The sequence below is a fragment of the Streptomyces sp. NPDC047315 genome (genome assembly GCF_040643215.1).
GTDB lineage: Bacteria > Actinomycetota > Actinomycetes > Streptomycetales > Streptomycetaceae > Streptomyces.
In genome coordinates, this window is the sequence record NZ_JBEYTZ010000004.1 from 287573 (window position 1) to 330379 (window position 42807).

Sequence of the window (42807 nt, forward strand, 5' to 3'; positions counted from 1 at the left end):
CCCGTGGAGTTCGAGGACCGCTTCTGCGGCAGGTGCGGTGCGGGCCTGCCGCGGGCCGCGGCTCACCCGCCGGGGTCGGACCGTCCGACCCTGGCGATCGGCACCCCGACGCACCGGCTCCCGCCGCAGGTGGCGCCGGCGTCGCCGACTGCCGGCGGGGCGCCGTCGGTCGCCGCGGTGAGCCCGGATCCCGGTTCGGGCTCGGGCTCGGGCTCGGGCTCGGGCGGCGTCGCAGAGGCGGAGCCCGTACGGCCGCGGTCCCGCCTCGCGGCCCTCGCCGACCTCGCCGGTCCGCCGCGCGACCCCTCGGCGCCCAGTGCGTGGGACGTGCTGCCGGACGCCCCGGGCCGGGTGCCGGCCGAGCAGTACGTGCCGGCGGGCAGAACGAGCAGCGCGAGCACCGGTGACGTGTCCGCGTTCGACCCGGAGTACGGTCAGGCGCCCCTCTCGGACACCGACGTCGAGGTGGACCACGGCTCGCGGCGGACCGCCGTGGCACGGACCGCCGGGGAACCGACCGCCGGAGAGCGGCAAGACGGAGAACGGAACGACGGAGACTACGAGTTGCAGCAGCCGTTGCCGGAGCCGAACGTGCCGAACGAATCGGAGCAGTCGAACGAATCGGAGCAGTCGAACGAGCCCCAGCAGCCGCCGCAGCCACCGGCGCCCCCGCCGTCGCCGGACGGGCCCGACCCGCGGGCCGAGGGCACGACCTGGTGCGTGGCGTGCCGCGCCGGCCGGGTCGACACCGACGGCTACTGCGAGAACTGCGGCCACGCCCAGCCTCGCGAGCGCGACCACCTGGAGCAGGAGACGGGTCCGCTGGCCGCCGTGAGCGACCGCGGGCTGCGCCACCACCGCAACGAGGACGCGTTCGCGATCTCGACCACGACGCTGTCCGACGGTTCGCCGGCGGTCGTGGCGATCGTCTGCGACGGCGTGTCGTCGGCGACCCGCCCCGACGAGGCGTCACAGGCGGCGTCCCGTACGGCCTGTGACGCACTGACGACGGCGCTGCCGCAGGGGGTCCACCCCCAGCAGGCCATGCGGGACGCGATCGTCGACGCCGCCGCCGCGGTGAACGCCCTCGCCGCGTCCCCGGACGGCGGCGACGCGCTCGACCAGGATCCGCACCGCCAGCAGAACGCTCCGGCGTGCACCATCGTCGGCGCGGTGTCGGCGGGCGGGCTGCTGATCGTCGGCTGGGTCGGCGACAGCCGCGCGTACTGGGTGCCCGACGACCGCGGCGCCCCCGCGGCCCGGCTCACCGAGGACGACTCGTGGGCCGCCCAGATGGTGGCGGCCGGCCTGATGAGCGAGGCGGAGGCGTACGCGGACGAGCGCGCCCACGCGATCACGGGCTGGCTCGGCGCCGACGCGTACGAACTCGACCCGCACACCGCCGTCTTCCGGCCGGACCGCTCCGGTGTGGTCGTGGTCTGCACGGACGGCCTGTGGAACTACGCGGAGGGCGCCGCCGAGATGGCCGCCGCGGTCCCCCGCGACGCGGCCGAACGTCCGTTGCACGGCGCCCGGGTGCTCGTCGGCCACGCCCTCGACGGCGGCGGCCACGACAACGTCACCGTGGCGGTGCTCACGATCTCCGTCGACGGCTAGGACTGTCAGCACAGAGTGATCACCGTGTCCCGCATGGAGCCTCCAAGGAGTCCCTGACATGGCCAACTTCTCCCAGTCCCAGGTTCCCCGGTTCTCCGTCGACGTCTATCAGAACGAGTTCCTGCCGGAGGACGGGCGGGAGGTGAGCGCCATCGTCACGGTCACCTCCACCGGTGGCGGCGCCGGCGGGGGCGCCCCGCTGGCGGGCGCGTCGGCCTCGCCGACCGGCATACCCGCCCCCGCCCCCGGCGCCGCCGTCGTCGTCATGGTCGACTGCTCCGGCTCGATGGACTATCCGCCGACGAAGATGCGCAACGCGCGCGAGGCGACGGCCGCGGCGATCGACACCCTGCCGGACGGGGTTGAGTTCGCGGTCGTCGCCGGGACGCACGAGGCCAAGGAGGTCTACCCGGCCGACGGCGGGCTCGCGGTCGCGGACGCGCGGACCCGGGCCGCCGCCGTACGGTCCCTGCGCCGGCTCGCCGCGGGCGGCGGCACCGCCATCGGCACCTGGCTGCGGCTCGCGGACTACCTGTTCGCGGACGCCGCCAGCCCCATCCGGCACGGCATCCTGCTGACCGACGGCCGCAACGAACACGAGTCACCGGAGGACCTGCGGGCCGCGTTGGAGGCGGTCGCGGGGCAGTTCACCTGCGACGCGCGGGGCGTGGGCACGGACTGGGAGGTCCAGGAGGTCACGGCGATCGCCTCCGCGCTCCTCGGCACCGCGGACATCGTCGCGGACCCGGCCCAACTGACGGCCGACTTCACCGCGATGATGACCGACGCGCTCGGCAAGGAGGTCGCGGACGTCGCGCTGCGGCTGTGGACCCCGGTCGGGGCGGAGGTCGTCTTCGTCAAGCAGGTCGCGCCGGCCGTCGAGGACCTGACCGACCGCCGCACCGAAGCAGGCCCCCGGGCCGGGGACTACCCGACGGGTTCGTGGGGCGACGAGTCCCGCGACTATCACGTCTGCGTACGGGTGCCCGACGCCGGCATAGGCCACGAGATGCTGGCGGCCCGCGCCTCGCTGATCGTCCCGGCCGCGGACGGCGGGCCGCCCCGGGTGCTGAGCCAGGGGCTGGTGCGCGCCGTGTGGACGGACGACCTGGCCGCCTCCACCGCGATCAACGCGCAGGTCGCGCACTACACCGGACAGGCCGAGTTGGCGGCGGCGATCCGCTCCGGACTGGACGCCCGCAAGTCCGGGGATTTCGACGGAGCGACGGCGAAACTGGGGCGCGCCGTGCAGTTGGCGGCGGCCTCCGGCAACGCGGACACTGCGAAACTCCTTTCGAAGGTGGTGGACGTGGTCGATGCGGCGACGGGTACTGTGCGACTCAAAGCAAAGGTCGCGGACGCCGACGAGATGACTCTCGAAACGCGCTCCACGAAGACGGTCCGCGTCAAGAATCAGGGGCGGTCGTCGACGACGGCCGGGTAACGAACAGCGGCCCTCGGGCCGGACGAGGAGAGGGGGCGGCGCCTCCATGCCGACCTGCCCGAACGGTCATCAGTCGGGCGCCGACGACTGGTGCGACGTCTGTGGCCAGCGGATAGCCGGTCCCGGCGGCGCGGCGGGGGCCGTGCCGCCGCCCCCGCCGCGGCCCGGGTACGGGTTCCCGCCGGCCGGGGACCCCAACGCGACGGCCCAGGCGGAGCTGTGTCCGCAGTGCCGCACTCCGCGGGAGGCGATGGCGCCGTTCTGCGAGGAGTGCCGGTTCAACTTCGTGACGAACAAGGCGACGTCGTACACCCCGGTCGCCACGACGCCGCCGCCCGGCCTGAACCTCCCCGCGGGCTTCACCAACCGCCCGGCCCCGCCGGGTCCGGGTGGGCCCGGTGGTCCGGGTGGCCCCGGTCCGCAGGCTCCGGGTTTCCCGAACACGGCGCCTCCGGTGCCTGGCCAGCCTGGTCCTGGCCCCGGCCCTGGTCCTGGCCCGGTGGGTCCGGGTCCGGGTCCGACGGGATTCGGCCCGCAGACTCCGATGCCTCCGGGGCCGGGGCCTCATGCACCAAGCCCCCACGCACCGGGGCCTCATGCACCGAGTCCCCACGCACCAGGTCCTCAGGGGCCGGGTGCGCCTGACGCGTACGACTACCAGAACCCGCCGCCCCCGCCCCCCGGCTTCCCGCAGGGACCGGCCGGCGCGCCGCAGTCGCCCCCGCCGCCGTTCCCGCAGCAGCCTCAGCCGCCCCAACCTCCCCAGCAGCCGGCGCACCCGGGTGCCGGTCCGGCCGCGGACGACTGGCGACTGAGCCCGCCGCCCCCGCAGCAGCATCAGCAGCAGCCGATGCAGGCGCCGCCGTTCGGCGGCCCGCAGCACGCACCACAGGCCCCGCCGGCGCCGCAGCCGCCGGTTCAGCCGGCTCAGCCGTCGCCGCCTCCGCCTCCGCCGGCGTTCACCGGCACCTGGACGGCCGTCATCGGGCCCGACCGCGAGTACTTCCTCGCGATGATGCAGCGCAGCGGCCCGGACGCGGGCGGCCTCGTGCTCCCCGCGTACTCCCCCGAGCAGCAGCTGCCGCTCACCGGCACCCAGGTGACCATCGGCCGCCGCCGCCAGTCCACGGGCGAGGCCCCCGACATCGACCTGTCGGTGCCGCCGGAGGACCCGGGCGTCTCGCACCAGCACGCGGTGCTGGTGCAGCAGCCGGACGGCTCCTGGGCGGTCGTGGACCAGAACTCCACGAACGGCACGACGCTCAACGGCGCGGAGGACCCGATCCAGCCATACGTCCCCGTCCCCCTGACGGACGGCGACCGCGTCCACGTGGGCGCCTGGACCACGATCACGGTCCGCCAGTCGTAAGGCCCGCTGGGGCGCGGTGGCGCCCCAGCACCGCCTGGCACCCCCGCGGTTTCCCTGCGGGCGCGTTGGTCTCCGCTGGCCGGTGGTGGGCTTGTCGCGCAGTTCCCCGCGCCCCTAAATACCTCGCCCGGCCCGCAGACAACTGACGGGGCAGCGAGACAGGAGCGCTGGGGGTCCCCGTGCCCGCAGGGCACAGGTGGGGGTCCCCCCGTGCCCTTGGGCGTAGGGGGAGGAACTGCGCGACAAGCGACAAACGAGCCGCAGCAAAACCGCGCGCCCGCAGGACGCACCCCGCAGACACCGACGCACCCGCAGGGAAACCGCGGGCCCGTCACGGACCGTGGGCGTCGCCCAGCTCCCACGCGTACGGCCCCGAGGGGTCGTCCAGCCACGCCCACTGCCTCCGCACCCCCACCGTCACCCCGAAGCGGTCCCGCATCGGGCGGTGCTCCCGCTCCCACAAGGACAGCGCCTCGCGCGGGTCCAGGCTGCCCGCCGTCAGCGTCAGCAGGAAGCGGAAGAGGTCGTCGTCCAGGACCTCCCTCGGCAGCCCCGCCACACCCACCCGCGGCGGCCCCGTCACGCCCCGCAACGGCACGAAGTACGCCGGCGTGCGCAAGAAGCGGCCCTCCGCGAACCGCCCCCGGCCGTCGTCCCGCACCCGCAGTGCGATCAGGCCCGTCGACAGCGGAGCCACGATCCGTGCGTCCGGGCGGCACTGCGCCAGCCAGTCGTACGGCACCGACGGCAGGGTGCAGGTCGCCACGATCCGGTCGAACGGCGCCCGCCGCGGCACGCCGCGGGCGCCGTCGCCGGTGACGACGGCCGGGTGGAAGCCGGCGAGCGCCAGGTGCACCCGCGCGGACTCGGTGATCTCCGGATCGACGTCGACCGTCGTGACGTGCGCGTCCCCCACCCGATGGCACAGCAGCGCCGCGTTGTAGCCGGAGCCGGCGCCGATCTCCAGTACGGAGTCCCCGTACCGCACCTCCAGCGCGTCCAGCATCCGCGCCATGATCGAGGGCTGGCTGCTGGAGGAGACCAGCACCCCGTCGCGCACCCGCGTGGCCAGCGGACCGTCGTGGTACGCCCCGCGCAACCACCGCTCCCGGCGCGCCGGGTCGGGGTCCTCGCACCACAGCCGCTCGTACTCCCCGGGGCCGGTGGGCACGTAGTAGTACGGCACGAAGAGGTGTCGCGGCACCTCTTCGAAGGCGAGCCGCCACGCGGGGTCGGTCAGCTCGCCGTCCGCGACCATCGAGCGCACCAGGGAGCGGCGGGCCTCGTCGGCGGGCTCGGTGTACGGCTCCAGGTACGTCCCCATGCCTCCACTGTCCTGCGCGGCCGGGCCTGGAGCGAGCACCCACCGCCCCTCGGCCCCGCCGACCCGATCACTCTGCCGACCCGATCGGCCCGATCGGCCCGTCGGCCGGAGGTCCTAGGACCCCGGTCCTCGTCCCGGTCATCTGAGACGATGGACGGGTGAACGAGATTCCGCGGGGCACCCTTCAGGAACAGACCTTCTACGAGCAGGTCGGCGGCGAGCCGACCTTCCGTCGCCTTGTTCACCGCTTCTACCAGGGCGTCGCCGAGGACCCACTGCTGCGGGCGATGTACCCGGAGGAGGACCTGGGCCCGGCCGAGGAGCGGTTCGCGCTGTTCCTGATGCAGTACTGGGGCGGTCCGCGCACCTACAGCGAGAACCGCGGGCACCCCCGGCTGCGGATGCGGCACGCGCCGTTCCAGGTCGACCGCGCCGCGCACGACGCCTGGCTGAAGCACATGCGGGACGCCGTGGACGAGCTGGAGCTCGCGCCGGAACACGAACAGCAGCTGTGGAACTACATGACGTACGCCGCCGCCTCGATGATCAACACCGCTGACTAGGGCGCTACACCAGCGTCAGAACCGTCGGTCGGGTGCGAACAGCTCGATCCGGTGCCGGGTGGTCCCGTCCAGCGCCAGGTCCGCCAGGATCTCGCCGACGACGGTCACGAACTTGAACCCGTGCCCCGAGAACCCGCAGGCCACCGTCGTGGTGTCCGGCTGCGCAGGGTGCCGACCGATCACGAAGTGTTGATCGGGCGTGTTGGTGTACAGGCAGGTCACGGCCTTCAGGAAGGTGCCCGGCAGGGTCGGCAGCTGACGGCGCAGGTGCCGTGCCATGTCGTGCACCTCGCGGTCGTGCACGGTCCGGTCGATGGTGTCGGGCGTGCAGACCTCGCCGGCGCGGAAGAAGGCGACCTTGACGCCGCCGTCGGGCCCGTCGAGCGCGGGGAAGCCGTAGCTCTGCGCGCCGGCCCCGTCCTCCCAGATGAAGACGGGCTGGCGGCCGGGGAGGAAGGGCCCGGTGCCGCCGTCGGGCTGGAACCAGTACGTGAGCTGCCGCTCGACGGTCAGCGGCACGCCCAGGTCGGCGAGGAGGTCGGGCGCCCACGCCCCGGGGCAGACCACGAGCTGTCCCGCCGTGTACGTGCCGCGCGCCGTGCGGACCGAGACGCCGTCGCCGTACGGCTCCCAGCGCGTCACGGGCTCCTCGAAGCGCAGTTCGGCACCGTGGCGGGAGGCGAGTTCGAGGTGGGCCGCGACGGTCTCCTCCGGGCGGAGCACCCCGGCCGCGGTCTCGTACAGGGCGACGTCGTGTTCGGCCGGGGTGAAGACGGGGAAGCGGCGGCGCAGCTCCTTCGCGTCCAGCAGCTCGTGCGGCAGGTCCCACTGGCGGGCGGAGCGCAGCGCTCCGGCGACGGTGCGGCAGTCGGGCGAGCCGATCATGAGCCCGCCGCAGAGGGTGGCGATGGGGCGCCCGGTGTCCCGTTCGACCTGGTCGTACAGCTCGTAGGCGCGCAGCAGGAGCGGTACGTAGGAGGGGTCCTCGAAGTACGAGCGGCGGGTCATGCGCGAGCCGCCGTGGCTGGAGCCCCGGTCGTGGAGGGGCCGGTGGGTCTCCAGGCCGAGCACGCGCGCGCCGCGCGCCGCGAGGTGGGCGGCTGCGGCGCTGCCCATGCCGCCGAGCCCGATGACGATCACGTCGTACGCCATGCCGCATCGCTCCCGTGGTGTGGTGCGGTCCGCCGTATGTGGCCGCCACCTTCTCACCGGGGTGCGCGACGGGCAACGGTGCTTCGGCTCGACGACCGGTGCCCCGGCGACGCGGCAGACGGGCCCTAGTCGGCGTACCCCATGCGGCGGGAGAGTTCGTCCGCCGCCGTCACCGTGCGCTTCGCCGCCTCGGGCAGGGCGTCCTCGCCCAGCCGGTACACCGGTCCCGACACGCTCAGCGCCCCGATCACGGTCCCGTCGTACGAGCGCACGGGCGCGGCGACCGCGTTCAGCCCCAGCTCCAGCTCCTCGACGGCCACGGCGTACCCCTGCTCCACGGCCTCGTCGAGCAGGGGGCGCAGGGCCGCGGGCGAGGTGATGGTGTGCTCGGTGAAGGCGTCGAGGAGTCCGACCGCGAGGACCCGGTCCTGTACGGGCGCGGGCGCGTGTGCGAGCAGCACCTTGCCGCTGGAGGTGGCGTGCAGGGGGGTGCGGCGGCCGATCCAGTTGCAGGAGGTGACGGCGGCGGTGCCGTGCGCCTGGGCGACGTTGACGGCCGCGTCGTCGTCGAGGACCGCGATGTTGACGGTCTCCCCGATCTCGGCGGCGAGTTCGTGGCAGAGGGGCACGCCCTCCTGGACGACGTCGAGGCGGCGGGCCGCGGCGCCGGCGAGGCGCAGCATGCCGGCGCCGAGCCGGTACTTGCCGCGGTCCCGGATCTGGGTGACCAGGCCGCGGTTCTCCAGGGCGCCGAGCAGCCGGAACGCGGTGGACTTGTGCACTCCCAGCTCGTCGGCGAGTTCGGTGACGCCCGCTTCGCCCCGTCGGGCCAGGCTCTCCAGCACGCTCACGGCGCGGTCCACCGACTGCACGGCGCTGGGCTGCCCCTCGCCTTCCCTCGCCATCGTTCGCCCTGCTCCCTCACCGGTCCGTGTTCGCCGGCACCGCGTACGGGCGCCGGGCGGTGCGTCGTGCCTTGCGCACCTGCCCGTTCGCCGGCGGGTCAAGCGGTCGGAAGGCCCCTCTTTCGGGTGGCGTCGGTCACGTCGTCCGGGTCCGCCGGGGCGATCACGCCGGGCGGGTGGGGGTGACGCTGAGCGCCCGGGGCCCGTTCGCCCGGAGGGCGACGGAGCCGAAGGGCGTACGCAGCCGGAGCCAGGCGCCCGACAGCGCCTCGTGCGCGGGCGTGGTGGGTGCGGCGGGCGCGGTCGTGAGCAGCGCGACGGGGGCGCCGGGGCGCAGGAAGCCCAGGGAGTGCGCCGCGTGCACGGCGCGCAACGGGAGGGGCGTGGGCGCCGCCTCGCGCGACCAGATCTCCCGCCCGATGCGGTCCCGCTCGGCGCGGGTGCGCCGCTCGGGGGGCAGCGCCTCGTCCCGTAGCCGGAACTCGGCGACCGCGGCGGCGACCAGTTCGCGCATCTGGGGCACGTCGGGGAGGCCGGGCAGTTCGCGCCAGCCGCCGCGCGGCGGCAGGACGCCGGCCCAGGGCGGTCCGGTGACGGGGGCGGGCAGGGTGAATCCGACGCCCTGGACGCGTTCCAGCAGTTCGCCCGCGGAAACGGTGGAGTCCAGCGCGATCGGGGTGCCGAGCCGGGCGGTGCGGATCGCCAGCACCTCGAAGGAGGGCGGGCGGCCGAAGACCGCGAGGCTCGGTCGGGGCTCGCCGTCCGGTCCGCCGGCCTGGAGGCGAACGGCGGCGGCACGGTCGTAGTGGAGCAGCCGGGCGAGGAAGGCGGTGAGGTCGTCCGCCTCCCTCGCGTCGGCGAAGTGCAGGCTCTGCACGGGCGCGGTCATGCCACCAGCACGCCTTCGTCGCTGTCCGCCCCGTCCAGGTACTGGAGGAGGTGGGACCGCTCTTCCTTGGTGATCCGCCGCGGACGGCCCGCTTCCAGGTTGTACGGGACCACGACGGTGGAGGCCCGCACGTAGACCTGGGACGGGCCCTCCGCGTCCTTGATCTCGTAGGTGATGGTGAGCGAGGCGGCGCTGAGCCGGGTCACCCAGGACTCGATGACCACCGGTTCGTGCCGGTGGACCAGCGGGTGCACGTAGTCGATCTCGTGCCGTGCCACCACCGAGCCGCCGGAGAACGAAGGGGAGCCGTCCGTCGGCCGGAGGCGGAACATGAAGTCGATCCGCGCCTCCTCCAGATAGCGGAGGAAGACGACGTTGTTGACGTGCCCGAAGGCGTCCATGTCCGACCAGCGGAGGGGGCAGCTGTATATGTGTCGAGCCATGGGTGACGGTTCCCGCTTTCTGTCCTTCGAACGCCGGTGGCGATCGCTTGCTGTCCGCTGTCGGCTCAGCCTCGGGTGAGCTTCTTGTAGGTGGCGCGGTGCGGACGGGAGGCGTCCGGGCCCAGCCGCTCGATCTTGTTCTTCTCGTACGACTCGAAGTTGCCCTCGAACCAGAACCACTTGGAGTCGCCCTCGTAGGCGAGGATGTGGGTGGCCACCCGGTCCAGGAACCAGCGGTCGTGGGAGACGACCACGGCGCAGCCGGGGAACTCCAGCAGTGCGTTCTCCAGGGAGGAGAGCGTCTCGACGTCGAGGTCGTTGGTCGGCTCGTCGAGGAGCAGCAGGTTGCCGCCCTGCTTGAGGGTGAGCGCGAGGTTCAGTCGGTTGCGCTCGCCGCCGGAGAGGACGCCCGCGGGCTTCTGCTGGTCCGGGCCCTTGAAGCCGAAGGCGGAGACGTAGGCGCGGGACGGCATCTCGACCTGGCCGACGTTGATGTAGTCCAGCTCGTCGGAGACGACGGCCCACAGCGTCTTCTTGGGGTCGATGTTGGCGCGGGACTGGTCGACGTAGCTGATCTTGACGGTGTCGCCGACCTTGATGGTGCCGGCGTCCGGCGCCTCCAGGCCCTGGAGCATCTTGAACAGCGTGGTCTTGCCGGCGCCGTTGGGGCCGATGATGCCGACGATGCCGTTGCGCGGGAGGGTGAAGCTGAGGTCGTCGATGAGCAGCTTCTCGCCGAAGCCCTTGGAGAGGTTGTTGACCTCGACGACGATGCTGCCCAGGCGGGGGCCCGGCGGGATCTGGATCTCCTCGAAGTCCAGCTTCCGCATCTTGTCCGCCTCGGCGGCCATCTCCTCGTAACGCGCGAGGCGGGCCTTGGACTTGGCCTGGCGGCCCTTGGCGTTGGAGCGGACCCACTCCAGCTCTTCCCGCAGGCGCTTGGCGCGCTTGGCGTCCTTCTGGCCCTCGACCTTGAGACGGGTCTGCTTGGACTCCAGGTAGGTGGAGTAGTTGCCCTCGTAGCCGATGGCACGGCCGCGGTCGAGCTCCATGATCCAGCCGGCGACGTTGTCGAGGAAGTACCGGTCGTGGGTGATGGCGACGACGGTGCCGGCGTACTTGGCGAGGTGCTGCTCCAGCCACTGCACGGACTCGGCGTCCAGGTGGTTGGTGGGCTCGTCGAGGAGCAGCAGGTCGGGGGCTTCGAGCAGCAGCTTGCAGAGCGCGACGCGGCGCTTCTCGCCACCGGACAGGTTGGTCACCGGCCAGTCGCCGGGCGGGCAGCCCAGCGCGTCCATGGCCTGCTCCAGCTGGGCGTCCAGGTCCCAGGCGTTGGAGTGGTCCAGGTCCTCCTGGAGCTTGCCCATCTCCTCACCCAGGGCGTCGGTGTACTCGGTCGCCATCTGCTCGGCGATCTCGTTGAACCGGTTGAGCTTGCCCTTGATCTCCGCGACGCCGTCCTCGACGTTCTCCAGAACCGTCTTGGACTCGTCCAGCGGCGGTTCCTGGAGCAGGATGCCGACGGTGTAGCCGGGCGACAGGAACGCGTCGCCGTTCGACGGCTGCTCAAGACCGGCCATGATCTTCAGGACCGTGGACTTACCGGCACCGTTCGGACCGACCACACCGATCTTCGCGCCGGGGATGAGGCTGAGCGTCACGTCATCGAGGATGACCTTGTCGCCGTGCGCCTTGCGCGCCTTGCGCATCGTGTAGATGTACTCAGCCAAGAGAAACCGTCCGGCAGATAAGTGGTGGGCAGAGATACCACCCATCTTGCCGTACGGCCGTCCCCCGACGGAAACCGGTAACCCCCGCCCGGACGCACCCCACGCCCCACCCCGGGCCCGGAACGACGGGGACGAGGGGACGGGCCGAGGGACGGCGGACGAGGAGACGGGACGAGGGACGGCGGACGAGAGGACAGGCGCACGGGCGGCGGGCGACGAGCGACGAGCGACGAGCGACGAGCGCAACGGTACGGATGCCGGCCGGGCACGGGTGAGGCCCCGGGCGCCTTCGCACCCGGGGCCTCACTCCGCCTCGACCTGGCTTCCGCCTCGCGTCCGCCCGGCCTCGGCATCGCTTCAGCGCGGTGTCACTCCGCGCTCAGCAGCGTTCACTCCCCGGCAGTGGCCTTCTTCCTGCGCAGGAAGAACACCGCGCCGCCGCCGAGCGCGACCAGGGCGATCGCGACGCCCGCGATGATCGGGGTGGCGCTGGAGCCGCCGGTCGCCGCGAGGTTGTCCTTCGAGGAGGAGCCGGAGGTGCCGGAGGTGCTGCCGCCGGTGCTGTCGGATCCGCCGGTGCTACCGCCGGCCGAGGCCGGGGTGGGCTGGGAGGACGGGTTCGGGCTCGGGCTGCTGGTCTTGCAGTCCAGGACGCCCTTGAAGGTCTCCTTGAAGCCGTTCGGCCCGGTGATGGTGATGTCGTACGCCTGGTCCTCGCCGACCGGGACGGTCACCGTCTTGGAGCCACCCGCGGGGACGGTGTGCTCGGTGCCCTTGAGGGTGAAGGTGAAGGGGGAGTCGCCCTTGTTGCTGGCGGTGACGTCCACGCCGCCCTTGTCGCAGTTCTCCTTGGCGGTGACCGCGGGCACCGGGCCGGTCTTGGCCCAGGTCGCCGTGGCGATCGACTTCGCGTTGGACTCGCTGGAGCCCGCGAGGATCATCGTCTGGCTGGTGCCGACGAGCGGCGTGAAGGCACGCCCGACCGGGACGGGGGTGGTGGCCTGCGCCGTCAGCGTCGCGGAGCCGTCGGCCGCGTCCGCCGGGACGTCGAAGAACACCTTCGAGCCGGTGGCGGCGCTGGTGACCGGCTTGCCGGCCGCGTCCACGACCTTCACGCCTGCGCCGGCCGCGTCGGGGGACAGCGTGAGCGTGGCCTGGGCCGCGTTCGTGGTCACGGTGACCGGGCCTATGCGCCCGCCGGGCTTGCCGGAGACCGCCTTCGGAGCGAGCGCGAGGGAAGCCTTCGGCTCCGCCACGTTCTTCGCTTCCTTCTCCAGGTAGTCGGCCAGCTTCTCCGCGTTCTCGTCCGCGGCGGTGACTTCCACCTTGTCGGAGTAGCGCCAGATGGCGACCTGGGTGCCCGCGGCGGCGGTCTTCTCGGTGAGCCGCTTGGCACCGGCCTTGTCGGCCAGCGCGGCCAGATTGTCGACCTGCGGGAACGAGTTCTCCAGGATCCAGAGGATCTTGCCGGCGTTCTCGTTCTTGTTCAGGGTGCTCTGGTCCCAGGACGTCTCCTGGTACTCAGCGCCGTCCTGGGTCGGGTTGTGGAGGTCGATGCAGTAGGTCTTCAGCGTGCCGCCGCCCTTGGCGGTCAGGCCGAAGACGCCCGCGGGCATCCGCACCGGCTGCTTGTCGCCCGGGTAGTGCAGCAGGGCGGTGTCGTAGATCTTCAGGCCGTCGAGCTTGGCCGTGGCTCCGTTGACGTGCCGGTCACCCTCACTGGCGACGGCCGCACCCGCGCCGGTCAGTGCACCCGTCGCGACGAGTCCGGTCACCGCGGTGACGGCGGCGATGCGACGGGCGGTGGAACGTCCACGCCCAGCGGGCGCAGAGAACTTGGCAAACACAGAATTCCCCTCCGGGCGAGGCTTTCGCATGATGCGTGTGGGGAGGGAACCTCGCCTACTGACTCAAGTGCCCCGTGAGTACCGGGGAATCCTATGGAAACCAACCCCCACAGATCCCCGTCGTACCGTCATACAACCATTCCGAATCGGAATCGTTATCACTGATGCCCCCACCAACTACCCACCCCCCTTTGCGAGTCGACAAATCTCCCAGACTTCCCCAGCCGCTACCTCGCCCCGTCCGCCGGCTCCCGCAGGTCAGAGCCGGTACGACAGCAGAAGGGAAGAAGTCGGCAAGAAGGAGACAAACGCCAGGTGAACGCGGCGATTGGGCGGCAAGAGGCGGCCGACACCCCGCCCCGCTCTCATGACACCGCTTCCGGAATATCCGATTTCGGCGCCGCCTTGACCACGCGTCGGAATGCGGAAGTGCCACGCGTCAGATCGTGTCCCACGGCAACGGCGTCGATGTCCACGAAGGTGCGCCGCGGCCCGTCCCGAGGCCCTTCACGCGCCTCGCCGTACGCCGCATACGCCCCGTCCGGCCCGTCCGCTCCCCGATCGCCCTCGCGCACCCGCAGCCGTCCGTGCACCACCAGCGGATCGCCCACCGACACGGAGCCCGCCACATTCGCCGCGAGCCCGCGCCACGCGCACACCGTGTAGAAACTGGTGGGCCCGTCGGCCCAGCTCTCGCGCTGTCGGTCCCAGCGCCGCGGCGTCACCGCGATCCGGAACCGCGCCATCGCCCCGTGGGCCGACTCCCGGTACTCCACAGCCGTGGCGGCATTGCCCACCACCGTCACCATCGTGTCGTGCACGACGGCCACCTCCCCCGTCTCGGTCAGGTCAGCCCGGTCCGTCCGGGCTTCCGCTTCCATCCGCTTCCGCGCATCTCCATCCGCTTCCATCCCGGCCATCCGCGCCTCACGGGCTCGTCACCCGCCGCGCCGATGACGACGCTTACGACGCCTGTGAGGTCTTGGCGACCGGAACTCCATGGTGGATCCGATGGAAGGACCCTGCCGAAGCCTGTGGACTACCGAGGAGTTGTGGAAAACCCCGTCACCCCCAGCACACCACCCGCTCCCCTACCGCCCCCTGCACCACCGACGCCCCGCGGTCCGCCCAGCGCCGTGCGCGCATTGCCGGCGACCGTCGCGTACTGCTCCCGCACCTCCCGGTACCGCATCAGCTCCCCCGCGACGGGATCGAGCACCCGCGCCCGTCCGCACGCCGCCGCCGCTTCCCGCAACCGGCGCTGCGCGTCCTGCCCGTACCGCCGCGCCGGCCCCCGCACCGCCACCGTGCACGCCCACTCCACCAGCGGCCCGCCGACGATCCCGGCCAGCATCAGCAGCGCGGGCACGATCAACCCCGGCTCCAGCATCCCGACGATCTGGCCCACCAGCCACAGCCCGCCGTAGATCTGCAACAGCGTCATCGACGCCTGCGTCAGCACCGCGGCGGGCCACCACGCCGGCCGCAGCGGCCTCTTCGCCGTGACGGCCGCCTCCCGTACGGACAGTTCGTCGAGGGCTTCGGGCAGCCCGTCCGCACCGCGGACCGCCGCCTCGCGCACGGCCTGCGCCCAGGGCGCGGGCAGCCCCGCAGCGGCCTCCTCGGCGACCGTGCGCACTGCCTGCTCCACCCGCTGCCGGGCCGTCAGTTCCTCCTCCGCCGGCGCCGGGGACGAGGCCGGCGTCCCGCCCGGCACGCGCTTGCGCTCGTACCAGCGCCACAGCCGCAGCCAAGGGGTCCCGCACGCCCGCCCGGCGTGCCGGCGCCACGCCCGCTCGGCCGCCTCGCCGGCCGCCTCCGCCCCCACCGCCTCGCCGAGCCGGGCCGCGAAGTCCTCGCGGGAGCGCTCGTCGAGGCCCGTACGCCCGTGGGCGACGTACGCCGCACGCAGACCGTGGGCCGCCGCGTCCACGTCGGCGGACAGTCGACGGGCCGCGGCAGTCCGCTCCTGGACGAACGTCCCGACGGCCTCCCTCAGTTCGTCGACCCCCTCCCCCGAAAGGGCGGACAGCGCCAGCACCGTGGCGCCGGGGTCGCCGTGCTCGCCGACCGCCATGCCGTCCTCGTCGAGGAGCCGGCGCAGATCGTCAAGGACCTGGTCGGCGGCCTCGCCCGGCAGCCGGTCGACCTGGTTGAGCACGACGAAGGTGACCTCGGCGTGCCCGGCGAGCGGACGCAAGTACCTCTCGTGCAGCGCGGCGTCCGCGTACTTCTCCGGATCGACGACCCAGATCACCGCGTCCACCAGCGCCAACACCCGTTCGACCTGTTCCCGGTGCTTCACCAGCGCCGAGTCGTGGTCGGGCAGGTCGACGAGTACGAGCCCGGACAGCTCCTCAGCGCCGCCCGCGAGCGGCCGACGGCGCAGCCGCGGCGGGATCGCGAGCCGGTCCAGCAGCCCGGCGGCCCCCTCCGACCAGCTGCAGGCGATCGGCGCCGACGTGGTGGGCCGGCGCAGTCCGGTCTCCGACAGCGGCACCTGGGCCAGCGCGTTGAAGAGGGTGGACTTGCCGCTTCCGGTCGCGCCCGCGATGGCGACGACGGTGTGCCGGGCGGACAGCCGCTGCCGTGCGACGGCCTCGTCCAGCACCCGCCCGGCTTCGACGAGCGTGCCCTCCTCCAACCGCGTACGGGACAGGCCGACCAGCTCGCGCAGGGCTTCGAGGCGGGTGCGCAGGGGCCTGCCGTAGTCGGCCCCGACGAAGACTTCGGCGCCCTCGTCGTCCGCCCCGCCCTCTGCTCCCTCCTCCGCGTCGGCGCCTTCGTCGTCCGTCACCTCGACGGCAGCGGGCTCGACGGAACCGGCGTCCTCTCCGGGCTTGCGGCGCGCGATGAGCCCGTCGTCCCAGCGCCGCTCCCCCTCCCGTTCCGCCGCCTCCCGCTCGTCCTTCTTCCCGTCGCCCTCCACGATGGCGGTCACCGCCGTCACCTCACTTTCTGCAGTACGGACAGCGCGGCGATCAGCTCGGCCTGCGGCTCGGGCGACACTTCGAGTGCGTCCAGGGGCGCGAGCCGGGCGTCCCGCGCACCGTTGAGCACGGAGTCGATGCAGCCCGCCAGCAACTCGGCGCCCCGGTCGCGCAACCTCAATGCACCCTGTGCCCCAATGCGCTCCGCGAGCCTCTCGCCCGCCCCCTTGGCGCGCCGCCCGCCGAGGAGCGCGGCGGCGAGGAGGGCGGCGACGGTCTCCGGGTCGGGCGCCGGATTCAGTTCGAGCCCGCGCACCTCCTCGTCGGCCAGTTCCTCCAGCTCCCGCCGCCACCGCCGAACGGCCATCCCCATCCGCTCGGTCGCCTCGGGGTCCGTTCGCCGCTCGCCCGCCACCCCGCCCGCGGCGGCGTCCCGGCGCCAGACCTCCCGTACGCGCTCTTCGGCGGCGGCCACGGCGCACTGCACCAGCGCCGACAGACTGCCGGCGAGCGAGTCCAGCACCTCCCCCGCGGTGCTGTCGCGGGGAAAGCCGCGCCAGCGCGTGCGCGCGTCCCCGGAGAGCACCGCCCCGGTCTTCAGCTGCTTGTCCAGCCGCGTGCGTTCCTGGTCGTACGCCTCCTCCACGGCCCCCATCAGCCGTACGGTCGCGGCGTACTGACCGGCGACGGCGGAAGCCAGCGCCGGCATCCGCGCGTTCAGGGAGTTCACCACGCCCGTCGCGGTGCGTTCGAGCGCCTGTTGTCGCGCGGCGGGGTCCTGCACCCGGTGCGCCAGCCAGGCGTACAGCGGTGCGACCGCGGTCGTGGGGAGCAGCCCGCTGCCGCCGCCTGCGGACTCCGGCAGCTCGGGGATGGTGAACCGGGGCACCTCGCCGAGCCCGGCCTTGGTCAGCAGCGCGGCGTACTGCCGCGAGACCTCCGCGACCACCTGGTGCGGCACCCGGTCCAACACGGTGATCAGCATGGCGTCGTACTCCTTGGCCGTACGCAGCAGGTGCCACGGCACGGCGTCGGCGTACCGGGACGCGGTGGTCACCATCACCCACACGTCGGCCGCGCAGATCAGCTCGGCGGCGAGCAACCGGTTCTCCACGACGAGCGAGTCGATGTCCGGCGCGTCGAGCAGCGCGAGCCCGCGCGGCAGCGAGGACGCCTTCTCCACCCGCAGTTCGCCCCCGGTCCCCCGCGGCGCCCCGCCCTCGTCCGCCTCCTCCTGGTGCGGCAGCCACACCCGGGTGAGCTGGGGCAGCACCCGCGCGCCGGAGAAGTAGTGCTGGTCGTCCGGGTGGCATACGAGCACGGGCGTACGCGTCGTCGGCCTGAGCACCCCCGCCTCACTGACCCGCCTCCCCACCAGCGAGTTCACGAGCGTCGACTTCCCGGCCCCGGTCGACCCCCCGACGACGGCGAGCAGCGGCGCAGCCGGGTCCCGCAGCCGCGGTACGAGGTAGTCGTCGAGCTGCGCCAACAACTCGTCCCGCGTCTGCCGGGCCCGGGGAGCCCCGGGCAACGGCAGCGGAAGACGCACGGCAGAGACACGGTCGCGGAGGGCGGTCAGGGCGTCGATCAACTGAGGCCGTGCATCCAAGGTCACCACATGCGAAGAATGCCCAATTTTTGCGCCATTTTGAAGCGTATGACCGCACCTGCGCGCCGATCGGACACAAGGGGCAGAGGGGATGAGTGGGGCGCAGGCATAACGAGTGCACAACACCCGCGAGAAGAGGCGCGAAAAGCGATGCAGGAATCGCACCTGCCTGCGATTATCGGTTCGCTTCACCGAACCTCCACATCGAGCCACGCAGGCGAAGCAACGGGGTCAAGGCAACGGGAGCCCTATCCTTGTCCCCGACACGGCCATGGACGCTCACGCTCCGTTTACCCGTGACCACCACCCGGCCCCCGTAGCTCAGTGGATAGAGCAGGCGCCTTCTAAGCGCTTGGCCGCAGGTTCGAGTCCTGCCGGGGGCGCAAACGCGGCCTCACCAGCGGAAACGCGGGTGAGGCTTCTTCGCGTCCGCATGCACATCGCTTACTGGCCAAGCGCCTTGACTGTCCACGATCGTGGACGCATAGTGCCGTGCATGACGGACGAGCGATACAACCTCGGACCGATGACCGCCTCTTGGCTCCGGTCCCTTGCATCCCGCAACTGCTCCGACCGAACCATCGCCATCTACGGCCAGGCGGCCCGCGGACTGACCGCCTTCCTCCTTGATGAGGAGAGCGGCTACCGCCCCGCCGTGGACGACGAGGGCCCCGGCCGGCCTGCGCCGAGCGACCTCGACGAGGTCCATCGCGAGCACGTCGAGGCGTACATCACCGCCACGATGAAGCGCACTTCGGCGAGCAACGCACACCAGCACTTCCGGTCCTTGAAGACCTTCTTCAACTGGCTGGTCGACGAAGAGGAGATCGACCGCTCCCCCATGCGGACGATGAAGCCTCCGGTCGTCACCGAATCCGAAGTACCCGTCATCCCTGAGGGGGACCTCAAGAAGCTCTTCGCCACCTGCAAGGGCAAGACGTACGCCGACCGCCGCGACACGGCCCTACTCATGCTGTTCCTCGACACCGGGGTCCGCCTCTCCGAGGCGACCGACCGCCGCGTCGAAGACCTCGACTTGGACCTGATGGTGCTCCAGGTGCTCGGCAAGGGGAACAAGGTGCGCTCCGTCCCCTTCGGTCGCGCCACGGCGACGGCGCTCGACCGCTACCTGCGCGCCGCCGCCAAGCACAAGGGGAAGGCGCTGGAGCCGGACATGTGGCTGTGGTGGGGAGACCGTAACCGAGGTAACCGGCTGACCATCTGGGGCGTGGGGACGATGCTGAAGCGCCGCTGCGCCGAGGCCGGGATCGGCGAGCTGCATCCGCACCAGTTCCGGCACACGTTCGCGCACCTGTGGAAGGTGGGGGGAGGGAACGAGGACGACTTGATGAGGATCACCGGCTGGAAGTCGCGGCAGATGCTGAGCCGGTACGCGGCGTCGGCCGGCGCGGAGCGGGCGCGCACGGCGCACCGTCGGCTGAGCCCCGGCGACCGGCTGGGGTAGCCGGTCGCCGTGGAGGGGCGTCAGGGTTCGGGCTCGCAGAGCCTCATGGTGCCGATGAGTCGGGGCACTCGCGCGCACAGCAGCGCGAGCGCTTCGGCTCGGCCGATCTGCTGGGGGTCGTACGCCATTCGCACGCGATGGCCGAAGTCCCGGTACATCAGGGGAATCCCCCCGTCGAGTTCGATCGCCTCAAGCTGCACATCAGTCACAAGCCCCCCTGTCCCGCGAAGCTCCGGACACACCGGATCGCACACGCGTTCGAACCGCGCGAGGTGCTGTAACTGTACGACTACAAGAGGGATTCATGCAGGGTGCAGCGCGATCCGAGTGTCACCCCTCCGGATCGCGAATGTCCACACTTTGGACATTGCCGACCCCCTCAGACTCCCAACGATCAGCCACCGCACGGGACTTGGGGAGGTCGGAAAGGTTCAGGCCAAGTTGATGTAGGAGCCTGGCTGGCGCGTCACCTTCCAGCTCCGATTCCACGAAACCGATAACTTGGAAGTGGGCAGCGGCGGCCACGACTTCACGCGACACCCCGAGGCCCACGGCGACGGCCGAGACGAGCTGCGGAGTGACGTCGTACCCCAACCCCTGGATGATCTTGCCGACAAGTGACTTACTTGGGGACCATCCGGTGTCAGGGTCCACAGCCCGCAGGGCGAACTGCCGCGTGGACATCTTCCCCTCCTTGGTGGCGCCAACTTTGGCCACGATCAGCTCGGTGAGGGCGTCCCTCTGCCGCATTGATCCCGCCTCTCGGGGCACTGTCCACACCTTCCGATCGGTGTTGACCTAGAAATCCCAGGTCGGGGCGCACAACCTTTTGGCCACCCGCGCTCATTGTCCACGATCGCGGACAGGAATCGAGCCCCGGGGCGCCATCCGACCGGAAACCTCCACACACTCCCAGCCGCCCACGATCGTGGACAACGCGGAAGCAGTGTGCTTTAGTGGAGCTGTCCACGATCGTGGACAGCAAGGAGAGTGCCCAATGCCGACCGCCAGACTGCACCTGACCGACCCCGACCTCCTCCGCAAGCTCATGCACTGGGCCCCGGACGGGCGGCTCACGGGTCAGGATCTGGCAAATCGCGTCGGAGTCTCCAAGCAGAAGATCTCCGCCCTGCTGAGCGGACATCGAGCCACCACGGACCTCACGACCGCCCATCGCATCGCCGAGGTCCTGGGGGTTCACCAAGGCGCTCTCTTTTTTCAACCACTGTCCACGCCCATGGGCGTGGACAGTCATCGAAGGGAATCCGATGAACACCAGCGAGCGCTCGATGCGGATGCGGTATGCGGCGCACGTGAGCTGGGCCAACACCCCGGACCGCGCGAGCCGTACCGCCGCCGCCCGCCGCGCTAGCCACCACACCCGCTTCATCGAGCAGGCCCGCGCCCGGCACCCCGAGGCGACCGACGAGCAGATCGAGAAGGTGGCCGCGTCGCTTCGTTCGGCGCACTACACCGAGCTGGCGCTCAAGTCGGCGGCGGCCCGGCGCATCAAGCGCGAGGCCCGCGAGAACGAGAAGGCGCGCACCCGGGCGGCGGAGATCGCCGCGTACGAAGCCCGCACCTCCGCCGCCTGACGGCATGAAGCGGGGCCGCCGCAGACCAGGCCCGGTCCGCTGCGACCCCTCGCATCACCCAACCCATCCGATCGCAGTACCGATCCGACAGGAGGAGACGCGTTGTCTCCCATTCTGCCCTTCCAGTTCCCGGAGACCGGCCAGCCGGTCCGGGTGCTGACCATCGACGGCGAGCCGTGGTGGTTCGCCACCGACATCTGCGCGGTGCTCGGCATCGCGAACGTCGGCAACGTCCTCGCCCGCCTCGATGACGCCGACGTGAGTTCCATCCGCCTCACGGATGGAACCCCCGGCAACCCGAACCGGGCCATCGTCAGCGAGTCCGGCCTGTACGACGTGATCCTCGACAGCCGGAAGCCGGAGGCCCGCGCGTTCCGCCGCTGGATCACGGCCGAGGTCGTCCCGTCGATCCGCCGCACCGGAGCGTACGGCGTGGCGCCGGCGCTGCCGGACCTGACGACGCCGCACGGTGTCCTCGCTCTGGCGCAGGAGTTCGCCCGGACCGCCGAGCAGCTGGTGGAGGCGGACGCCCGGTTGAAGGAGTTGGAGCCGAAGGCGCTCGCTCACGACACGCTGATGGCCGCGCGGGACGGCGACATGCTGATCCGGCAGGCGGCGAAGGTCCTCGGCTGGCAGGAGAAGCAGCTCCGGCACTTCCTCCTCGATGAGCGGTTGATCTACCGCCGGCAGGCGACGTGCGGCGCCACGCAGTACGACTTCTACGCGGCGCACGCGGACCTCTTCAACGCGGTGGAGCGGCTGGTTGAGCACACGTGGGGGTCGTGCGCGCACTACACGCTGCACCTGACGCCGCGCGGGTTGGCGTTCGTGCAGATGCGGGTGGAGAAGCGCCGCGTGGAGATGGCCGCTGCGGTCGCGGGCGGTGCGGCATGACGACGTCGACGAGCTTGCCTGCTGCCTGGCGCCGCACCTCCCGCGGGCAGCTCACCGCTGCTCGGCTGCGTGAGCGGAACGAGACGTCGTACGAGACGACGTGCGCCGTCCGCGGGCTGCCGGTGTCCACGCACATCGCGGTGACGGCGACGGAGTCCAGCGTGCTGGTGACCGCGACGGACATGGACGTGCTGGCCGACTGGCTGTTCGTTCAGGGCGGCAGCGTGTCGCGTACGGAGCTGCCGTCGGGGCAGACGGTGTGGACGCTGCGAACGGTCACGTGGTCGGACTCGCCGGCGTTCCCGGTGGTGCCGGTGTTCGTGTCGGTGGTGGCGCCGTCGGAGCAGACGGTGCTGCACGAGATCGCGACGGCGGTGGCGTCGTGAGCGCCCGGGACGAGCAGGCCGCTGCGGTGGCCGAGTCCCCTCAGCGCACGCCGTTCGAGGCGCGGTTGGAGGAATACCTCGGGCGTCCCGTGGTGCGCCGGTCCTGCTGCGGAAGTGAGCGCGCGCTGGCGGACATCGCGGTTGGTCTGCGCGACGAGGTGGCCCGGCTGCGTACCGCGCTGGCCGAGTCGCAGGCACGCGCCGACCGGTTGGCGGCGCAGGTCGCCGGTGTGGACCGGCTGCTGGCGGACGTGCAGCCCTGGGCTGACGCGGCGGACCGGACCGCCGGGTTGAAGGCGAAGCCTGCCGGGTTGAGCGCCGAGGACTGGAACGAGCGGTACCCGGTGGGGACCCGCGTCCACGCCTACCCCAGGACGCGGGATGACGCGCCGCTGCGGACGCGGACGTGCAGCCGCGCGTGGACGCTCGGGCACGGCTCGGCGGTCGTGATGGTCGAGGGGCACTCGGCAGGCATCTTGCTGACCCACGTGGACCCGGTCGAGGCGGGTGACGTGTCGTGACCGTCCTCACCTGGATCTGTATCGCGCTCGGTCTGTGGGTCGGCGGCCTCGCCCTCATCTTCCGCGTCGTGCCGGCGCTGGTGGTTCTCGTCTACCACCTGGTCCACCGCGTGAGGGGGCGTCATGCCCGCTGACTGCGACTGCGGCGCCTGCTGCGAACCCTGCGGCCACCTCGACAACTGCATCCGCTGGGCCCTGATCGGGCGTCGGCCCGACGCTGCCGACCACCCCGCGCCCACCACCACGACGACCACGACCGGAGGACCCCGATGAGTGCTGCTGAGCATCTGCGGGAGGCCATCGACGTCGGCTGCACCCGCGACGACCACGACCACATCGCCGACCACGCCGCCGAGGTGCGCGCCGCCGCGCTGCTGGAGGCCGCCGAGACGGCGGACACCGAGGCCGCCCGGCTGTACGACGACATGGGCCAGAAGGCTGCCGAAGGCGCCCGCGCGGTCGCCGAGCGGCTGCTCGCCATGGCCGGCGCGCCGCCCGCCGCCGAGCCGGTGACCATCCCGCCCGCCGTCGCCGAGCACATCCTGTGGCACGCGCTCGGCGACCAGGCCGGCTACCCGCCCGGTGACTTCGTCCGCCAGCTGCTCACCGCGTGGGACGCCGCAGACGCCGAGCACGCCGCGAGGCTCGCAGCCGCGTACCCCGCGTACGGCGCCGCCCGCGACCTGGCCGCCGCCACCGACGGCCGCGACCGGCTACGGCAGATCTCCGCCGCAGCCGCACAGGGCGGTGACGCCGGATGAGCGCCGACCGCTCCCGCAGGCGCACCATCGTGTGCGCGGCATGCCAGCAGACCAGCGTTCACCGAGGCCACGGCTGGTGCGTCACCTGCTACCAACGGTGGGTCTACCACGGCCGTCCCGCCAGCGGCGTCCCCGGTGTTGGCGCCACGCCGCGCAGGCCCCGCCGGACGCGCGCACGGGCCATCCCTGAGTACTGCGCCCGGGGACACCGGCTCGACGCCGCCACCCTGACCTTCGACACGCGGGGGTCCCGTAGGTGCCGCGCCTGCCTCGCCGAGGCCGATCGGGCGTACCGCGCCCGCCAGTTCGCGGCCCGCCACGACGGCCACGACGTCATCCCCACCCGCGACGGTCGCCGCTACTGCCGCACCTGCAACCGCGGCGCCCAGGACGTCGACGACGTGGCGGTGGAACGGACCGCGGCAGGGGATCGCCCCGGCCGGGTCGCCCCTGCGGAACTGGAGGCCGCGGTCACGCAGCTCCGCCGCTACGGCCTGACGTACGAGCTGATCGCGGAACGCACCGGGTGCTCGCTCCGACACGCCTGGGAGATCTGCCGGCAGGCGGGGCTGACGAAGCCTCGCGTGATCGACGGGGACCGCCCCAAGCGGCGTCGGTACACCGTCTGTTCGTCGTGCGGCGAGCGGCGTACTCATCAGGCACACGGCTGGTGCGGCACGTGCTACAGCCGATGGCTCCTTCATGGGAAGCCGGCCACCGTGCCGCCGCCCGCGCGCCGGACGACTCGGGCAGGTGCCGCATGACGACCACCGCGCTGGCCGGGGCGCACACCGTCCCGGCCGCCGGGCCCGCGCTGCGGCCCCGCGTCGCCCAACTCCTCGCCGCGATCCACGCAGACGGCGGCCAGTGGTCCACCGGCCGCGTCCAGACCTGGCGCCGGCGCACCGGCAGCCCGGACACGCAGCGGGGCACCGCACGGCGGGACCTCGAACACCTCGCCCGCCTCGGGCACCTGACCGCGCACGGCCCGCACGACGGGCGGCACTACACCCTCCGGAGCAGCCGATGAGCACACCCACCCTCCCGGCCGCTCGGCGTTCCCGGAAGAAGCCCGCGCCCGCACCGACCGGCGCCGACCGCATCCCCCGCCCCTCCCAGGGCTGGTACCGCGACCCCGTCACCGGAGCGAAGCTCCGCAGGGTCACCACCATCCTCTCCAAGGGCATGCCGAAAGAGGCGTTGGTCTTCTGGGCCGGGAACATCACCGCCGAGACCGCCCTGGCGAACCTGCCCTACCTCGTCTCCAGCAGCCTCCAGCCGGCCGCCCGCACCGAGGCGTACGACTGGCTGCGCCGCGCCCACACCCGCAAGAAGGAAGCCCGCGCCGAGGTCGGCACCGCCGTCCACGACGTCATCGAGGCGCACGTCCTGGGCCAGCCCATCCCCGAAGCCCTGCTCAACAGCCCCGAGATCCAGCCGTACATCGACGCCTTCCTCCGCTTCGTCGCCGAGTGGCAAGTCACCTTCGAGGCGTCGGAGATGGTCGTCGGCAACGAAACGCAGGGCTACGCCGGCACCCTCGACTACCTCCTGCGCTCCCCCCTTATCGCCGCCGCCATCGGCGCCCCCGCAGACGCAGTGATCGTCGGCGACACCAAGACCGGCGGCGAACTGGACGTCAAGGGCGTGTACCCGGAGGCGGGGATCCAGATGTCCGCGTACCGGCACGCCGAGGTCGGGTGGCTGCGCGACGGGACGCGGGTGCCGCTGCCGGCGATGCACACCACGGGGGTGGTGCTGCACCTGCGGCCGGAGGGCTACCGGCTGTATCCGGTGGCCTGCGGACCCGAGGTGTACGCGGCGTTCCTCCACATCAAGGAGGTGGCCGACTTCCAGACCACGAGCGCGAAGAACGTCATCGGCGAGGCCCTTAGCCTGCCCACTCCTGAAAGGACCGCGGCCTGATGCCGATCCTCGACCTGCAACAGCGCATCCGCGAGCTGGGGCGCATCCGCATCGGACAGAAGGTGCCCGCCTCCAACGGAGGCATCCGGCCGGCGAAGCTGAATCGCTTCCGCCTCACCAGCCCGTCCCGGCCGCTGCTGGAGAAGGTGGCCGCCCAGTACGGCGGGACCGTCGCCCCGTGGACGCCGGACGGCGGCGCCGGACAGTACGAAGTCGTCACCGACGCGACCCGCATGCCGATCCTGGTCCCGCACCAGCCGGTGTCCCAGTACTACGAGCTGTGGTCCGGTGGTGGCTGCCAGCGCCGGTGCGACGGCGTCACCGAACTCCTCTCCGACCGGGCGTGCTTGTGTGGGCCGGACCCGCAGGCCCGGCAGTGCAAGCCCACGACGCGCCTGTCCGTCGTGCTGTCCGAGATCCCCGCGGTGGGGGTGTGGCGGCTGGAGTCCCACGGCTACTACGCCGCCCTCGAACTCCCCGGTGTCGCCGAGCTGCTGGCGCGCGCCGGCGGGTACGTTCCGGCGTTCCTCGGGCTGGAGGAGCGGACGGCGAAGCGCGGCGGGAAGACGCTGCGGTGGATGGTGCCCACCATCGACGTGGAGATCAAGCCGACGGAGTTGGTGTCCGGTGCCGCTCCGGTGGCGGTGGACGCCGGGGCGCCGGCCCGCGCCGCGATCGAGGCCGGCCGCCCGGACTATGCCGCGCTCGCCGCGGTCGCGACCTCCGCGGACGCGGTGGCCGATCTGTACCGGCAGGCGGTCGCCGCCGGGCACATGGACAAGGCGCTCGCGGGGGTGCTCACCGCCCGCGGTGAAGCGCTGAAGGTCGCCTCGGCGCCGCCTGCCGACCCGCCGCCGGCCGGCCCCGACGACGACGGCGTGTACGACGGGGAGATTGTCGACGAGCTGGACGTGGCCGCCGTGCAGGAGGTGTGGTTCCAGATCATCGCTGCTGCCGGCGCGCGCCAGCTCACCACCGCGCAGGTCGAGGCCGGCTTCGCTCAGCGGCACGGCGGCATGCACCCCTCCTCGGGGACCGTTGCGCAGCTCACCGCGTACCTGGCCGTCGTGCAGGCGGGTGAGGTCACGTGACCTGGCACACCGGCCGCCTGTGCGGCTTCGACCTGGAGACCACCGGCGTCGACGTCGAGACTGACCGCATCGTCACCGCCTGCGTCGTCCAGTGCGGCGGCAAGCACCCCACCCAGTCCGCGACCTGGCTCGCTGACCCCGGAATCGAGATCCCCGAGGGCGCCGCTGCGGTGCACGGCATCACCACCGAGCGCGCTCGCGCCGAGGGACGCCCGGCCGCCGAGGTCGTTGAGCAGGTCGTCGCGGCGCTCGCACAGGCCGTCCGTGACGGCGTCCCCCTTGTGATCATGAACGCCGCCTTCGACCTCACCATGCTCGACCGGGAGGCCCGGCGGCACGGCGTGCAGCCCCTCACCGAGATCGCAGGGGACCAACTCCGGGTCGTGGACCCGTCGGTCCTCGACCGGCAGTACGACCGCTACCGCAAGGGCTCCCGAACTCTGGAAGCCCTGTGCGCCCACTACAAGGTTGCGCTTGACGGGGCGCACTCCGCCGACGCGGACGCGATCGCCGCGTGCCGGGTCGCCTGGCGCCTCGGCCGGCAGTACCGGCAGATCGGCACGGCCACGGTCGAGGACCTGCACGGCGCGCAGATCAAGTGGGCGCACGACCTCGCGGTCGACCGGGCCGACTACTTCCGCCGTACGCCCGGCAAGGAGCAGCAGGCCGCGACGGTGCGCACCGACTGGCCCCTGATCCCCCACCAGCGCGAAGGGGCCGAGCAGTGACCCAACTCGCCATCGATACCCCCGCGGCCGGGATGCCCACCCTCCCGGCCGCGGCCGGGGCCGCCCCGCGGGTCATCGGCCTCGACGTCGCCATGGGCACCACCGGCATCGCGGGCGCCGGCTGGACCGACCACGTCCGCGCCAAAGGTCAGTCGCAGCACAGCAGGTTCGAGCAGCAGCTCACGGGGATCGGCGACCACATCCGCCACGCCGACCTGGTGGTCATCGAAGGCGCCGCGTACGCCAAGAACAACCAGGGCGCCGACGCCCTCGCGGGCATGAGGTGGATGGTCCGCCACGACCTGTGGCGCCGCCGCATCCCGTACGTCGTCGTCACCCCACACCAGCGGATGATCTACGCCGTCGGAACCGCCGCACCGAAGGACACCGACGGGAAGCGGCTGCGGGGCGACGCCCTCAAGGGCGCCCTGCGGGACGCCGTCACCGAAACGTACGGCATCCACACCGAAGGCGTCGCGCGGTACGACGAGGCCGACGCCTACGTCCTCATGGCGATGGGCGCGCACTGGCTCGGCTGGCCGCTCGCCGTCGTCGGCGACGACCGGCGGCGCGCTTTGGACTCGGTGCGTTGGCCCGACCGGGCAACGGTGGTGACTCGGTGAGCGACCGCCAGCGCATGACGGGAGCGCTCGCGGTCGACCTCGGCGAAGGCCGGGAGATCAAGCACGGCGAGCGCGCCGGCCAGATCCGGTACACCCGCCCACCTCGCGCCGTCTACGCCTGCCTCCTCTGCCAGACCCAAGAGGGCCCCGTCGAAGGACCGGAGACCGTACGACGGTTCGTTGCCACCGTCCGCGCCGTACACGCCGCCCGCTGCACCGCAGGCACCACCACCGAAAGGACCGCAGCATGAACCCCGAGCACGTGACCATGACCGCCATCGACGGCACCGACGCCCTCGCCTTCGTCATCATCCGCCCCGGCACCACCGACGGTTCCGTCAGCATCGAGGCCGCCGCCAACGGCATGAGCAAGTCCGCCGCCGCGTATGTCCTGCGGCACGTCGCCGACCAGTTCGAGCAGGAAGCCGCCGAAGACGCGGCGCAGGGCTGATGAGCAGGCGCGCGGCAGACCTCGGCACGCCCGCCCGCTGCCCGGCCTGCCGCGCGCCCGTCATCCGGCAGTGGGTCGGCACCGTCGCCGCCCTCCGCATCACGGCGAACCTCACCCCGATCGACCCGGCCGCCGAGGACCAGCACCGCACCCCGAACCAGCTCACCTGGTGCCTCACCCACCCCCGCACCGGACCACCCCAACTCCGCTGGCGCTGCTGGCCCCGAGGCACCTGCACACACCCCGTCGTCACCGAACACACCTGCCCGCCCCAAGAGCCCAACACCCTGTTCTGAGGAGACCCCGTGCACAACGTCCGCCACATGCCGCACGCCCAGGCAGCGGACAACGACGGCCTCAGCAGCAACCGTGCACCCCACGACGCCGAGGCCGAAGCCCTCGTCATCGGCGCCATCATGCACAGCGCCGACGCCTACAACGCCTGCGCACAGATCATCGACCGCGGCGACATCTACCTACCCGCCCACCGCCTCATCTGGGACACCGTCGCTGGACTCGTCGCCGCCAACACCCCGCCCCACCCCGTTCTCGTCCGCGCCGAGATCGAGAAGCAAGGGCTCCTCCACAAGGTCGACGGCGGCAACCTGATCAACCAGCTCGGCGCCGACTACCTCCCCGCCGCCAACGCCCCGCACTTCGCTGAGCAGATCTACGAGACCGCCCGCGCCCGCCGCTACGACGAACACGCCAACCAGCTCAAGGCCGCCGTTGTCCGCGGCGCCGCGGGCGACGAACTCAACGCCCTCGTTGCCGACTTCAACCAGGCCGAGCAGCTACGCGAGTCCACCGGCCGCGGCCCCGCCCACCTCGTCGCCGCCCTCTTGAACTGGGGCACGTTCTTCGCCACCGACTTCGGCAGTGTCCAGCTCCTCCCCGGCCGGCTCATGGGCCCCGGGCAGCAGATCACGGTCGTCGGCGACGGCAAGGCCGGCAAGTCCCTGTTCGTGCAGGAGTGGATGTGGCGCATGGCCACCGGACAGACCTTCCTCGGCGACAAGCCACAGCCCCCCGTCCGCATCCTCTACCTCGACGCCGAGAACGGGCAGGAGCAGGTACAGGAACGGTTCCTCTCCTTCGGCGCCGGCCCCCTGTCCATGGGCGAACTCAGGTACGCCAGCTTCCCCCCGATCCGCCCCCTCGACACCGCCGGCGGCGGCGCCGACCTCCTCGCCCTCGTCAAGGCCACCACCGCCGAACTCGTCGTCATCGACACCGTCAGCAGGTTCATCAGCGGCCCCGAGAACGACGCAGACACCTGGCTCGGGTTCTACCGGCACACCCTCCTCCCGCTGAAGCGGGACCGCGTCTCCTCCGTCCGCCTCGATCACTTCGGCAAGGACAAGGACCGCGGCGGGCGCGGCTCGTCAGCGAAGACCCAAGACGTCGACCACGTGTGGGAGCTGTCCGCGCAGGGCGGCGGCGCACTCACACTGAAGCGCACCCACACCCGCACCGGCATCGGCCCCGACCACTTCGCGCTCCAGCGGCAGGCCGCCCGCGACGGCGACAACTGGGCCGTCGGAGGCACCCGGCACGTGCTCATGGTCCACGAGCCGGCCACCGGTCCGGCAGCGATCCCCGGCACGGTGGAGCACGTCGTCAACGTTCTCGACCGGGCCGGTATCCCCAACGACGCCAGCAACCGGACGGTGCGCCTGGCCCTGGCTGAACTTCAGGTGCCGGCCGGCAACTCGAAGATTGCAGACGCCGTTGCAATCCGAAAGGGCCGCCCGGAAACGCCCGGTATAGACCGTTCCCCGGAAGCGTTCCCCGACCCCCTCCCAGACCCCGTTCCGGGAACGCGTTCCCGGAACACCCCGGGAACAGAAGAAACCGCAGGTCAGATGGTTCCCGGAACACCCGGGGAACACCCGGGAACGCCCCCCGTTCCCCACGTTCCCCCCTCTAAGAGGGGGAACGGGGAGGGAAGGCCGGAACAGAGCAAAGCTCAAGACCCCCTCTGCGAGAGATGCGGCGACCCCCTCCACGGCTACCGACTCGACCGCGGATACACCACCTGCCTCCAATGCCACGCCGCCTGACCACCCGCCGCCGGCACCCGGTTCCGCGCCGCACGCGCGCGCCGCTGTACGCCCGCCCACGCGCCGAACACCCGTCCAGCGGCCCCCACCCCGCCCGCCGAACGCCCGCACACGACCACCAGGAGCCCCACCGTGACCGGCACCCGGCACACCGCCGACACCATCACCGACGACGCCCTCGACCAGCTCTACACCGACCGCGACTTCTTCCTCCGCCTCGCGCAAGACGCCCGCGTAGCCGAGGAACGCCGCACCACCGAGCGGGATGAACAGCAGACCCGAGCCGTACGCGCACAGGCCGCCCTCGCCCGAGTCCGTACCGCGCTCGCCCGCCTCTGCGACGACGTCCCCCACCCCGGACACGACCACCTCTGCCCCGACGACATCCAACGCGCCATCGAGAACGCCCTCGACGAGCAGCAGGAGCACCAGCCGTGAGCAGCACCTACCGCATCCTCTGCCTCTCCCACGACCCCGCCATCACCATCAGCGGCAGCTACCACCAGCCCGAGGACGCCGAGGACGCCATCCGCGACCAGATCCCCGAGCACGCAAACTGCGACCTTGCGATCGGCCGTTACTCGTACCCCCTCATCGAACTCGGCTGCCCGCCCAGCAAGGACCGGCCCCCGAGGCTGTGCACCCACGGCTCCACCGTCTGGATCGACTCGGACTGGCTCCGCCTCCTCGCCGCCGCCCACACCAGCGCCGACACCACCGTCCAGCAGGCCGCCAAACACCGCTGCATGCCCTGGCACCGGCTGCGGCGCCTCCGTGAAGAACTCGACCTACCCCGCACCGGCCCCGAACCCGACGAGACGCCCGCCTGACCCCGAGCACGACGAAGGGGCGCCCACCAGCCGACCAAGCCCGGACGCCCCACACGGTGCGACCACCGTACCCCCGCCACCAGCACGGAGCGCACCATGCACACCACCACGCCGGCGACGACCGCACAGCAGCTCCAGACCGTGATCGCCCACTGGCCCGACCTCCTCCAACAGCGCACCACCCGCCCCCACGACGCATGGCCCCCGAGCAGCCTCCAGACCTACCTGCGCACCGTCGAGGAGTACGACCCCGCCGACCGCAGCGCCCCCGTCCGCCTCCACATCATCGACACCATCCGCACCATCACCGTCGCCCTCGTCGAGACCGCCGACCAGATCGCCGCCCAGGTCCAGCGCACCCCCATGAGCGACGCCCCCGCGTCCTGGCCAGCCGCCGACCGCGACCGCCGCAACGCCCTCGCCCACGACGACCGCACCGACCCCGCCCGCTGGCAGTACACCGGCACCCGCACCGCCCCCGCAGCAGCACGCTGGCTCCACGCCCGCATCACCGGCGCACCCGGCCCCTGCACAGCCCTCACCGGCCCCCAGCACGACCGCATCGCCCACGTCGCCGACCACGCCGCCGCCCGCCTCACCCACGCCCTCGGCACCAGCCGCCGCACCATCCCCACCGGACACACCTGCGCCTGCGGCGGGGAGCTGCTGCTCGACGGCGGCGACGGGCAACCCCCGGTGATCCGCTGCGGCTGGTGCTCAGCACGCACCGCCGCGCCCACCGCCGCCTAACTGAAGACCTACCCCTGGAGGCCCTCATGGACTGGACCCTGCACCACGGCGACGCCCTCACCGTCCTCCCCACCCTCACCACCCCCGTGGACGCCGTCATCACCGACCCGCCTTACAACAGCGGCGGCCGGACCGCGACCGAACGTCGTGCACAGGGCGCCCGCGACAAGTACGTCGGCGCCAACGCGACGCACATGCTGCCCGACTTCGACGGCGACACCCGCGACCAACGCGGCTACACCTACTGGCTCGCCCAGCTCCTGGCCGAGTGCCACCGCCTCACCAGACCCGGCGGCTCGTGCCTGGTCTTCACCGACTGGGCCCAGCTCCCCGCCACCTCCGACGCCCTCCAGGCAGCCGGCTGGACCTGGCGCGGCATCATCCCCTGGCACAAGCCCATCAGCCGCCCCGTGAAGAACGGGTTCCGCCGGGAGTGCGAGTACGTCCTCTGGGGCAGCCGCGGCGAACCCATCCGGCACACCCCGACCATCTACCTCCCCGGCCACCTCACCGGATCCCAGCCCCGCGGCAAGGAGCGCCGCCACATCACCCAGAAGCCCGTCGAGGTGATGCAGCAGCTGGTGCGCATCGCCCCGCCCGGCGGGACCGTCCTCGACCCCTTCACCGGCTCCGGCACCACCGGCGTCGCCGCCCTCGCCGAGGGACGCGCCTTCGTCGGCATCGAGCAGTCCCACGAGTACGAACAGGTCGCCCGCGCCCGCCTCTTGAACAGCTGACTACACAAAACGCCCGCCCAGCGACGCAACCGCCGGGCGGGCCCCAACCACCACGGGAGCAACACCCATGGCCACCCCAGACCGTACCCGCGACACCGCAACAACCGTCGCGGCCCGTCGCGCACGCGTCGCGCAACTCCTCCGCGACAACGTCCAGCAAGCCGACATAGCCCGGCGCCTGAACGTCTCCAAGCACGTCATCTGGCGCGACGCACAGGCGATCGAGCGCGACACCGCGCAGCGCCCTGACCAGCCACAACCAGCGCCAGCGCGACACCGCCGCGACGCCCTCGCGCGACGCGCTGCGGAGGCCGGCGACGCCATGCGCGACTTGGAGAAGGCCGTCGCGGCCGTCGTCGCGGCCCGGCCGTCCCACGTCGCGGTCACCACCGCGACGGCCCACGCCTGGGCGCAGCAACTCCGTGACCACGCCGCCGTGCTGTCGCGCGTCGCGGACGACTTCGCCGAGTACTACCCGCAACGCTGACCGCTCGCTGTCAGTGGCTGCGCGTACCGTCGGAGGCGTCCACACCCGCGCCTCTGGCTGGGCGCAGCGCTCGGACCCGCGCCCCGCCGCTCCCACCCCCAGCGGCGGGGCGCAACTGCGTGGTTGCGCAACTCGTTGTCGATCAGGCATCCTGACCCTGCGCGGTTCTCGCGCGCCCGAAACCAGCCACGGCGTCCGGTCTTCGCATTCCCCTTACACAGTCGCCACGCTCGTGTCACGATGCCCCCACCAAGCACCTTGGGGGGGCACAGACATGCATCAACAGCGGGTCGTACACAAGCGCGGCGCGAACCACGGACTCCACATCGTCCTCACGATCTTGACGTGCGGGCTGTGGGCGATCACCGGTTGGCCCATCGCCGCCGCCATGGGACGGAAGACGACCACCACGGTCCCCGTCTACCAGCAGCCGCAGCAGGGCTACCCGCCCCAGCAACTCCCCCCAGGCCAGCCGTACGGGCAGCAGCAGGCGTACGGGCAGCCCGGATACGGCTACCCGCCCCAGCAGCAGCAGCCGCAGCAGCAGGGGCACAGGCAACCCGGCTGGGCCCAACAGCCGCAGCAGGCGTGGCCCAACCCCCAGACGCCCGGAGGCCCCCAGCAGCCCCCGCCAGGAGCCTCCGGGCCACCCCACCAGCAGTAGCCACACCAGCCCCCGCCCGCCGCGGGGGCTTTCTCATGCCCGGGAGGTGCCGCGTGGGCAAGAACCAACACCGGCCCGTCACCGACAACGACCGGCGCAGCATCCGCGAACTCCACGCCCAAGGGCTCGGCCGCAACGAGATCTCCCGCGAGATCGGGCGCAGCAGCCGAACCGTCTCCGTCCTCGCCGAGGAGATGGGCCTCACCTTCGACCGCACCGCCACCGCCGTCGCCACCGAGGCCCGCAAGACCGACGCCAAGGCACGCCGCGCAGCGATCGTCGCGAGCCTGTACGACGTCGCCGAAGACGACCTCGCATACCTCAGGCAGGGCACCGCCTACGGGCTCGTCGAAGTGTCCGCGGGCCGCGCCGTCGACTACACCACCGAGCGCCTACCGGCCCAGGACCGTAAGGCGTTGGTGCAGTCCGTCGGCTCCGCGATGACCGCCGCCTCTCGCCTCGAAGCCCTCGACACCGGCAACGGCGTACATGAGGCCACCAGCGTGATCGGGCAGCTCCGCGACGGACTGAACGTCCTGTACAACGCCATGACCGAGGCCGAGGGGGCGGGTGATGATCCGTGACCTACAGCTCCCCCTGTCCCGGGCCCAGATCCGCAGCATCGTCGAAGCCCAAGGCGCACCCCTCGCCCTGTGGTCCGGCGCCGTGTCGAGCGGGAAGACCATCGCGAGCCTGATCGCCTTCCTCATCTCGCTGACCGTCGCCCCTGACCACGGCCTCATCGTCATCGTCGGCCGCACCCTTCAGACCATCGAGCGGAACCTCCTCGACCCCCTCCAGTCCACGCACCTGTTCGGCCCGATCGCCCGCCACGTCCACCACACCACCGGCTCCACCACCGCCGTCATCCTCGGCCGCACCGTGCACCTCGTCGGCGCGTCCGACGCCCGCGCGGAAGGCCGCATCCGAGGCTCGACGATCGCCCTCGCCTACGTCGACGAAGCCACCCTCGTACCGCACTCGTTCTGGATGATGCTGCTGTCCCGGCTCCGCGTCGGCGACCAATCGCGCCTCCTAGCCACGACGAACCCCGACGGCCCGTTCCACTGGCTGCGCAAGGAGTTCATCCTCCGCGCCGACGAAGTCGGTCTCACACACTGGCACTTCACCCTCGACGACAACCCGAGCATGGACCCCGGCGTCGTCGCCCGATTGAAGGCCCAGTACACCGGCCTGTGGTACAGGCGCTTCATCCTCGGGGACTGGTGCCTCGCCGCGGGCGCCGTGTACGACATGTTCGACGAGACCCGCCACATCGTCGACCTCATGCCGTACATGAAGCGGTGGACCGCCGTCGGCATCGACTACGGCACCGTCAACCCGTTCTCCGCCGTCCTCATCGGCCACGGCGAGGACGACCACCTCTACGTCGTCAGCGAGTACCGGTACGACAGCAACCTCGAACGCCGCCAACTCACCGACGCCCAGTACTCCCACAACGTCCGCCGCTGGCTCGCCGGCGTACGACGCCCCGGCGTCCAAGGCGACGCCCGCGGCGTACAACCGGCCTGGATCTTCGTGGACCCCTCGGCGGCCAGCTTCATGAACCAGCTCTACAACGACCACGTCCCCAGCGTCACACCGGCCGTGAACGACGTCCTCGACGGCATCCGGTCCGTGTCCGTCGCCCTCGGATCCGGGCTGCTCCGCATCCACCGCTCCTGCGCCGGGCTCCTCGGCGAACTCCCGTCGTACGCGTGGGATGAGAAGGCCGCCGAACGCGGCGAAGACAAGCCGCTCAAGGCCGACGACCACAGCGCCGACGCCCTGCGGTACGCCCTGCACTCCACCGCGCACGAGTGGCGCGGCCTCATCAACGACGAGGAGGTGGCCAGTGCCGCTGCCTGAGAACAACGAGCCGTGGCCACCCCCGCAGGTCGCCCCCCAGCTCACCGACATGGCCATCGACGACGCCTGGTACAGCGGCGACAAGACCAAGCTCCGCGAGGTCTACGCCCGCGACGGCAGGATCAAGCCCAACGGCCGCGAACGCGACGACCGCGGCCGGCCCTGGAGGATCTGGGAGCGACCCCGCCGGGTCGGCTACCGAGACAACCGGCTGCACGTCCCCTTGCCCGCCGACATCGCCGCCATGTCGGCCGCGCTCCTGTTCTCGGAGCCGCCGAAGGTGACGTTCAAGAGCACCGCCACGCAAGACCGGTGGAACGAGATCGCCGACGCCGGCGGCCTGAACAACATCCTCCGGGAGGGCGCAGAAGTCGCCTCGGCGCTCGGCGGCGTGGCGCTGCGCGTGACGTGGAACCGCGACCTCGCGCAGCGCCCCATCCTCACCGCCGTCCACGCCGACGGCGTGATCCCCGAAGTCCTCTTCGGCGTCACCGCCGCGGTCACCCTGTGGCGGGAGGTGCTGCGCTCCGGTGACACGGTCGTCCGGCACCTGGAGCGCCACGAACCCGGCCGCGTACTCCACGGCCTGTATGAGGGCACCCAGACCAACCTGGGCCGGAGGGTCCCCCTCGCGGAGCATGCGACGACCGCGGGCATCGCGGAGAGCCTGGACCCCGACGGGCCCGGCGACACCATCAGCACCGGCATCCGCATGCTGACCTGCCAGTACATCCCCAACATCCGGCCGAACAAGAAGTTCCGCCACTCCGACTTGGGCCGATCTGACTGGCAAGACGACGGAATCCGCGACCTGTTTATGAGCCTCGACGAGACGTTCACCTCGTGGATGCGGGACGTCCGGCTCGCCAAGGCCCGCCTTGTCGCCCCCAACGGCTTCCTGAACAGCGAGGGCCCCGGCGAGGGAGTCTCCTTCGACGACGACAAGGAGATCTGGACCCCCATCAACGCCAGCCCCACCAGCGGCGAAGGGCTCACCCTGGTGCAGTTCGCCATCCGGGTTGCCGAGCACGAGCAAACCTGGAAGGCCCTCTCCCGCAAGGCTGTCGAGTCCTGCGGGTACGCTGCTCAGTCCTTCGGGCTCGGCGATCGCACCGCCGTGACCGCAACCGAAGTGGTCGCGGAGGAACGCCGTTCGATGATCACCCGAGGGCAGAAGGGCGGGTACTGGAAGCCCGGCTACAGCGACATCGCAGAGGCCGCGCTCCAGCTCGACCGCGCCCTAGGGTTCTCCACCGTCGAGGTGGAGCGGCCCCGGATCGAGTTCGGTGACTCCGTCTCCGAGGACCCGAAGGCCGAGGCCGAGACGCTGGAACTCCTCGCCCGGGCGCAGGCCGTGTCGACGGAGATGAAGGTCCGGATCAAGTGGCCGGACTGGGACGACACCGCAGTCCGCAGCGAGACCGAGCGGATCCTGAAGGAGACCGGACAGCTCGTCTCCGACCCGACGCTGACCGGCGCCGAGTAGGGGGCCCCATGCCCGTCTCGCCCGCGATGGCCGAAGACCTCGCCGCCGCCATCGCGAAGCTGTACACGGATGCCGAGCTGGCGCTCCTCGACAAGCTCCGCTCGGCGCTGCTCCAGGGGATCGACAGCCCGCTGTGGGCGGAGATCAAGCTCCGCTCCATCGGCGACCTGCGGTCCGCGGTCGAGGAGGTCACCACCGCCCTCCAGCAGGACGCCAACGGGGCCGTCGGGCGGGCGCTCGCCGAGGCGTACGGCCGCGGCCGGCAAGCTGCCGTCGCCGAGCTGGGTGCACTGGACATCGGCCGGGAGCTTCAGGCTCGCCGTGTACTGCCGGGCGCGCCTGCGGTGGACCGGCTGGCGGCCTCGTACGCCGAGGACGCCCGCCCGGTGTACCAGCGGATCACCCGCGTGGTACTCGACACGTACCGGTCAGTCGTCACGCGAGCGTCCACCTCGGTGCTCCTCGGCGGCCTCACCCGCCGCCAGGCTTCCCAGCGCGCGCTCGATACCTTCGCGCAGCGCGGCGTGACCGGGTTCGTCGACTCCTCCGGCCGAGCCTGGGAGCTTGCTGCCTATGCCGAGATGGCCGTACGGTCCGTCACCGCGCGTGCCGCGGTCGAGGGCCACATCGACGCCCTCGCGGAGATCGGCATCGGGTTGGTGATCGTGTCAGACGCTCCCCTGGAGTGCCCGCGGTGCGCCCCCTGGGAGGGCGAGGTGCTGAGCCTGGGTCCCGGCAGCGGGCCGCGCACCATCCGCGCGGAGCGCGCGATTCAGCCATCCGGGCTACGGGCCGCGCTCCGGCCGCCGGAGACGATCGCCGTCCACGTCGCCGGCAGCCTGCTGGAGGCCCGCGCGAGCGGCTTGTTCCACCCGAATTGCAGGCACTCCCTGGCCGCGTACCTGCCCGGCGTCACGACCCGGCCGCCCCACCATCCCACCCCCGGCACCAGCTACGAGGACACGCAACAACAGCGGGAGATCGAGCGGACGATCCGTGCGTGGAAGCGCCGGGCCGTCGCTGCGACCGACGACAAGGCGCGGACCCGCGCGAACTCCTACGTACGGAAGTGGCAGGCCGAGCAGCGTGCCCACGTGGCCGCGCACCCGGACCTGCGCCGCAAGCCGCAGCGTGAGCAGATCGGCTCCGCGCGCTAGCTCTCTATGCCGTGGTCCCGCTTGTACTGCGCGATCTCCTCAGGGGTGCAGCCCTGGCAGTAGGGCTCCCCCGAAGGTCGCTTGACGCTTGTGCCGCCCCACGGTGACCGCACCAGGAAGTTCTGGACCATCGGTCCGGCACACCGCGGGCACTCGCCGCTTACACGCTCAGTCGTTGTCATGCGGCGACCGTAACCCCCAGCCCGCCAGGAGCGGGCCGACTTCGCCCCAGGAGGGCACCATGACCCGCCGCACCCTCGCCCGCCATGGCCACCGTCTCGACGGCGCCGGCTGGAACCACCCCTACGCCGACCCTTTCGTCTGCTACGCCGACGGCGGGGACGGCGGCGGCTCCGGATCCGACGACCCCGCCAACGGCGCCACGCCCATCACACCGCCCGCGGCCCCGGCCACCCCACCGGCCCCAGCGACCGAGGGGGACGTCAAGTCCCTCCCCGACTGGGCCCAGAAGGCACTGGCGGACGCCCGCTCCGAGGCCGCGAAGTCCCGCACCACGGCCAAGGCGAACGCCGCCGACCAAGCCCGCCAGCAGCTCGCGCAGGAGATCGGCAAGGCCCTCGGCCTGGTCAAGGACAACGCCCCCGCGGACCCCGCGCAGCTCACCCGCACCATCGGCGAACAGACCAGCCGGATCACCGACCTGGAGACGACCGCCCGCACCCAGACCATCGAGCTGGCCGCCTACAAGGCCGCCGCCAAGCACGGCGCCGACCCGGCCGCACTCCTCGACTCCCGCACCTTCCTCACCTCGGTCAACGGGCTGGACCCCAACGCCGACGACTTCACCACCAAGCTCGACGACGCCATCAAGGCGGCCATCGAACAGAACCAGCAGCTCCGCACGGGCCAGGCGCCGCGGCGGGGCGGGGGCGACTTCAACGGAGGGCCCGGCGCCACTCCGCAACGCCCCACCTCCCTCGGACAAGCCATCAGCCGCGCCATGACCGGCTGACCCCCAACTAGGAGCACCCCATGCCCGTGACCCTCGCCCAGGCGCAGGTCAACACGCAGTCCGACGTGGACTACGCCGTCATCGACAACCTGCGCCGCTACTCGTGGCTGCTCGACCAGATGGTCTTCGACGACACCGCCACCCCCGGGACCGGCGGCTCGTCGCTCACCTACTCGTACACGCGCCTCAGCGCGGCCCGCAGCGCCGCGTTCCGCGCGATCAACAGCGAGTACACCCCGTCCCAGGCCACCCGCCAGCGGTACTCCGTCGACCTCAAGCCCCTCGGCGGCACCTTCCAGGTCGACCGCGTCATCTCGCACCTCGGCCAGCGCACCACCGACGAGGTCGCCTTCCAGATGCAGGAGCTGCTGACCGCCACCCGCATCCGCTTCCAAGACGAGCTGATCAACGGTGACGTCGCGGTCGACGCCAACGGCTTCGACGGCCTGGACAAGGCCCTCGCCGGGACCGCCACCGAGTACCTGCCGCTGAACAACGGCGTCTCCACCGGCTACGTCAACTGGACTCCGACCGCGATCAACTCGCAGGCCCTCGCGATGGCGCAGCTCGACGTCGTCGACGACTGGCTGTCCGGGCTCGTCCCGTCCAAGACCGGGGGCGGCAGCACGCCCGGCGCGCTGCCGCCCGGCCGCAAGGCCATCCTCGGCAACACGAAGAGCGTCACCCGTCTCCGCGCGCTGGCGCGCTGGGCCGGGATCTACTCGGAGGAGAAGGACGACGTCGGCCGCAAGGTCCAGATGTACGGAGACTGGGTCCTCGTCGACATCGGCGACAACGCCACCGGGGCCAGCCCGATCATCCCCATCGAGACCCGGGACCCCGACGGAGCGGGCGCGGGCACCAACATCACCGGCCTCACCGACATCTACGCGGTGACCTTCGGCCTCGACTCGTTCCACGCGGCGTCCCCGATGGGCGTGCCGCTCGTCCAGACGTGGCTGCCGGACTTCACCACGGCCAAGGCCGTCAAGGACGGCGAAGTCGAGATGGGGCCGGCCGCGTGCGTCCTGAAGAACACCAAGAGCGCGGGCGTGCTGCGCAACGTCAAGGTCCAGTGAGGGAGGGCGTGATGGAGTACGAGATCACCACCCCCGTCGCCGGATTCCGGGGCGAGGTCGCGGGTGTCACCTTCACCGACGAGCGCGGGCGCACCAGCGACCCGGGCGCGGTGGCCTACTTCCGACGGCACGGCTACGGCGTCGACGAGGCCGCCGGCGAGCAGCCCGAGAGGCTGGAGCGCCCGGCGAAGTCGGCGTCCAAGGCGGATTGGGCGGCCTACGCGGTTGCCCAGGGCATGGTGCAGGCGGACGCCGAGGCCATGACCCGCGACGACCTGGCGGCGAAGTACGCCGAGGGAGGTAGCGGCAATGCCGGTGGTCAGTGACTTCGGGATGAGCGCGTTCGTGCGGCAGACGAAGGCGCAGGATCTGACGGTGGTGTCGGACCCGCTGGACTGGCGCCGCGGTGTGCACCTGGAGTCCGGTACTGCGGCGGGCATGGCCGACAAGGTGTTCCACGACCGCCGGACCCTGGCCGCTTCGGCGACGGAGGATCTGGACCTGGCGGGGACGCTGCTCGATGCCTTCGGGGCGGCGATCACCTTCGTGAAGGTGAAGGGGATCTTCGTCAGCGCGGCCTCGGCCAACGCGAACAACGTCGTCGTCGGGAACGCGACCGTGAACGCGTGGTCCACCTTCCTCGGCGCGACCGGCACGCTCACGCTGCGCCCCGGCGCGACCGTGGGCGTGATGGCCGGCGCGACGGACGCGACTGCCTACGCCGTGACGGCGGGCACTGCGGACTTGCTGAAGGTCGCCAACAGCGCGGCCGGCAGCAGCGTCACGTACGACATCGTCATCATCGGCACCAGCGCGTAGGAGGTGGCCATGGCCAGGGTGTACGCCACGGCCACCGACTACCAGTCGTACACGGGGCAGACGCCGCCTGAGGACATCGCGAGCCGTCTCGCGCGCGCGTCCGTGTTCCTGGACAGCAGGGTGTTCCGGCTGTGCTGGTACGACGCCGACCCGACGACCGGGCTCCCGACGCACCCCCTCGTCGTGGCCGCCTTCCGCGACGCGCTGTGCGCACAGGTGGAGTGGGGCGAGGAGGTCGGGGACACGACCGGCGCGGCCGGCGTCGGCTGGGGCAACGTGGAGATCGGCTCCGTGCGGCTCGGCCGGTCCCTGACCGCGACGTCCGCCGAGGACAGCCCGGGGCGGCAGATCGCCCCGGCTGTCTGGGATCACCTGCGGGCCCCGGACCTCACCCCGGATGTGCTGCTGCTGGGGCTGGTGGTCTCGTGAGAGTCCCCGGCTGGCTACTCCAGCACACGGTCACGGTGTCCCCCTATATAGGGGACAGCGCGTACGGGCCGCAGTACGGGCCGGCGATCACCGTGCGGTGCTTCCTCGACGACCAGACCCGCACGGTCCGGGCAGCGGACGGGCAGGAGGTCACCTCGACGTCGACCTTCTACGCCCAGATCGACACCGTGTGCCCGGCGGAGTCCCGCGTGACCCTGCCCTCGGGCCGGCAGACGACCGTCATCGCCGCGCTCCGCAGGGACGGCGGCAAGCTCCCGGTGCCGTCCCATCTGGAAGTCCAACTGCTCTAGGAGGTGCGCGATGCCGCAGTACACCCGCTTCCGGCCGGGTGATGCCCGCCGCCAGTGGACGTCGCGCGGGCGCCGGCTCGCGAGCGAGGGGGTGGAACGCGGACTGGAGCACGTCCTAGGCGAGGCCAGGAAGTTGGTGCCGCTCGACGAGGGCACCTTGGAGCGCTCCGGCCGGGTCAACATGATCTCCGAGCTGGACGGGATGATCACCTTCGATACCGTCTACGCGGTCCGCCAGCACGAAGAACTGACGTGGAAGCATGCGCCCGGTCGCAGCGCGAAGTACCTGGAAATCCCGATGAATCGCGAGCGGACTGTGGTGCTGCGGCTCATGCAGGTGTCGCTGCGGAGGTGGCTACGTGGCTGATCTCCTCGACGGCATCGCGCAGCACCTCGGGCAGCGCGGCATCGTCCAGTACGACCCGACCGGCGTCACGGGCAACTGCTTCCTTGAGTCCATGCCGAGCGCGCCGGACACCGTGGTCGTGCTGACGCTGTACGACGACGGCACCGAGCCCGACTCGCTGCTGCCGTACGACGAGCCCCGCATGCAGGTGCGCGCCCGCGGCGGGCGCGACCCGCGCGTGTCCCGCGTCCTGTGCTCGCGGATCCGGTCGGAGCTGCACGGCCTGGGCCCGGTCGTCCTGCCGGACGGCACGACGCTGATCCTGGCCGTCGCCCTCTCGGGCGCCCCCGGCTCGCTCGGCGTCGACGCCAACCAGAGGCACGAGCACGTGGCGAACTTCCGCCTGGAGATCCGCAACCCGACGGCGCACCGTCCCTGACCCCTTCCATACTTCAGCCCGCCGCCGACCGGCGCCCGGGCTCTTCGTCATGCCACGGAGGAGACATGGCACCGACCAAGTACAACGCGCGGGACTGCCGCTTCG

At 71.9% G+C, this 42807-nt stretch carries 54 protein-coding genes and 1 tRNA gene (1 of these 55 running past the window's edge); 42 read left to right on the forward strand and 13 right to left on the reverse strand.

Annotated features, from left to right (window positions below; genetic code table 11):
- The 3 genes in view from ABZ842_RS06310 to ABZ842_RS06320 are tightly spaced (at most 58 nt apart) and all read left to right on the forward strand, a layout consistent with a single transcriptional unit that may run on beyond the window.
- Positions 1-1617: the 3' portion of a protein phosphatase 2C domain-containing protein gene (locus ABZ842_RS06310; RefSeq protein ID WP_361532510.1), read on the forward strand. It extends 57 nt beyond the left edge of the window; 1617 of the gene's 1674 nt are visible here — the last part of the coding sequence; its start codon lies beyond the left edge, outside the window; the stop codon is at positions 1615-1617.
- Positions 1618-1675: 58 nt separating this feature from the next.
- On the forward strand, positions 1676-3061 hold the full coding sequence (locus tag ABZ842_RS06315) for a VWA domain-containing protein (RefSeq protein ID WP_361532513.1): 1386 nt from the start codon (positions 1676-1678) through the stop codon (positions 3059-3061).
- A gap of 46 nt (positions 3062-3107) precedes the next feature.
- Positions 3108-4430: an FHA domain-containing protein gene (locus ABZ842_RS06320; protein WP_361532516.1), complete on the forward strand. Its 1323-nt coding sequence runs from the start codon at positions 3108-3110 to the stop codon at positions 4428-4430.
- Between the two features lie 331 nt (positions 4431-4761).
- Here ABZ842_RS06320 and ABZ842_RS06325 read toward each other — a convergent pair whose 3' ends face one another.
- A complete protein-coding gene (locus ABZ842_RS06325; RefSeq protein ID WP_361532519.1) occupies positions 4762-5754 on the reverse strand; it encodes a methyltransferase domain-containing protein in 993 nt (330 codons plus the stop codon).
- 158 nt (positions 5755-5912) lie between these two features.
- Between ABZ842_RS06325 and ABZ842_RS06330 the strand changes: the two genes are divergently transcribed.
- The gene (locus ABZ842_RS06330; protein WP_361532522.1) at positions 5913-6317 is read left to right on the forward strand and encodes a globin; all 405 of its coding nucleotides are present in this window, start codon (positions 5913-5915) and stop codon (positions 6315-6317) included.
- 15 nt (positions 6318-6332) lie between these two features.
- Here the strand turns inward: ABZ842_RS06330 and solA are convergent, their stop codons facing one another.
- From solA to ABZ842_RS06375, 9 genes are all read right to left on the reverse strand, one after another.
- Positions 6333-7469: an N-methyl-L-tryptophan oxidase gene (solA, locus tag ABZ842_RS06335; protein ID WP_361532525.1), complete on the reverse strand. Its 1137-nt coding sequence runs from the start codon at positions 7467-7469 to the stop codon at positions 6333-6335.
- A gap of 125 nt (positions 7470-7594) precedes the next feature.
- Positions 7595-8374 carry an IclR family transcriptional regulator gene (locus tag ABZ842_RS06340; RefSeq protein WP_361532528.1) on the reverse strand — a complete coding sequence of 260 codons (780 nt, stop codon included), beginning with the start codon at positions 8372-8374 and terminating at the stop codon, positions 7595-7597.
- A 163-nt stretch (positions 8375-8537) separates the two neighbouring features.
- Positions 8538-9263 carry a hypothetical protein gene (locus ABZ842_RS06345; protein WP_361532531.1) on the reverse strand — a complete coding sequence of 242 codons (726 nt, stop codon included), beginning with the start codon at positions 9261-9263 and terminating at the stop codon, positions 8538-8540.
- Positions 9260-9706, reverse strand: a complete 447-nt coding sequence (locus ABZ842_RS06350; RefSeq protein ID WP_361532534.1) for a thioesterase family protein — start codon at positions 9704-9706, stop codon at positions 9260-9262. Before ABZ842_RS06350 ends, ABZ842_RS06345 begins: the two co-directional genes overlap by 4 nt.
- A 65-nt stretch (positions 9707-9771) precedes the next feature.
- Entirely contained in the window at positions 9772-11436 is a 1665-nt protein-coding gene (ettA, locus tag ABZ842_RS06355; RefSeq protein WP_361532537.1) for an energy-dependent translational throttle protein EttA, read from the reverse strand.
- A gap of 389 nt (positions 11437-11825) precedes the next feature.
- Positions 11826-13211 (reverse strand): Cys-Gln thioester bond-forming surface protein, encoded by a 1386-nt coding sequence (locus ABZ842_RS06360; protein ID WP_361532541.1) that lies wholly within the window; start codon positions 13209-13211, stop codon positions 11826-11828.
- A gap of 437 nt (positions 13212-13648) precedes the next feature.
- Positions 13649-14164, reverse strand: coding sequence for a single-stranded DNA-binding protein (locus ABZ842_RS06365; protein ID WP_361532544.1), 516 nt, complete (start codon positions 14162-14164; stop codon positions 13649-13651).
- A 158-nt stretch (positions 14165-14322) separates the two neighbouring features.
- Positions 14323-15981, reverse strand: coding sequence for a GTP-binding protein (locus tag ABZ842_RS06370; protein ID WP_361532697.1), 1659 nt, complete (start codon positions 15979-15981; stop codon positions 14323-14325).
- Between the two features lie 248 nt (positions 15982-16229).
- A complete protein-coding gene (locus ABZ842_RS06375) occupies positions 16230-17822 on the reverse strand; it encodes a dynamin family protein (RefSeq protein WP_361532547.1) in 1593 nt (530 codons plus the stop codon).
- A 310-nt stretch (positions 17823-18132) separates the two neighbouring features.
- Between ABZ842_RS06375 and ABZ842_RS06380 the strand changes: the two genes are divergently transcribed.
- Positions 18133-18205, forward strand: a tRNA-Arg gene (locus ABZ842_RS06380).
- Between the two features lie 113 nt (positions 18206-18318).
- A complete protein-coding gene (locus tag ABZ842_RS06385) occupies positions 18319-19287 on the forward strand; it encodes a tyrosine-type recombinase/integrase (RefSeq protein ID WP_361532550.1) in 969 nt (322 codons plus the stop codon).
- 20 nt (positions 19288-19307) lie between these two features.
- Here ABZ842_RS06385 and ABZ842_RS06390 read toward each other — a convergent pair whose 3' ends face one another.
- Complete coding sequence (locus ABZ842_RS06390; RefSeq protein WP_361532553.1) at positions 19308-19496, reverse strand: hypothetical protein; 189 nt, start codon at positions 19494-19496, stop codon at positions 19308-19310.
- Positions 19497-19617: 121 nt separating this feature from the next.
- A complete protein-coding gene (locus ABZ842_RS06395; RefSeq protein ID WP_361532556.1) occupies positions 19618-20037 on the reverse strand; it encodes a hypothetical protein in 420 nt (139 codons plus the stop codon).
- Between the two features lie 247 nt (positions 20038-20284).
- Between ABZ842_RS06395 and ABZ842_RS06400 the strand changes: the two genes are divergently transcribed.
- From ABZ842_RS06400 to ABZ842_RS06535, 28 genes are all read left to right on the forward strand, one after another.
- Positions 20285-20659 carry a helix-turn-helix transcriptional regulator gene (locus tag ABZ842_RS06400; protein WP_361532559.1) on the forward strand — a complete coding sequence of 125 codons (375 nt, stop codon included), beginning with the start codon at positions 20285-20287 and terminating at the stop codon, positions 20657-20659.
- On the forward strand, positions 20556-20882 hold the full coding sequence (locus tag ABZ842_RS06405) for a hypothetical protein (protein WP_361532562.1): 327 nt from the start codon (positions 20556-20558) through the stop codon (positions 20880-20882). Before ABZ842_RS06400 ends, ABZ842_RS06405 begins: the two co-directional genes overlap by 104 nt.
- 102 nt (positions 20883-20984) lie before the next feature.
- The gene (locus ABZ842_RS06410) at positions 20985-21776 is read left to right on the forward strand and encodes a BRO family protein (protein WP_361532565.1); all 792 of its coding nucleotides are present in this window, start codon (positions 20985-20987) and stop codon (positions 21774-21776) included.
- Entirely contained in the window at positions 21773-22162 is a 390-nt protein-coding gene (locus tag ABZ842_RS06415) for a hypothetical protein (protein ID WP_361532568.1), read from the forward strand. The genes ABZ842_RS06410 and ABZ842_RS06415 overlap by 4 nt, the downstream gene beginning before the upstream one ends.
- Positions 22159-22683 (forward strand): hypothetical protein, encoded by a 525-nt coding sequence (locus tag ABZ842_RS06420; protein WP_361532571.1) that lies wholly within the window; start codon positions 22159-22161, stop codon positions 22681-22683. The genes ABZ842_RS06415 and ABZ842_RS06420 overlap by 4 nt, the downstream gene beginning before the upstream one ends.
- Positions 22680-22817: a hypothetical protein gene (locus ABZ842_RS06425; protein ID WP_361532575.1), complete on the forward strand. Its 138-nt coding sequence runs from the start codon at positions 22680-22682 to the stop codon at positions 22815-22817. Before ABZ842_RS06420 ends, ABZ842_RS06425 begins: the two co-directional genes overlap by 4 nt.
- On the forward strand, positions 22807-22956 hold the full coding sequence (locus ABZ842_RS06430; RefSeq protein WP_361532578.1) for a hypothetical protein: 150 nt from the start codon (positions 22807-22809) through the stop codon (positions 22954-22956). Before ABZ842_RS06425 ends, ABZ842_RS06430 begins: the two co-directional genes overlap by 11 nt.
- Positions 22953-23444 (forward strand): hypothetical protein, encoded by a 492-nt coding sequence (locus tag ABZ842_RS06435; RefSeq protein WP_361532581.1) that lies wholly within the window; start codon positions 22953-22955, stop codon positions 23442-23444. The genes ABZ842_RS06430 and ABZ842_RS06435 overlap by 4 nt, the downstream gene beginning before the upstream one ends.
- Positions 23441-24208, forward strand: a complete 768-nt coding sequence (locus ABZ842_RS06440) for a hypothetical protein (RefSeq protein WP_361532584.1) — start codon at positions 23441-23443, stop codon at positions 24206-24208. Before ABZ842_RS06435 ends, ABZ842_RS06440 begins: the two co-directional genes overlap by 4 nt.
- Complete coding sequence (locus tag ABZ842_RS06445) at positions 24205-24474, forward strand: hypothetical protein (protein ID WP_361532587.1); 270 nt, start codon at positions 24205-24207, stop codon at positions 24472-24474. The genes ABZ842_RS06440 and ABZ842_RS06445 overlap by 4 nt, the downstream gene beginning before the upstream one ends.
- On the forward strand, positions 24471-25370 hold the full coding sequence (locus ABZ842_RS06450) for a hypothetical protein (RefSeq protein ID WP_361532590.1): 900 nt from the start codon (positions 24471-24473) through the stop codon (positions 25368-25370). Before ABZ842_RS06445 ends, ABZ842_RS06450 begins: the two co-directional genes overlap by 4 nt.
- Positions 25370-26461 (forward strand): hypothetical protein, encoded by a 1092-nt coding sequence (locus ABZ842_RS06455; RefSeq protein ID WP_361532593.1) that lies wholly within the window; start codon positions 25370-25372, stop codon positions 26459-26461. The genes ABZ842_RS06450 and ABZ842_RS06455 overlap by 1 nt, the downstream gene beginning before the upstream one ends.
- Positions 26458-27189 carry a 3'-5' exonuclease gene (locus ABZ842_RS06460; protein WP_361532596.1) on the forward strand — a complete coding sequence of 244 codons (732 nt, stop codon included), beginning with the start codon at positions 26458-26460 and terminating at the stop codon, positions 27187-27189. The genes ABZ842_RS06455 and ABZ842_RS06460 overlap by 4 nt, the downstream gene beginning before the upstream one ends.
- A complete protein-coding gene (locus tag ABZ842_RS06465) occupies positions 27186-27812 on the forward strand; it encodes a hypothetical protein (RefSeq protein WP_361532599.1) in 627 nt (208 codons plus the stop codon). Before ABZ842_RS06460 ends, ABZ842_RS06465 begins: the two co-directional genes overlap by 4 nt.
- Positions 27809-28063 carry a hypothetical protein gene (locus ABZ842_RS06470; protein WP_361532602.1) on the forward strand — a complete coding sequence of 85 codons (255 nt, stop codon included), beginning with the start codon at positions 27809-27811 and terminating at the stop codon, positions 28061-28063. Before ABZ842_RS06465 ends, ABZ842_RS06470 begins: the two co-directional genes overlap by 4 nt.
- Positions 28060-28263 carry a hypothetical protein gene (locus ABZ842_RS06475; protein WP_361532605.1) on the forward strand — a complete coding sequence of 68 codons (204 nt, stop codon included), beginning with the start codon at positions 28060-28062 and terminating at the stop codon, positions 28261-28263. The genes ABZ842_RS06470 and ABZ842_RS06475 overlap by 4 nt, the downstream gene beginning before the upstream one ends.
- Positions 28263-28559, forward strand: coding sequence for a hypothetical protein (locus tag ABZ842_RS06480; protein ID WP_361532608.1), 297 nt, complete (start codon positions 28263-28265; stop codon positions 28557-28559). The genes ABZ842_RS06475 and ABZ842_RS06480 overlap by 1 nt, the downstream gene beginning before the upstream one ends.
- A 9-nt stretch (positions 28560-28568) precedes the next feature.
- Complete coding sequence (locus tag ABZ842_RS06485; RefSeq protein WP_361532611.1) at positions 28569-30326, forward strand: DnaB-like helicase N-terminal domain-containing protein; 1758 nt, start codon at positions 28569-28571, stop codon at positions 30324-30326.
- Between the two features lie 132 nt (positions 30327-30458).
- Positions 30459-30764: a hypothetical protein gene (locus ABZ842_RS06490; RefSeq protein ID WP_361532614.1), complete on the forward strand. Its 306-nt coding sequence runs from the start codon at positions 30459-30461 to the stop codon at positions 30762-30764.
- The gene (locus tag ABZ842_RS06495; RefSeq protein ID WP_361532617.1) at positions 30761-31156 is read left to right on the forward strand and encodes a hypothetical protein; all 396 of its coding nucleotides are present in this window, start codon (positions 30761-30763) and stop codon (positions 31154-31156) included. Before ABZ842_RS06490 ends, ABZ842_RS06495 begins: the two co-directional genes overlap by 4 nt.
- A 96-nt stretch (positions 31157-31252) precedes the next feature.
- Positions 31253-31906 (forward strand): hypothetical protein, encoded by a 654-nt coding sequence (locus tag ABZ842_RS06500; protein ID WP_361532620.1) that lies wholly within the window; start codon positions 31253-31255, stop codon positions 31904-31906.
- Between the two features lie 26 nt (positions 31907-31932).
- The gene (locus ABZ842_RS06505) at positions 31933-32643 is read left to right on the forward strand and encodes a site-specific DNA-methyltransferase (protein ID WP_361532700.1); all 711 of its coding nucleotides are present in this window, start codon (positions 31933-31935) and stop codon (positions 32641-32643) included.
- A 67-nt stretch (positions 32644-32710) separates the two neighbouring features.
- Positions 32711-33130, forward strand: coding sequence for an HTH domain-containing protein (locus ABZ842_RS06510; protein WP_361532623.1), 420 nt, complete (start codon positions 32711-32713; stop codon positions 33128-33130).
- 274 nt (positions 33131-33404) lie between these two features.
- Positions 33405-33794: a hypothetical protein gene (locus ABZ842_RS06515; protein ID WP_361532626.1), complete on the forward strand. Its 390-nt coding sequence runs from the start codon at positions 33405-33407 to the stop codon at positions 33792-33794.
- A gap of 53 nt (positions 33795-33847) precedes the next feature.
- Positions 33848-34378 carry a helix-turn-helix domain-containing protein gene (locus ABZ842_RS06520; protein WP_361532629.1) on the forward strand — a complete coding sequence of 177 codons (531 nt, stop codon included), beginning with the start codon at positions 33848-33850 and terminating at the stop codon, positions 34376-34378.
- A complete protein-coding gene (locus ABZ842_RS06525; RefSeq protein ID WP_361532632.1) occupies positions 34368-35663 on the forward strand; it encodes a PBSX family phage terminase large subunit in 1296 nt (431 codons plus the stop codon). The genes ABZ842_RS06520 and ABZ842_RS06525 overlap by 11 nt, the downstream gene beginning before the upstream one ends.
- Positions 35650-37149 carry a phage capsid protein gene (locus ABZ842_RS06530; protein ID WP_361532635.1) on the forward strand — a complete coding sequence of 500 codons (1500 nt, stop codon included), beginning with the start codon at positions 35650-35652 and terminating at the stop codon, positions 37147-37149. The genes ABZ842_RS06525 and ABZ842_RS06530 overlap by 14 nt, the downstream gene beginning before the upstream one ends.
- Before the next feature lie 8 nt (positions 37150-37157).
- Positions 37158-38306 (forward strand): phage minor capsid protein, encoded by a 1149-nt coding sequence (locus ABZ842_RS06535; RefSeq protein WP_361532638.1) that lies wholly within the window; start codon positions 37158-37160, stop codon positions 38304-38306.
- On the opposite strand, the gene ABZ842_RS06540 is transcribed toward ABZ842_RS06535, so the two are convergent.
- The gene (locus ABZ842_RS06540) at positions 38303-38437 is read right to left on the reverse strand and encodes a hypothetical protein (RefSeq protein ID WP_361532641.1); all 135 of its coding nucleotides are present in this window, start codon (positions 38435-38437) and stop codon (positions 38303-38305) included. The two genes, ABZ842_RS06535 and ABZ842_RS06540, sit on opposite strands and share 4 nt — an antisense overlap.
- 110 nt (positions 38438-38547) lie before the next feature.
- Here ABZ842_RS06540 and ABZ842_RS06545 point away from each other — a divergent pair, with 110 nt between their 5' ends.
- From ABZ842_RS06545 to ABZ842_RS06580, 8 genes are read left to right on the forward strand one after another with little or no spacing between them, the layout of a single operon-like run.
- Positions 38548-39279 carry a hypothetical protein gene (locus tag ABZ842_RS06545; RefSeq protein ID WP_361532644.1) on the forward strand — a complete coding sequence of 244 codons (732 nt, stop codon included), beginning with the start codon at positions 38548-38550 and terminating at the stop codon, positions 39277-39279.
- Between the two features lie 20 nt (positions 39280-39299).
- Entirely contained in the window at positions 39300-40358 is a 1059-nt protein-coding gene (locus tag ABZ842_RS06550; RefSeq protein ID WP_361532647.1) for a major capsid protein, read from the forward strand.
- An 11-nt stretch (positions 40359-40369) separates the two neighbouring features.
- Entirely contained in the window at positions 40370-40684 is a 315-nt protein-coding gene (locus ABZ842_RS06555) for a hypothetical protein (RefSeq protein WP_361532649.1), read from the forward strand.
- Positions 40668-41177 carry a hypothetical protein gene (locus ABZ842_RS06560; RefSeq protein WP_361532652.1) on the forward strand — a complete coding sequence of 170 codons (510 nt, stop codon included), beginning with the start codon at positions 40668-40670 and terminating at the stop codon, positions 41175-41177. Before ABZ842_RS06555 ends, ABZ842_RS06560 begins: the two co-directional genes overlap by 17 nt.
- Before the next feature lie 9 nt (positions 41178-41186).
- Positions 41187-41606 (forward strand): hypothetical protein, encoded by a 420-nt coding sequence (locus ABZ842_RS06565; RefSeq protein WP_361532655.1) that lies wholly within the window; start codon positions 41187-41189, stop codon positions 41604-41606.
- Positions 41607-41641: 35 nt separating this feature from the next.
- Positions 41642-41917 (forward strand): hypothetical protein, encoded by a 276-nt coding sequence (locus ABZ842_RS06570; RefSeq protein WP_361532658.1) that lies wholly within the window; start codon positions 41642-41644, stop codon positions 41915-41917.
- A gap of 10 nt (positions 41918-41927) precedes the next feature.
- Positions 41928-42284 carry a hypothetical protein gene (locus ABZ842_RS06575; RefSeq protein ID WP_361532661.1) on the forward strand — a complete coding sequence of 119 codons (357 nt, stop codon included), beginning with the start codon at positions 41928-41930 and terminating at the stop codon, positions 42282-42284.
- Positions 42277-42702 (forward strand): minor capsid protein, encoded by a 426-nt coding sequence (locus ABZ842_RS06580; RefSeq protein ID WP_361532664.1) that lies wholly within the window; start codon positions 42277-42279, stop codon positions 42700-42702. The genes ABZ842_RS06575 and ABZ842_RS06580 overlap by 8 nt, the downstream gene beginning before the upstream one ends.
- The last annotated feature ends 105 nt before the right edge of the window (positions 42703-42807 follow it).

Bases quoted from the DNA above. Each gene is read 5' to 3' on its own strand.
- ABZ842_RS06475 (WP_361532605.1), top strand. From the start codon at position 28,060: ATGAACCCCGAGCACGTGACCATGACCGCCATCGACGGCACCGACGCC.
- ABZ842_RS06510 (WP_361532623.1), top strand. From the start codon at position 32,711: ATGGCCACCCCAGACCGTACCCGCGACACCGCAACAACCGTCGCGGCC.
- ABZ842_RS06555 (WP_361532649.1), top strand. From the start codon at position 40,370: ATGGAGTACGAGATCACCACCCCCGTCGCCGGATTCCGGGGCGAGGTC.
- ABZ842_RS06325 (WP_361532519.1), bottom strand. From the start codon at position 5,754: ATGGGGACGTACCTGGAGCCGTACACCGAGCCCGCCGACGAGGCCCGC.
- ABZ842_RS06440 (WP_361532584.1), top strand. From the start codon at position 23,441: ATGAGCGCCGACCGCTCCCGCAGGCGCACCATCGTGTGCGCGGCATGC.
- ABZ842_RS06430 (WP_361532578.1), top strand. From the start codon at position 22,807: ATGCCCGCTGACTGCGACTGCGGCGCCTGCTGCGAACCCTGCGGCCAC.
- ABZ842_RS06515 (WP_361532626.1), top strand. From the start codon at position 33,405: ATGCATCAACAGCGGGTCGTACACAAGCGCGGCGCGAACCACGGACTC.
- ABZ842_RS06345 (WP_361532531.1), bottom strand. From the start codon at position 9,263: ATGACCGCGCCCGTGCAGAGCCTGCACTTCGCCGACGCGAGGGAGGCG.
- ABZ842_RS06405 (WP_361532562.1), top strand. From the start codon at position 20,556: ATGAACACCAGCGAGCGCTCGATGCGGATGCGGTATGCGGCGCACGTG.
- ABZ842_RS06395 (WP_361532556.1), bottom strand. From the start codon at position 20,037: ATGCGGCAGAGGGACGCCCTCACCGAGCTGATCGTGGCCAAAGTTGGC.
- ABZ842_RS06445 (WP_361532587.1), top strand. From the start codon at position 24,205: ATGACGACCACCGCGCTGGCCGGGGCGCACACCGTCCCGGCCGCCGGG.
- ABZ842_RS06550 (WP_361532647.1), top strand. From the start codon at position 39,300: ATGCCCGTGACCCTCGCCCAGGCGCAGGTCAACACGCAGTCCGACGTG.
- ABZ842_RS06545 (WP_361532644.1), top strand. From the start codon at position 38,548: ATGACCCGCCGCACCCTCGCCCGCCATGGCCACCGTCTCGACGGCGCC.
- ABZ842_RS06350 (WP_361532534.1), bottom strand. From the start codon at position 9,706: ATGGCTCGACACATATACAGCTGCCCCCTCCGCTGGTCGGACATGGAC.
- ABZ842_RS06455 (WP_361532593.1), top strand. From the start codon at position 25,370: ATGCCGATCCTCGACCTGCAACAGCGCATCCGCGAGCTGGGGCGCATC.
- ABZ842_RS06400 (WP_361532559.1), top strand. From the start codon at position 20,285: ATGCCGACCGCCAGACTGCACCTGACCGACCCCGACCTCCTCCGCAAG.
- solA (WP_361532525.1), bottom strand. From the start codon at position 7,469: ATGGCGTACGACGTGATCGTCATCGGGCTCGGCGGCATGGGCAGCGCC.
- ABZ842_RS06315 (WP_361532513.1), top strand. From the start codon at position 1,676: ATGGCCAACTTCTCCCAGTCCCAGGTTCCCCGGTTCTCCGTCGACGTC.
- ABZ842_RS06340 (WP_361532528.1), bottom strand. From the start codon at position 8,374: ATGGCGAGGGAAGGCGAGGGGCAGCCCAGCGCCGTGCAGTCGGTGGAC.
- ABZ842_RS06385 (WP_361532550.1), top strand. From the start codon at position 18,319: ATGACGGACGAGCGATACAACCTCGGACCGATGACCGCCTCTTGGCTC.
- ABZ842_RS06575 (WP_361532661.1), top strand. From the start codon at position 41,928: ATGCCGCAGTACACCCGCTTCCGGCCGGGTGATGCCCGCCGCCAGTGG.
- ABZ842_RS06435 (WP_361532581.1), top strand. From the start codon at position 22,953: ATGAGTGCTGCTGAGCATCTGCGGGAGGCCATCGACGTCGGCTGCACC.
- ABZ842_RS06365 (WP_361532544.1), bottom strand. From the start codon at position 14,164: ATGGAAGCGGAAGCCCGGACGGACCGGGCTGACCTGACCGAGACGGGG.
- ABZ842_RS06320 (WP_361532516.1), top strand. From the start codon at position 3,108: ATGCCGACCTGCCCGAACGGTCATCAGTCGGGCGCCGACGACTGGTGC.
- ABZ842_RS06565 (WP_361532655.1), top strand. From the start codon at position 41,187: ATGGCCAGGGTGTACGCCACGGCCACCGACTACCAGTCGTACACGGGG.
- ABZ842_RS06415 (WP_361532568.1), top strand. From the start codon at position 21,773: ATGACGACGTCGACGAGCTTGCCTGCTGCCTGGCGCCGCACCTCCCGC.
- ABZ842_RS06535 (WP_361532638.1), top strand. From the start codon at position 37,158: ATGCCCGTCTCGCCCGCGATGGCCGAAGACCTCGCCGCCGCCATCGCG.
- ABZ842_RS06525 (WP_361532632.1), top strand. From the start codon at position 34,368: ATGATCCGTGACCTACAGCTCCCCCTGTCCCGGGCCCAGATCCGCAGC.
- ABZ842_RS06500 (WP_361532620.1), top strand. From the start codon at position 31,253: ATGCACACCACCACGCCGGCGACGACCGCACAGCAGCTCCAGACCGTG.
- ABZ842_RS06505 (WP_361532700.1), top strand. From the start codon at position 31,933: ATGGACTGGACCCTGCACCACGGCGACGCCCTCACCGTCCTCCCCACC.
- ABZ842_RS06540 (WP_361532641.1), bottom strand. From the start codon at position 38,437: ATGGTCCAGAACTTCCTGGTGCGGTCACCGTGGGGCGGCACAAGCGTC.
- ABZ842_RS06480 (WP_361532608.1), top strand. From the start codon at position 28,263: ATGAGCAGGCGCGCGGCAGACCTCGGCACGCCCGCCCGCTGCCCGGCC.
- ABZ842_RS06450 (WP_361532590.1), top strand. From the start codon at position 24,471: ATGAGCACACCCACCCTCCCGGCCGCTCGGCGTTCCCGGAAGAAGCCC.
- ABZ842_RS06560 (WP_361532652.1), top strand. From the start codon at position 40,668: ATGCCGGTGGTCAGTGACTTCGGGATGAGCGCGTTCGTGCGGCAGACG.